This is a genomic window from Pseudomonas sp. CM25 (genome assembly GCF_013179705.1).
In the GTDB taxonomy this organism is placed as follows: domain Bacteria; phylum Pseudomonadota; class Gammaproteobacteria; order Pseudomonadales; family Pseudomonadaceae; genus Aquipseudomonas.
The window spans coordinates 1-41,758 of the sequence record NZ_JABMCW010000012.1 but is presented as its reverse complement, the minus strand read 5'-3'; the positions used below and the strand labels follow the sequence as shown (position 1 = coordinate 41,758).

Annotated in this window: 34 protein-coding genes and 5 pseudogenes; 14 read left to right on the top strand and 25 right to left on the bottom strand. The window is 57.0% G+C overall.

From position 1 onward, the window contains the following. Window positions 1-221: 221 nt before the first annotated feature. The 11 genes and pseudogenes from HP546_RS02750 to HP546_RS02700 all read right to left on the bottom strand — a co-directional run bounded on the left by HP546_RS02750 (window position 222) and on the right by HP546_RS02700 (window position 14,081). Window positions 222-1,349: a PrpF domain-containing protein gene (locus HP546_RS02750; RefSeq protein ID WP_172219355.1), complete on the bottom strand. Its 1,128-nt coding sequence runs from the start codon at window positions 1,347-1,349 to the stop codon at window positions 222-224. A gap of 51 nt (window positions 1,350-1,400) precedes the next feature. Then, window positions 1,401-1,529 (bottom strand): annotated as a pseudogene (locus HP546_RS31265) (OprD family outer membrane porin); the annotation flags it as partial. A 358-nt stretch (window positions 1,530-1,887) separates the two neighbouring features. Further along, window positions 1,888-2,884 (bottom strand): annotated as a pseudogene (locus HP546_RS02740) (transposase). Window positions 2,885-3,071: 187 nt separating this feature from the next. Next, window positions 3,072-4,400 carry an MFS transporter gene (locus tag HP546_RS02735; protein ID WP_172219353.1) on the bottom strand — a complete coding sequence of 443 codons (1,329 nt, stop codon included), beginning with the start codon at window positions 4,398-4,400 and terminating at the stop codon, window positions 3,072-3,074. Window positions 4,401-4,828: 428 nt separating this feature from the next. Next, window positions 4,829-5,863: an ABC transporter substrate-binding protein gene (locus HP546_RS02730; protein WP_172219351.1), complete on the bottom strand. Its 1,035-nt coding sequence runs from the start codon at window positions 5,861-5,863 to the stop codon at window positions 4,829-4,831. A 127-nt stretch (window positions 5,864-5,990) separates the two neighbouring features. Beyond that, entirely contained in the window at window positions 5,991-7,013 is a 1,023-nt protein-coding gene (locus HP546_RS02725) for an aldo/keto reductase (protein WP_172219349.1), read from the bottom strand. Window positions 7,014-7,069: 56 nt separating this feature from the next. Continuing rightward, window positions 7,070-8,512 carry an NADP-dependent succinate-semialdehyde dehydrogenase gene (gene gabD / locus HP546_RS02720; RefSeq protein WP_172219347.1) on the bottom strand — a complete coding sequence of 481 codons (1,443 nt, stop codon included), beginning with the start codon at window positions 8,510-8,512 and terminating at the stop codon, window positions 7,070-7,072. Window positions 8,513-8,524: 12 nt separating this feature from the next. Beyond that, window positions 8,525-10,168 carry an acetolactate synthase large subunit gene (locus HP546_RS02715; RefSeq protein WP_172219345.1) on the bottom strand — a complete coding sequence of 548 codons (1,644 nt, stop codon included), beginning with the start codon at window positions 10,166-10,168 and terminating at the stop codon, window positions 8,525-8,527. Between the two features lie 93 nt (window positions 10,169-10,261). Next, window positions 10,262-11,713: an aldehyde dehydrogenase family protein gene (locus tag HP546_RS02710; RefSeq protein ID WP_172219343.1), complete on the bottom strand. Its 1,452-nt coding sequence runs from the start codon at window positions 11,711-11,713 to the stop codon at window positions 10,262-10,264. Next, the gene (locus tag HP546_RS02705; protein ID WP_172219342.1) at window positions 11,710-12,678 is read right to left on the bottom strand and encodes an NAD(P)-dependent oxidoreductase; all 969 of its coding nucleotides are present in this window, start codon (window positions 12,676-12,678) and stop codon (window positions 11,710-11,712) included. Before HP546_RS02705 ends, HP546_RS02710 begins: the two co-directional genes overlap by 4 nt. Before the next feature lie 11 nt (window positions 12,679-12,689). Next, window positions 12,690-14,081 (bottom strand): FAD-binding oxidoreductase, encoded by a 1,392-nt coding sequence (locus HP546_RS02700; RefSeq protein ID WP_172219341.1) that lies wholly within the window; start codon window positions 14,079-14,081, stop codon window positions 12,690-12,692. Window positions 14,082-14,297: 216 nt separating this feature from the next. Here HP546_RS02700 and HP546_RS02695 point away from each other — a divergent pair, with 216 nt between their 5' ends. Beyond that, entirely contained in the window at window positions 14,298-15,359 is a 1,062-nt protein-coding gene (locus HP546_RS02695) for a GlxA family transcriptional regulator (protein ID WP_172219340.1), read from the top strand. Window positions 15,360-15,414: 55 nt separating this feature from the next. On the opposite strand, the gene HP546_RS02690 is transcribed toward HP546_RS02695, so the two are convergent. From HP546_RS02690 to HP546_RS02680, 3 genes and pseudogenes are all read right to left on the bottom strand, one after another. Next, entirely contained in the window at window positions 15,415-15,756 is a 342-nt protein-coding gene (locus HP546_RS02690; RefSeq protein WP_172219339.1) for a RidA family protein, read from the bottom strand. Between the two features lie 11 nt (window positions 15,757-15,767). Then, complete coding sequence (locus HP546_RS02685) at window positions 15,768-16,118, bottom strand: cupin domain-containing protein (protein WP_172219338.1); 351 nt, start codon at window positions 16,116-16,118, stop codon at window positions 15,768-15,770. A 33-nt stretch (window positions 16,119-16,151) separates the two neighbouring features. Beyond that, a pseudogene (locus tag HP546_RS02680) lies at window positions 16,152-16,409 on the bottom strand (MFS transporter); the annotation flags it as partial. 599 nt (window positions 16,410-17,008) lie between these two features. Between HP546_RS02680 and HP546_RS02675 the strand changes: the two are divergent. Both HP546_RS02675 and HP546_RS02670 read left to right on the top strand, forming a co-directional pair. Next, window positions 17,009-18,061, top strand: a complete 1,053-nt coding sequence (locus tag HP546_RS02675; protein WP_053867931.1) for a proline racemase family protein — start codon at window positions 17,009-17,011, stop codon at window positions 18,059-18,061. 102 nt (window positions 18,062-18,163) lie between these two features. Next, the gene (locus tag HP546_RS02670; protein ID WP_172219337.1) at window positions 18,164-20,104 is read left to right on the top strand and encodes a methyl-accepting chemotaxis protein; all 1,941 of its coding nucleotides are present in this window, start codon (window positions 18,164-18,166) and stop codon (window positions 20,102-20,104) included. 45 nt (window positions 20,105-20,149) lie between these two features. Here the strand turns inward: HP546_RS02670 and HP546_RS02665 are convergent, their stop codons facing one another. From HP546_RS02665 to glnT, 11 genes and pseudogenes are all read right to left on the bottom strand, one after another. Beyond that, entirely contained in the window at window positions 20,150-20,944 is a 795-nt protein-coding gene (locus tag HP546_RS02665) for an NAD(P)-binding domain-containing protein (RefSeq protein WP_172219336.1), read from the bottom strand. A 243-nt stretch (window positions 20,945-21,187) separates the two neighbouring features. Next, window positions 21,188-22,255, bottom strand: a complete 1,068-nt coding sequence (locus HP546_RS02660; protein WP_172219335.1) for a glycine betaine/L-proline ABC transporter ATP-binding protein — start codon at window positions 22,253-22,255, stop codon at window positions 21,188-21,190. Beyond that, complete coding sequence (locus tag HP546_RS02655; protein WP_172219334.1) at window positions 22,248-23,135, bottom strand: proline/glycine betaine ABC transporter permease; 888 nt, start codon at window positions 23,133-23,135, stop codon at window positions 22,248-22,250. The genes HP546_RS02660 and HP546_RS02655 overlap by 8 nt, the downstream gene beginning before the upstream one ends. An 86-nt stretch (window positions 23,136-23,221) precedes the next feature. After that, window positions 23,222-24,271: an ABC transporter substrate-binding protein gene (locus HP546_RS02650; RefSeq protein WP_218584426.1), complete on the bottom strand. Its 1,050-nt coding sequence runs from the start codon at window positions 24,269-24,271 to the stop codon at window positions 23,222-23,224. 783 nt (window positions 24,272-25,054) lie between these two features. Beyond that, window positions 25,055-25,129: pseudogene (locus HP546_RS31260) on the bottom strand (hypothetical protein); the annotation flags it as partial. Between the two features lie 48 nt (window positions 25,130-25,177). After that, window positions 25,178-25,500, bottom strand: a pseudogene (locus HP546_RS02645) (transposase); the annotation flags it as partial. Window positions 25,501-25,688: 188 nt separating this feature from the next. Further along, window positions 25,689-27,014 (bottom strand): ammonium transporter, encoded by a 1,326-nt coding sequence (locus tag HP546_RS02640; protein ID WP_172219333.1) that lies wholly within the window; start codon window positions 27,012-27,014, stop codon window positions 25,689-25,691. Between the two features lie 206 nt (window positions 27,015-27,220). Continuing rightward, complete coding sequence (locus HP546_RS02635; protein ID WP_003251143.1) at window positions 27,221-28,543, bottom strand: FMN-binding glutamate synthase family protein; 1,323 nt, start codon at window positions 28,541-28,543, stop codon at window positions 27,221-27,223. 15 nt (window positions 28,544-28,558) lie between these two features. After that, window positions 28,559-29,242: a protein glxC gene (locus HP546_RS02630; RefSeq protein WP_003251145.1), complete on the bottom strand. Its 684-nt coding sequence runs from the start codon at window positions 29,240-29,242 to the stop codon at window positions 28,559-28,561. Window positions 29,243-29,253: 11 nt separating this feature from the next. Beyond that, window positions 29,254-30,159 carry a glutamine amidotransferase family protein gene (locus tag HP546_RS02625; protein ID WP_172219332.1) on the bottom strand — a complete coding sequence of 302 codons (906 nt, stop codon included), beginning with the start codon at window positions 30,157-30,159 and terminating at the stop codon, window positions 29,254-29,256. Between the two features lie 73 nt (window positions 30,160-30,232). Beyond that, complete coding sequence (gene glnT, locus HP546_RS02620; RefSeq protein WP_172219331.1) at window positions 30,233-31,567, bottom strand: type III glutamate--ammonia ligase; 1,335 nt, start codon at window positions 31,565-31,567, stop codon at window positions 30,233-30,235. Window positions 31,568-31,847: 280 nt separating this feature from the next. Between glnT and HP546_RS02615 the strand changes: the two genes are divergently transcribed. From HP546_RS02615 to HP546_RS02565, 11 genes are all read left to right on the top strand, one after another. Beyond that, window positions 31,848-32,450 (top strand): helix-turn-helix domain-containing protein, encoded by a 603-nt coding sequence (locus HP546_RS02615; protein WP_172219330.1) that lies wholly within the window; start codon window positions 31,848-31,850, stop codon window positions 32,448-32,450. Between the two features lie 255 nt (window positions 32,451-32,705). Continuing rightward, on the top strand, window positions 32,706-33,572 hold the full coding sequence (gene purU, locus HP546_RS02610) for a formyltetrahydrofolate deformylase (protein ID WP_172219329.1): 867 nt from the start codon (window positions 32,706-32,708) through the stop codon (window positions 33,570-33,572). After that, window positions 33,569-34,474 (top strand): bifunctional methylenetetrahydrofolate dehydrogenase/methenyltetrahydrofolate cyclohydrolase FolD, encoded by a 906-nt coding sequence (gene folD / locus HP546_RS02605; protein ID WP_172219328.1) that lies wholly within the window; start codon window positions 33,569-33,571, stop codon window positions 34,472-34,474. Before purU ends, folD begins: the two co-directional genes overlap by 4 nt. After that, a complete protein-coding gene (locus HP546_RS02600) occupies window positions 34,456-35,697 on the top strand; it encodes an FAD-dependent oxidoreductase (RefSeq protein ID WP_172219327.1) in 1,242 nt (413 codons plus the stop codon). Before folD ends, HP546_RS02600 begins: the two co-directional genes overlap by 19 nt. Before the next feature lie 10 nt (window positions 35,698-35,707). Continuing rightward, window positions 35,708-36,007 carry a sarcosine oxidase subunit delta gene (locus HP546_RS02595; RefSeq protein ID WP_003251157.1) on the top strand — a complete coding sequence of 100 codons (300 nt, stop codon included), beginning with the start codon at window positions 35,708-35,710 and terminating at the stop codon, window positions 36,005-36,007. Next, window positions 36,004-38,901 carry a 2Fe-2S iron-sulfur cluster-binding protein gene (locus tag HP546_RS02590; protein WP_172219326.1) on the top strand — a complete coding sequence of 966 codons (2,898 nt, stop codon included), beginning with the start codon at window positions 36,004-36,006 and terminating at the stop codon, window positions 38,899-38,901. The genes HP546_RS02595 and HP546_RS02590 overlap by 4 nt, the downstream gene beginning before the upstream one ends. Window position 38,902: 1 nt before the next feature. Beyond that, on the top strand, window positions 38,903-39,484 hold the full coding sequence (locus HP546_RS02585) for a sarcosine oxidase subunit gamma (protein ID WP_004577292.1): 582 nt from the start codon (window positions 38,903-38,905) through the stop codon (window positions 39,482-39,484). A 109-nt stretch (window positions 39,485-39,593) separates the two neighbouring features. After that, a complete protein-coding gene (locus tag HP546_RS02580; protein WP_172219357.1) occupies window positions 39,594-40,373 on the top strand; it encodes an IclR family transcriptional regulator in 780 nt (259 codons plus the stop codon). A 378-nt stretch (window positions 40,374-40,751) separates the two neighbouring features. After that, on the top strand, window positions 40,752-41,069 hold the full coding sequence (locus tag HP546_RS02575) for a transposase (protein WP_172219325.1): 318 nt from the start codon (window positions 40,752-40,754) through the stop codon (window positions 41,067-41,069). Beyond that, entirely contained in the window at window positions 41,012-41,401 is a 390-nt protein-coding gene (gene tnpB, locus HP546_RS31255) for an IS66 family insertion sequence element accessory protein TnpB (protein WP_306124899.1), read from the top strand. The genes HP546_RS02575 and tnpB overlap by 58 nt, the downstream gene beginning before the upstream one ends. Window positions 41,402-41,450: 49 nt before the next feature. Further along, window positions 41,451-41,758 (top strand): transposase (locus HP546_RS02565; protein ID WP_218584427.1); only part of this gene is annotated, 308 nt, incomplete at its 3' end.

Below are 41,758 nucleotides of genomic sequence, written 5' to 3'. Positions count from 1 at the left end.
TTGTCCCTGGACAGGTCAAATCGCACATCAGAAGCCGTGAAGTTTCTTCAGAAGTGGAACAAATCTTACCCACCCGACCCACAAGTCAATCAAGTACTCCAAGGTTTGTTAGCCAAGCAGAACAAATGATCAGGACTGATTCTCACCGCCATGCGATACCCTCTGCTTTCACTTCGCCTATGCTCGGGCCAGCCCCAGCCATACTCGCAGTATGCTACCTATCATGGCGTGCGAGTCGAGGCCCTTTGCGCAGGCTGGTCAATGGGCACGAGTACCTCGCCATTGAACAGCCACCGTACCGTTCGCGCTATGCCACAATCCCCTATCTGTCCGCCTTGCACGCTGATGTATATCGTGTAAGTACCTGTCGCATACTCTATCGCGATCGGTCGGCGGTCTCCATCCTCTAGGTCTGCTCGGCCAACCGCAATCGTACCCTTAAGAACGCAAGCGGCTGCGACGGTAGCCGCACCTAGAATGCTGATACCAGGGTGCCATTTATTCGCCGTGAAGGTCCGCGTAACGATCGGGCTCCCTCGCGCAGAGGCTGCCAACAGACAGACCCTGGGCAACGTCTTGCGATCCTGCTCAGATAGGCGCATTGCAAGTCCGGCATGCATGCGGATATGTTCAAGCCTGTCTCTAAGTACCTCATTGGTGCTCAAGGCTTGAGGGGTTTCCAAGCCCGTGCAACCCACATCCTTCGCGCGCAGAATGACCATCGGCGCACCATTATCGATGCAGGTCGCCGCTACACCATCAATGACATCCACGGCGTTACCCGTGGGAAACAACGCACCACACGTCGACCCTGCAAGTTGAAGGAATTGAATGAACAAAGCTGTTACCGAATGGGGTGCATCAGACGTGGGCGCTTCGGCATATTGGACCGCTGCACCGCACGTGGGAACCTGCACGACCGCAACATGACCCGTGCCCTCCATGAAAATCCGCACCGGCGTGACATCACCGCTGATCGCAACAAGCCCTCGTTCGATCGCGAACGGCGCCACGCCGGCAAGCAGGTTTGCACAGCTTCGGCTGTAGTCAATGCTGGCCTGCCCGGCGTTGACCTCGCCAGAAAGGTAATCCACATCGATACCCGGTCGAGATGACGCCCGTATGAGGGCGACTCTGTTCACGCGTGGTAGCTCGACTTCAAGCTTATCGGCATGTTGCGTGCCTAACAGCTCGATGATTGAATGCAACGTAAGGTCACGCAGTCTCGGGTCGGCGCAAAGATCGTCCGCCAACACATACACGCCTATCTTGTTACCGCCTTGCATTAGCAGATAGCGAACAGCTAACTGCGCGCCCGCACCTGCGGCGGAAGCCGTATTATTAGTCATTGGGCGTGATTCTCCCGCCAAGGAAGTTCCGCAGCCCTACCGCCCCGCTCGTCAAAGCAGATCCAAGGGGTAAGTGATGATGATTCGATTCTCGTCGTACTCGTTGTTGCTAAAGTCGCGGCGCAGCGTATCGTTCCGCCAGCGCACCGTCAGATCTCGAAAGCTCTCGCTTTGAACGGTAGACGGTCTAGCGGCCTTACAGTTATGCCGAAAAGGTATGCTTAGAGGCTTGGCGAAGACCCCATGAAGGCAGGCCTGGGGGAGCCGGTCACAGCTAGATAGACTCCCGACAAGCTCGGCGAAGATCAGACGAACAGGGACCCTTTTTCCCCAGCCGAGGAGGATGCTTTGTCGCACGTATATTCACGGTCGATCGGCTTCAGGCCGGCATGACTCATGCACTGCCCAGGAAGCCTCACATGTGCCAAAAGTTAACTATCGGCTCGATTCGTCACCGAAGCCGATTTTGGTGCGCGGCGTTCAAGGTAGTTGTGGCGTCAACCGTCAACTATGCCGCTCTGTTCTTGACCTGTTGTTCTCAATCCGGGTTCAACAGCACGGTGCCGATCGGCTCCCAGTTACGCGTTGGACCCGACCACCGTTCCGGCTTTTTCTCTTTGGCTCGTTCGTACTGCTCATGTCGCTGGAACAAGCCCTGATGGTCCAGTCCTCAATGCCGCTCAGCCGGTGTGACGAACCGGATACGGCTATGCCGGTGCTCGTTGTTGTATCACCGCATGAAGTCCCTCACCCATGCCCGTGCGGCGTCCAGACTGGCAAAACCATTCTGCGGCCATTGCGGGCAGTATTTCAGCGTTCTGAACAGCGACTCCGCGTAGGGATTGTGTCGTTGCTGACCCGCGGTCGACCACGCGAGGGCGTGATCCCAAGGTAGTACATCTTGCTCAACAGCGTCACCGACTTCATCGGCGCTCCGTTGTCCGAGTGCAGCAACAGTGGCTCATGTAAACATTGCTCAACGATCACGCTGCGTTGCAGTAGGCGGGGACATTCTCGCCGCTTTCCCACGTCGTAGACCTCCCAGCCCACGGCCTTGCGGCTGTAAATATCCTCAATCAGATAAAGGTAGTAAAACTTGCCGCGTATCGGCGACGGTAGATACGTGATGTACCACGACCACATTTGATTCGGCCCTTTTGCCGCATGTGTCGTCGGAGCCGCATGCCGCCAGGGGCGCTGACTGCGACCCGACTTTCGGCCGGTGATGAAGGCTTACCGCCAAGCAGTAATTTGCTCGGGGTAAAGGCCTTTACGATGGCAATACTCGCCCAGGTCGATCTCGGACAAGCCAGCCGCTTCTAGGACGACAGCAAACTTAGTTTCGGCTGGCCAGCTCTCGGCCGATGATTGGTTTTCGGACGCTGCACTTCCTTCAGTACTGAGCTGCTTGCGCCAGTTGGACAAAGACATCTCGCGGTCCCCTTCGCCCCGGGAAACCTCGACCATCGACAGGTTCTGCGGTGGAGCAACATCTTGAGTAATGCGGCTCTGCGTTCAGGTGAATAATCCGGCACGACCAGTCTCTTTCCGCCCCCGATGTGCTTTTTAAGGAAAATGCGGAGAGGCGACAACTATCCTGACACCGGGGGATAGCGAGGGAAACCGACGTACACCGACGGCGCTCAAACCGATGCAAAAAAAAAGCGCGCTTTCGATCTGAAGGCGCGCCAAAGAGACACAACAAGAACCGATAATTAAAGTTTAGGCCGCACTGGCTTGGGCAAGATCAAGGCAGCGAGTCTCCGGCGCCATCAGCCACGTAAATAACAGACCGACCATCGAAATGCCGAACGCAGCAAGCATGGTATTGGCGATTCCGAACGAGGAAAGCGATATCGGCACCAGGTAAGTACCAACCGCCGCGCCAATGCGCGACAGGGATGTCGCCAAGCCCACCGCAGAACCACGAATTTCGGTGGGGAACAATTCATTAGGGTAGACGTACTGAAGCACTTGAGCGCCGCCGATGAACAATGCGTAGCTGCCAAACAGTACGAGCGTTACCAGCCCAGCGACATCTGGGAACAGACCGAGCAGCAGAAGTGCCAAACCAGACCACAAGAAGCTGTGAATGAGCATATTACGACGGCCCATCGGATTGATCAGCTTCACCCCCAGCAGGCAGCCGAAGACGAAGATGAACGTTATCGCTACTGCACCCCAAGCGGCAAGTTCGCCAGTGAGCCCCATTGCCGCGAGGATTTTAGGGGCAAAGGCATAGATCGCGAATTGTGGGATGATCGAACACGTCCAGAATACACTGACGAAGAAGATGCGTTTGCCGTATTGGGAATGGAACAGATGCCACACCGATACGCGGCGCTCGGCGGGCGGCTCTGGCAAATCTGCAATCGAAAAGTTACTGCCATAAACTTTCTTGATGACTTGATCGGCTTCGGCGGTGCGGCCTTTGCTGAGCAACCAACGGGCAGATTCCGGTGTGCCGGCACGCATCACGAGGAACAATACCGCCGGTATCACTGCACTGGCCAGGGCCCAACGCCAGGCTTCCGGGCCCATAGCGCGCAGAATGAACTCACCGGCCACGTAGGCGACGGCAGCACCGACGAACCACATCATCACCAAACTCGCAAGGATCGAACCACGCTGTTTTTTCGGCAAGAACTCAGCCAGCAAGGACGTTGCCAGTGGATGGTCAGCGCCGATCGCCACGCCGAGCAGCAAGCGCAGCGCAATCAACGCCATTGCGGAGTTCACCCAGAATTGACCCAGGGAGAACACAGCCAAAGCGACCAGAACGAGAACATACAGCGTCTTGCGGCCGAGCTTGTCCGTGAACAGCCCCCCCACGAAACCGCCAAAGAACATACCCACCAGAGACGCCGCGGCCACCAAGCCCTCTTCGAAGGCGCTTAGTTGAAGTGCATGGCTTAACTGAACGAGGACGACGCCGATGATGCTGAGGATATAGCCATCTAGGAAGGGGGCACCAGAAGAGTAGATAGCCAACTTTTTGTGAAAGCTGTTAAGGGGGGCATCTTCTAAGGAAATCTTTTGCTTGTTTGACATTATTATATTGTCTCTATTGCTACTCATTGCTGAACAACTCAACACAGGCAGATGGCCCTCCGTGGAGGAACGCCAGCTTAAACGCGATGAGTTATCGTATTGTTTTTGTAAATAATGTAGCCGGCCGAACGAATGCAGCGAGCGTTGGCACACTCACTCCAAATGAACGACGAATATGACACTGCCTGTACATCGGCTTGACTAGCGACTTTTTTCGTATGCCGTACTCATGCTCGACCGAACGTCGCTATGGTTACCAAGCAATACTTAAGACCTGTTCAGACTAAGCTGACCTGACTTGAAGAAATAGAAGGATTACCTCAAAGAATGCGACATCTAGGCTATTTTCATGTCCGCCGTGAAAGATCCACGGCGGACGCTGAAGCCGCTTGATCGGCGAGCAGCCTAACGCCGCTTGCCGATGGGGTTTAGCTTTTGCGCGCGACCCAAGCGTTGAAGCGCTCCTGCAATTCCTCCCCGTGATCGACCCAGAACTCGCTGCTAACAGCCATCGATTGCGCCATGTTTGCCGGAGCGGTGTTGAGTTGCGCAGCCAACGCAGGGTCGAGACGCGCTGCGGTGTGCAGATTCACTGAACCGTAGCCCAGCTGGGTCGTGTGCTTCTGCTGATTTTCCGGGCGGAGGGTGAAGGCGATGAAGTCTTGCGCGAGCTGCTTGTGCTTGCTGCCACGCGGAACGGCCCAGTAGTCGATCGCGTAAATGCTTCCATTCCAGATCGGCATGACGTGCACCCCGGAATTCTGAGCATCGAAGATCCGACCATTGAAGGCGGTGGTCATTATCACGTCGTTGCTGGCCAAGAACTGCATCGGCTGGGCGCCGGCCTCCCACCACTGTATGTACGGTTTGATTTCATCCAGCTTACGGAAAGCCCTGTCCACGCCCTCGGGGGTTGACAGCACATTGTAGATTTCTTCGCGGGGGACCCCGTCAGCCATCAGAGCAGCCTCTAGTGTGAATTTCGGCCCTCTGCGCAAGGCTCGCTTGCCCGGAAACTTCTCTACGTCCCAAAAGTCTTGCCAGCCCTTAGGTGCTTCGAGCAAAGCGTCTGCGTTGTACGCCAACGCCATCGACCAAACCAATAGACCCGCTCCGCATTCAGAAAAAGTGCCAGGCACGAAATCTTCCTGCTTGCCGAGTCGCGCTTGATCCAAAGGCTCGAACAGACCTTCCTCGCATCCCCGGACCAAGTCATCACCCTCAACCTGAACGACATCCCAGTTGACGCTGTGGGTGTCGACCATGACCTTGATGCGCCCCATCTCACCATTGTACTCCCCCGCAATCAGCTTGACCTGGTGGGCGGCCGCGAACGGCTGATAGAAGACTTCGGTTTGCACCGCCTTACTGACGCCTCCATAGGAGATGACTGTCATCTCTGTGGCCCCAGCATGGGCCGCCAGGAGGCAGGTGATTGCGCCCGCGAAAAAACGATTGTCCATAAAACCCTCTTCCTTTTATTGGTTTTGTTAAGAAGCGTTCTGCGTGTAACGTACTACCTGAAGAAAAAAGCGGGCACCGAAACGGTGGGACGAATGCTCGCTGAATCAATAGGAATCAAGACAGAGGTCAGCGGGAGGTCGGAGTGGGCGCATCCGCTCGAATGAGCGATCTACGTTTGAGCTCATGCCAGAAATCGTGGGGAATCTCGCGCTCGCATGTCACGATATTTTCGTTGAGCTGCTGAACACTGCGAACGCCCGGAATGATGTTGGCCACTGCTGGATGCGCAGCGATGAACTGCAATGCAGCCGACTTGAGAGGGACGTCGAAATCCCGACAAACAGCCTCGATTCGAGCGACGTGCTCCAGCACTTCAGGCTGGGCGGGCGCATAGTTGTAGCGCGCGCCTGGAACTGAACCGGTGGCCAAGATCCCGCTATTGTAGCCTCCGCCCACGATCAGCGAGACACCCTGTGCCTCACATCGTGGGAGAAACTCGTTCAACGCGTCTTGCTCGATGAGGGTGTAACGTCCGGCCAATAGAATGCAGTCGAAATCGACGCGCTGGATGGCTTCATGAGCTACATCGCTCTCGTTGACGCCGATTCCAATCGACTTTACGACGCCTTGATCGCGCAACTCGAGCAACGCCCTCCCCGCCCCCTTCATGGCGCAATCGAATACCTCAGGCTGCTGGGTGCCATGGGTATAGACATCGACTTCGTGAATAAGCGCAACGTCGATATGCTCAAGGCCCGTACGCTGAAGACTGTCTTCGATGGAACGCATTGTGCCGTCATAGGAATAATCGAATCGCCACTCGAATGGCAGCCCTTTGATCCAGCAACCGAAATCGATCTTCTCCCGGCGCTGGGGTGTCAGCAATCGCCCAACTTTGGTAGCCAGCACAAATTCTTCACGGGGCTTCCAACGCAAGCTTTGCCCCAATCTTGCCTCACTCAAGCCATGCCCATAGCTCGGCGCCGTATCGAAGAATCGAATGCCGGCATCCCAGGTGGCCTGGACCAATTCAGCTGCGGTCTCTTCGGTGATTGGGGCCATGAAATTGCCCAGCTGAGCGGCGCCAAAGCCCATCACGCTGGTCTGGATGCCAGAACGAGACCACTTTCGTTGCTGCGAAGCTTGCATGAATGAAGTTCCTTTCAAGAGACCCGGCCGCAGCCGGGTGTTGGTGAACTGCGTCTTCAGATGCTCAAGCACAGGTACTTGATTTCAAGGTAGTCCTCGATACCGTACTTGGAGCCTTCACGGCCCAGGCCCGAAGCCTTGATGCCGCCGAATGGCGCGACTTCGTTGGAGATCAGGCCGGTGTTGATACCCACCATGCCGTATTCCAAGGCCTCGGCGACACGGAACACGCGGCTCATGTCACGGGCGTAGAAGTACGAGGCCAGACCGAACTCGGTGTCGTTCGACATGGCGATGACTTCAGCTTCGTCTTTGAAGCGGAACAGCGGCGCCAGTGGGCCGAAGGTTTCTTCCTTGGCGACGGCAGCGGTCTTCGGTACGTCAACCAGGATGGTCGGCTCGAAGAAGTTGCCTTCGATGATCTTGCCACCGGACAGCACCTTGGCGCCTTTGCCAACGGCGTCCTCGATGTGTTCCTGAACCTTGGCGACAGCCTTGCCGTCGATCAGCGGGCCAGTGGTGGTGCCTTCTTCCAGGCCGTTACCGATCTTCAGCTTGGCCACGGCAGCGGCCAGCTTCTCGGCGAACGCGTCGTAGACGCCGTCCTGCACGTAGATACGGTTGGCGCAGACGCAGGTCTGGCCGTTGTTGCGGTATTTGGAGATGATCGCGCCCTCGACCGCCTTGTCCAGGTCGGCGTCGTCGAACACGATGAACGGGGCGTTGCCACCTAGCTCCAGGGAAACCTTCTTGATGTCCTTGGCACATTCTTCCATCAACTGGCGACCGATTTCGGTCGAGCCGGTGAAGGACAGTTTGCGCACCAGGGAGTTGCCAGTCAGCTCGCCGCCAACTTCGCCAGCGCTGCCGGTCACCACGCTCAGCACGCCAGCCGGGATGCCGGCACGGGTAGCCAGCTCGACCAGGGCCAGGGCAGAGTACGGGGTTTGCGAAGCAGGCTTGAGCACCATGGTGCAGCCAGCGGCCAGGGCCGGGCCGGCTTTACGGGTGATCATCGCCGCCGGGAAGTTCCAGGGGGTGATGGCCGCGGTAACGCCGATCGGCTGCTTGATGACGATCAGGCGCTTGTCAGGCTGGTGGCCCGGGATGGTATCACCGTAAACGCGCTTGGCTTCTTCGGCGAACCACTCGATGAACGAGGCTGCGTAGGCGATTTCGCCCTTGGCTTCGGCCAGTGGCTTGCCTTGTTCGGTGGTCATCAGGCGAGCCAGGTCGTCCTGGTTCTCGATCATCAGTTCGAACCAACGACGCAGCTTGTTCGAGCGCTCTTTGGCGGTCAGTGCACGCCAGGCCGGCAGGGCCTTGTCGGCAGCTTCGATGGCGCGGCGGGTTTCCGCAGAGCCCATCTTCGGCACGGTACCGATGACTTCACCTGTGGCCGGGTTGGTCACATTGATGGTCTGGCCGCTGTCCGCATCCAGCCATTCACCGTTGATGAAGGCTTGCTGGCGGAACAGTTGGGAGTCTTTCAGTTGCATGGGGCTGATTCCTCAGATGGCGGCGCTGCGCTCACGCAGGTCCATGTTCAGGATGCGGTCGTTCTCGCTGTAGTCGACCGGGCAGTCGATCACGTGCACGCCCGGGGTCTTGATGCAGTGCTCGAGCAGCGGCAGCAAACCTTCGGCGCTTTCCACGCGGTGGCCATTGGCACCGTAGGCTTCGGCGTACTTGACGAAGTCCGGGTTGCCGTAGTCCAGGCCAAAATCGGTGAAGCCCATGTTGGCCTGCTTCCAGCGGATCATGCCGTAGCCATCGTCACGCAGGATCACCACGGTAACGTGCATGCCCAGACGGACTGCGGTTTCCAGCTCCTGGCTGTTCATCATGAAGCCGCCGTCGCCACACACCGAGATCACCGGGCGGTCCGGGTACACCAGGTGCGCAGCCATGGCCGACGGCAGGCCGGCGCCCATGGTCGCCAGGGCGTTATCGAGCAGTACGGTGTTGGGCTTGTGGGCCTTGTAGTTGCGCGCGAACCAGATCTTGTAGATGCCGTTGTCCAGGGCGACGATACCTTCGGACGGCAGAACACGACGGATGTCGGCAACCAGGCGCTGAGGGTAGACCGGGAAGCGGTCATCGTCGCCGCCTTCGGCGATCTGGGCTTCGTTGGCTTCACGAATCGCCATGAGGCGGGTGAAGTCCCAGTGCGAGGTGTCGCCCAGGCCTTCAGCGATCTGCCAGACGGCGTTGGCGATGTCGCCGATCACTTCTACCTGCGGGAAGTACACGGCGTCGACTTCGGCGGAACGGAAGTTGATATGGATGACTTCGGTGCCGCCACGGACCATGAAGAACGGCGGCTTCTCGATCACATCGTGGCCGATGTTGACGATCAGGTCAGCCGCTTCGATCGCACGGTGCACGAAATCACCGGACGACAACGCAGCGTTACCCAGGAAGCGCGGGCTGCGCTCGTCAACCACACCCTTGCCCAGCTGGGTGGTGACGAACGGGATACCGGTCTTATCGACCAGCTGCTTGAGGACCTTGGCGGTCATCTTGCGGTTGGCGCCGGCACCGATCACCAGGATAGGGCTGCGGGCGGTGCGCAGTTTCTCGATGGCAGCTTCGATGGCCACGTGCTCGGCCAGCGGCCGGCGGTGCAAGCTGCGCGGGATCGGCATGGCATCGGTCTGCTCGGCGGCGATGTCTTCCGGCAGCTCCAGGTGCACGGCGCCCGGTTTTTCTTCTTCGGCCAGGCGGAACGCTTCACGCATGCGCGAAGGGATGTTGTCGGCCGAGGCGAACTGGTGGGTGTACTTGGTGATGGGGTCCATCATGCCGCACACATCGATGATCTGGAAGCGGCCCTGCTTGGACTTCTTGATCGGCTTCTGGCCGGTAATCATCATCATCGGCATGCCGCCCAGGTAGGCGTACGCACTGGCGGTTACCAGGTTGGTCGCGCCAGGGCCCAGGGTCGACAGGCTGACGCCGGTCTTGCCGGTCAGGCGGCCATAGGTGGCTGCCATGAAGCCCGCAGACTGCTCGTGGCGGGTCAGTACCAGCTTGATCTTCGACTTGCGCAGGGATTCCAGCAGGTCGAGGTTTTCCTCACCAGGAATGCCGAACACATACTCGACACCTTCGTTTTCCAGGCATTGCACAACGACATCGGCGGCCTTGGCCATCTTGCTTGTAACCTCAACTTCAAATATTGGGCGCAGCAGAATCCGCGGGAGCGCAATTGCCCCCGTGGATGATCTTCAATTGCCAGGTAAACGTCAGGCCAGTTGGTAAGTGGTCTTGACGCGAGTGAAGAACTGACGGGCATGAGTACCTTGTTCACGGGAACCCAGGCTCGAAGCGCCGTTTCCACCAAACGGAACGTGGTAATCCACACCAGCGGTTGGCAGATTGACCATTACCATTCCGGCCGAGCTGTTTCGCTTGAAGTGCTCGGCATGGCGCAGCGAAGTAGTGACGATACCCGCCGATAGGCCAAACTGAGTGTCCTCGGCAGCGGCGAAGGCCTCTTCATAATCACGCACTTTCAGCACGCTGAGCACTGGCCCAAAGATTTCTTCGCGGTAGATGCGCATCTCTGGCGTCACTTCAGTGAACAGCGCCGGCGTGAATAGGTATGCACCCGACTCGTTCTCGATTCGCTCCCCACCACATACCAGCTTGGCGCCCTGCTCCCGACCACTAGCAACGTAGGACAGGTTCTGCTCCAACTGGCGCCCATCTACGACGGGGCCGATATCAGTAGAAGACTGCAATGCATCGCCGACTTTGAGGGCCTGCGTACGCTCAGCCAGGCGTGCAACGAAGGCGTCGTGGATACCTTCAGTGACGATTACGCGAGAGCTGGCTGTGCAGCGTTGGCCAGTGCTGAAGAACGAGCCATTCAGCGCAACGTCCACTGCTTGTTCCAGATCAGCATCATCCAGCACAATCAACGGGTTTTTGCCGCCCATTTCCAATTGGACTTTCTTCATACCTTCAGCAGCGAGCTTGGCGATCTGACGCCCAGTGTTCTCCGAGCCGGTGAAGCTGATGCCATCGATCTCTGGCGAACGGATGATGATATCGCCCACGCTGCGACCAGGGCCGATCAACATGTTGAACACGCCCGCTGGCAGACCCGAGCGACTGATAATTTCGGCCAGGGCCCAGGCCGAAGATGGGACCAGCTCAGCTGGCTTGAAGACCACACAGTTGCCAAAGCACAGCGCTGGGGCAATCTTCCATGCCGGGATGGCAATCGGGAAGTTCCACGGAGCGATGATCCCGATCACACCCAACGGCTGGGTGAAAACGTCGATCCCTACGTCTTGGCGGACAGACTGGTACTTCTCGCCCTCAGCGCGCAAAGCTTCCTGGGCGTAGAATTTAAACGAACGACCAGCACGGTCGACTTCACCGAGGGCTTCTCGAACAATCTTGCCCTCTTCGCGCGCAAGCAATGTGGCAAGCTCTTCACGACGAGCGAGAATCTCGGTGCCGATAAAGTCCAGAGCGTCGGCGCGCTGCTGCGGGTTGCTGCGAGCCCAGGCTGGCTGAGCACGTCGGGCCGCGGCAATGGCCTGTTCGGTCAGGTGCTGGTCGGCCCGCACAAATCGCTCGATTACTTCGCCCGGATTGGATGGGTTTCTGTTTTCGAGGATGTCAGCGCCGCTGTCCAGGGCAACGAAAGCGCCGTCGACAAAGCTGCTTTTGGTGGCGATGGTCATGCGGTACGGATCCTTTTCTGAGTGCTGTGGCGGGCTACAAAATCAGTGATGTTGTCGACTGCGCGATCCATCAACTGCTGCATGGCATCCTCACTGCTCCACGCGATATGTGGGTTGAGAATGAAATCGTCGCGGTCGATCAGCTGGAACAAAGGGTTGCTCGGATGCAGGGGCTCAACTTCGACCACATCCAGCGCTACACCACCGAGCCGGTCGTTTTGCAACGCATCGATCAGAGCAGCTTCGTTGACGATCCCCCCGCGACCGGTGTTGATGACCAGCGCATCCGGCTTCATCAACGCAAGCTTTTCAGCATCGATCATGTTGTGGGTTTCAGGCGTCAATGGCGCGTTGATCGACAGAACATCACAAGTCTTGAGCAGGCTCTCGAGCGAACGATTCTCAGGTCCAGGACGCTTGCCGCCACGATCTTCGAATAATACTTCCATGCCGAAGGCACGTGCCAGCTCTGCCAAGCGAATGGCGATCGGACCGCTGCCAATGATAGCCACCTGCTTGCCACGTACATCACGGATGCGATGGTCGAAGTAGATGTTCTTGTACTCGGCCTGCCCTGCATGCACTTTGCGCATCAGCCGGCTGAAGGCCGCAGGGCGACGAAACAGCTCAAGCATCATCGCCATACTGTGCTCGGCGACCGTGTTTGCCGCGTAACCAGGAACGCTGGATACCTCGATGCCGTGAACATCGCAGTAATCAACGTCGACAATGTCGCGGCCCGTAAGCGCAAGCGAAATCATCTTCAGCTTCGGCAACTGACGCAGGTGCTCCTCACGCAGCGGCACACTGCAAGTCAGAGCGACCGTGGCATCTTTCAGGTGCTCTAGCACCTGATCAGGATGGGTGTACGCAAACTGTTCCCAGGTATGTTCACAGTCAGGGCGCTTGAGACGAGTCGAGGCCGCAAGACCATCGTCGTCGAGAAAAACAATATGTTCGCTCATGATCCTAGTACTTATTTTTTCTGGGCAGGGACATAGCCGGCAGGCGCCATGGCAACCAGCTGGCGCGTGATGAAACCTGCGTCCTGATCGTGGTCTTCAAGCGACTCCTTGCGCACCAGCGCATCGCGGACCATGTGCGCACCGAAGAAGCGGAACGGCTCTGGCGGCAACAATTTCAACTTCTGATTGACCAAGCCGCAGTTTGCCCACTCATCATTGGCGTGAGTGGCCAGTGACTTGATGATGCGGCTGGCAAAGACCGTGGTGGCCACACCGTTGCCCGAGAACCCGATGCCGTAGCTGACGGTGTGGTGATGGTCGAGGTAGCCGAAGTTCGGCAGACCTTTCATCGCACGGTCGATCGGTCCAGTCCAGCTGCTGACCACCGGTACGTCCTGCAATTGTGGGTACAGGCGGCGCAGTTCGGCAGCGACCTTGTCGGCGGCCGGCGATGGTTTCTCGTAAAGATTGCCGATGCGCCCGGCGTAGGCGAACTGCCCCAGCGGCTTGCCGAACACGACCCGCCCATCCGGGGTATTGCGCCAGTAGTTGAGTACGGTACGCGAATCAGTCATGCACTCGCCGCCACTGAAGCCGATTGCATCAAGCTTGGCCTTGACCGGGGCGGTGGCGACCATGTCACTGGACATGATGGCAATCATTCGGCGCAGCTCTGGGAACTGTGCGCCCCAAGCGTTAAGCGCGAGGACCACGTGATTTGCCTTCACTCGGCCCATCGCCGTATGCACCACCGGGTTTTTACCGCGTTCCAGGTGTGTAAATGGAGACTTCTCGAAGATCTTCACCCCAAGCTTCAGGGCCACTCGGCGCAGACCGCGGGCCAACATTGCAGGCTGCACGGTGGCCGCGTTGGGGTCATAGATACCACCCAGAACCAGCGGGGAGCCTACGCGACCGCGAATGGTCTCACGATCCAACTCCTGGAATGGGTTCACATCGAGTTTCTGCAGGCCATCGGTCAGCACCTTCCAAGAGCCCATTTGACGCTGGTTGGTAGCGGTCCACAGCCAACCATCCTTACGGTACTGAGCATCTATACCGTGCTCCTGGCAGAAGCTACCAATTTCATCGATAGCCGATTCGGCCGCTTCACAGATGCGCCGAGCTTCAACATCGCCGCAAATGGTGCGCACCGACAAGTATTTGCCCCACCAGTTGGTGGCGACACCACCGTTACGACCACTTGCGCCGGAGCCGCAACGATCGCGCTCGACGATAACGATGGTTTTTTCCGGATGCGCCTGTTTCAGGCGGATGGCCGACCAAAGGCCGAGGAAACCGCCACCAACGATACAGACGTCAGCTTGAATGGAGTCCTGCAAAGCAGGGGCCAGATCGCTGTCCAGGTCGAGTGCCTGGGCATACCAGAATCCGCGGTACATAGTATTGGTGCCTTTGCTAAGAGCATGTTGGTTTTTGCAACATAATGCTCACCCTGCGGGCACTCTCGCTGTAACAAGCATGACAATTGATAGTAGAAGCACGCCTAGGCACTACCTTTTGTCCTGATTTTTCTACTTGCTGAGATTGATATGATATCCCGGACCTGAGAGTCGTTCTAAAATGTAGACCGTCACGATCAGGTGAGGTATTCGCCCATGGTTCACCAAGCGCACGATGACTCTCCGCCAGAGGCGGATATCAAGCTGCCGGTAAAGCCCGAACTGAGAGTCGGCTTTGTGCTAATGAATCAGTTCACCCTGGTACCGGTCGCCGGGCTGGTTGACTCACTGCGTTTCGCAGCCGACAAGTCCTTCCGCAGCCAGCAGCTGTTCTGCCAATGGGATTGGATGACGCTGAACGATCAACCCATCACCGCCAGTTGCGGCATGCCCATCCTGCCAACCAAACCTCTCAATCTGTTCGCACAGTACGATTACATCGTCATCGCTGGTGGCCTGCTTGGAGAAACACGCAATCCGCCCGATTGGCTGCTCGATGCATTACGCGACGCCAACGCTGCGCACATTCCCATCATCGCCCTCTGCTCAGGCTCATTCGTACTGGGCAAGGCCGGCCTGCTGGACGGCCGCCGCTGCGCTGTGCATTTCACATTGAGGGATGAATTCAAGGAGCGCTTCCCTGCCTCGACGATGGTCATCGACAAGAGTTATGTCGACGATCGTGGCATTATCACATGCCCAGGAGGCACCGCCATTGATCTGGCGGCCAACCTGATCAGGCGCCATTGCGGTGCAGTACGCGCGCAGAAAGGCCTTGAATACCTGCTGGTCGAGGAGCGCAGAGAAGATGAGCGAGCATCGGCGACAAGCGAAAGCGTGTACCAGAACGACAGAGTCCAACGCGCGATCGAATTCATGCGCGCCCATCTGGACGCTTCGATGACTCTTCAAACGGTTGCGGAAGCGGTAGGCACTCATCCACGGCAACTGCACCGCGAGTTTGTTGCCAACACCCAAGAACCCCCTGCCAACTACTGGCGCAAATTGCGCCTTGAACATGCGCGCCGCTTGCTGGTCAACACCAGCCAGAATATCACCACCATTGCGCTGGCTTGCGGCTTCTCCGACGCATCGCACTTTATTCTGTGGTTCCGCAAGCAGTACGGCGAGACGCCATATACCTTCCGCAAACGACGTCATGAGGTAGAGCGCTTCGATTGGCACGGAGACAGTGCAGGCCTCGATCCAGACCTATAATCCTTAACCGCCGCAACATGGGCTGCAGCGGCTCTTCACTACCTCAAGCTCAGGCTTACAGCTGCCCGAACGCTTGAATCTCTATGCGATAGCCAGACGCGGCAAGCGGTGCACCAACGCAAGCGCGCACAGGCGGAGCCTCGCCCACCCAGGCGTCGTAGACTTCGTTCATGCGATCGAACTCAGCCATATCGGCGAGCCAGATCTGCATACGCGACAGGTTGGCCTTGGTAGCACCTACCTGTGCCAACCAGGCCTCAAGTTGACGCAAGACGCAGCGAGTCTGCTCAGCGATGTCACCCTCGAGATTCTCGGCCACGATACCGGAAGTCTCAATCCGACCATCGACGATCACGAGCTGGCTAGCACGCTTGCCTGGATTGATACGCTCAATCATGTATCAGCTCCTCAGAACAGGACGTAGGTCTTGCGCAGCGTCTCATGAATGCTCCAGACACCCTCGCAGTTTTCCGGGAACAGCACAGCATCGCCTGCACGCAATTCCACCGGCTCACCACCGTCAGGGGTGAAGGTGCAGGAACCGCTGACAATGTGGCTGAACTCCCGATTTTTCAGGTGGCGACGGAAAATGCCCGGTGTGCTTTCCCAAACGCCGATGCTTGCATTCACAGCGTCGTCGGTCTGGTGCTGCCCCGTCGCCGCTTGGGCAATCACGTCACCGATCGGCAGCTTGGCCGGAGCCAATTCACCAATAGGCGACTCGGCAGCTTGACGTACGACAGTGAGAACTTGGCTCATGGTTTAACCCTCCATTTGATTGAAAAGCCTGGATCAGCGCATTGCGGCGCAACCATCCAGGGCAGAAGCCTGTTGTAGATCGAGCTTCGCGGTCTCTGGAGCAAGCCACCACGACGCCAGAGCGCCCAACAAGGAAATTGCAGCAGCAGCCAGCATGGTCTGACCAATGCCGAGCGATGCAAGAGAAACAGGTTCTAGATAGGTGCCGGCAGCAGCACCGATGCGCGAAAGCGACGTAGCCAACACCACCCTGGAGGCCCGGATTTCGGTGGGGAATAGTTCATCGGGATAGCCGTCAAAAAGGGACTACCCGAGGTAGAAAACGCCAATTTCTTATGGAAGCTATTAAGGGAAGCGTCTTCAATGGATCGCTTGGAACTCGACATTGAAGTTTCCTTTTGTATTTGCTGTTACAGTAACGCCCAGCCAATTACTGTGACGCACGGCATGAATCAACTCGACGGGCACGCCAAGTATGCGCGCTGACGACTGTCGCGTACTTACCCGGAAAACTCCTTTAAATAAATCAAACACTTAGGGATGCGACCCACTGCCGCATCCCGCCTCCCGACCACTATGTCACCCCACTCCTCCACGCCATATAACGATTGAGACAAGTCGTGGTATGAAAGCGCGACACGCGTTAAAAGCGCTCAACGGCAACCTACGCACTGACGCGATTGCTCGAACATCACACGAGCTGTCCCAAACGTTATAGGGTGTCGATCACCAAGAGTGAGAGAGTGCGCCTATACGGAGACGTGCACAGCCTGCATTCCATGCGATCCGTACCATGTTACCTTATAGCGCTGCGTGTTCCGACGGGATCGGTGCACGACGTGCCAGGGTGCGTGCTTGTCTGAATATATGAACAATAAGCTGGAGTTCCCATGGCCTTCAAAAGAACCATTCATGCGGTCGATACCCATGCTGGCACCCCGATGCGCGTCATCACTGGCGGCGTTCCGCACATTCCTGGCGATACCGTTTACGCCAAGATGAAATGGCTGGAAGAGAATGATGACCAACTGCGCAAGCTGATGCTGCGCGAGCCACGCGGCTACCCAGCGCACTGCTGCAACATCATCGTACCGCCCTGCCACCCTGAGGCCGACGCTGGCTATGTCATCATGGAGCAGATCGAGTACCCGGTGATGTCGGGTGGCAACACCATCTCGGTCGTCACCGTGCTGCTGGAGATGGGTATGCTGCCGATGACTGAACCGGTGACCGAACTGACGCTGGAAGCGCCCGCTGGCCTGATCCGCATCAAGGCCCAGTGTGAAAACGGCAAGGTCAAAGGCGTTACTTTCCAGAACGTTCCCGCCTTCGCCGCCCACCTTGATGCTGTCATCGATGTGCCTCACCTGGGCAAAGTCCGCGTCGACGTCGGTTGGGGTGGCATGTTCTATGTCATCGCCGATGTACGCCAGTTCAAAGGTTTGGAGCTTAAGCCCGAGCACGGCGGCGAGATTGCCCGCGTGTCGTCGATGATCCGCGAGGCAGCCATCGAACAGCTGCCGGTCGCTCACCCAGATTATCCCGGAGTTGGCATCACCATCTCGCAGCTCTCCGGCCCTTCCGACGATCCAAAAGCAGACTGGAAGAACACTGTCACCATGTCTTCTGGCACGTTCTCGTGGGATGACCCTGCCACCTGGACCGGCGCCTTGGACCGCTGCCCATGCGGCACCGGCACCAGCGCGAAGATGGCGACCCTGCACGCCAAAGGTGAACTGCCGCTGAACCAGGATTTCCGCCATCAAGGCATTCTCGGAAATATCTACACCGGCCGCCTGATCCAGGAAACCACCATTGGCCAGCACCAGGCAGTCGTACCGACCGTCACCGGTACGAGCTGGATCTATGGCCTGAACACCTTCGTATTGGACCATGACGATCCATTCACCGAAGGCTTCACCATCGGTGATATCTGGGCTTGACTTGAGGGGGGCGTCGACTGACGCGCTCGACGACAAGGCTTCCGATTGCGTGGATCAATCGGAAGCTTTTTTTTGGTCAATAACAATTTCCAAAGGTCAATCATGAACATAAAAACCAAGCTGACCTTGGCGTTTGCAGGCATCGCCTGCCTGCCTGTGTTACTGGTTGCAGCCATCGTATTGACGAACGTACGAAATCAGGCGCAAAACAGCTTCCTGGACAGCACCTCGCGCGAAATGCGCCAAATTGAGAATGCCATGGCGCTGTTCTTCGATGGCATCACCCAGAACGTCAACGACTTCGCCACCAATCCCCAGATAGTCAACGTTGAAGCCCTGAAGGATTACACCTCCGCCGACGCGGGCCGCATCCCGCTATCCCCAGATCACCAGCGTTTGATGAAAGTATTCGATCAGTTCGCCCATTCTCATCCCAGCACGGCGTACCTGTCTTTCGGACGTGATGATGGCACCTTTGCAACGTGGCCCGAGGATCCCCTGCGGCACAGCTACGATCCACGACAGCGCCCTTGGTATCAGCTCGCGATGTCTCAACCCGGGAAAACACTCCGCTCCAGCGCTTACTACTGGCCAGCCGACAAAGCCGTACTGCTAAGCACGGTGCGAACCATCAGCGATGAACAGGGCAAACCTGAAGGCGTGTTCGCCCTAGATGTATCCATCAACCAACTCACCGACATCATTCGCAAAATCAAGCTGGGCAAGACGGGCTACCTGATGCTCATTGAAGGTAACGGGAATGTATTGGTCGACCCTAGCAACGACGAGCATAATTTCAAGCGACTCGGCAGCCTGGGCTCTGACTATGCTGCTTTGGTGGGACTTCATGGCTTTAAACAAGTCCAACTGGGTGGTCGCGATTTCATGGCCAACAGTTGGCGCTCAGAGGTGCTGGGCTGGCAGTTCATCGGCCTTATCGAGCAAGACGAGGTCATGGCGACGGCTAATCAACTTACATGGCTGGTGATAGCGATCGTGGCGATCCTACTGCTCGCGTTCGCAGCTCTGGGCGCTTGGTTTGCCAGCTTGATCGTTCGGCCTATCCTCACGGTTTCAGGGGGCCTTGCCGATATCGCTCAGGGGGAAGGAGACCTGACGCGAGATCTCAAAATCCAGGGGAACGATGAATCCGCAACCCTGGCGCGCTGGTTCAACCAATTCTTAGGGGCCATTCGGCAACTGGTCCAGCGTATCAGTCAGGCTTCCTCGCTTCTGGATCAGACCTCCGCTTCCTCCACCCAGACCGCGACACAGATGAACCATGCCGCCGGTCGTCAGCGCGAATCAGTAGAGCTGGTTTCCACTGCCTTCAATGAAATGGTCGCGACCGCCAATGAGGTCGCCCGGTCCTGCTCTGAAGCAGCCAATTCCGCCGACGCCGGGCAGCGCCAGGTACATGATGGCCAAAGCCGCATTGAGGAGGCCACCTCAAGCGTTTCCCGGCTGGGAGAGACACTACGCGATTCAACAGTCGCCATGCAGCAACTAGAGCGAGACAGCCAGAACATCAACACGATTTTGGGGACCATCGGCTCTATAGCCGAGCAAACCAATCTACTCGCTTTGAATGCTGCAATCGAAGCCGCGCGTGCGGGGGATCAGGGCCGCGGCTTTGCAGTGGTTGCCGATGAAGTGCGAGCCCTAGCTCGACGCACAGGGGAATGCACAGAGGAGATCGACGCACTACTCAGCGGACTGGGGCGACGGACGCAAGATGTGACGCGACAGATGCAAACGTGCCTGACCATTTCTGACACAAGCGTTGCAAATATCCGCCAGGCCCGAGAGAGCTTCGAGTCAATTCGGCTGTCTGTGGATCAGATCCGTGATCAGAACACGCAGATTGCGACTGCGGCAGAAGAGCAGCATCAAGTAGCCGAGGGAATCAATCGACACATCGTCCAGATTCACGAGGATGCGTGTCTGGTTGAGCAACTCGCAGGGGAGGCCAAAGATGATTCGGAGCGCTTGTCGCATGTCTCCGATGAACTGCAAGGCCTAGTTTGCCATTTCCGCCAATAGCTCGAAACAGGAGGCAAGCCGACGCGAGCCTCCTATCTGTCCGCGTCAGGTTTGAGGCTTCTGAGCTTCGAGTTTGGAGCGAGTCAGCAAGCCATCCAGGACTACCTCACATGCCGCCCCCCAGCTAGCGCTCACCGGCTGGTGCATCAGCACTTCAAGCCCCGCATAGGTGAAGGTACCGGGAGTAGCGATCAACTGGCCAAGCTCGCTTAACGATTGCTCCGGATGGTACTGCGCACGTGCTATGCAATCCTGCAAATTTCCCAACACCAGCGTCCTTGCATCCTGGGCGGATAATCCCTTTTCACTTAGCCACTGTTGCAGGTCGTGAAGCAGGAAATAGAACCAGCCGTTCATGCATGCCGCCACCGTAGCCAGCTCAAATGACGACTCATCATCCAGAACAACCAATTGCCCAAGTGGCATCAGCAGTGCTTCAGCCAAGGGATCAGGCGGACAAATCACGATAGTCGACTGATTGAACAATGCTGCATACGACAACATGACGCGGACACACTTCGCACCGGGGAACGCAGCCCTTAGCTGCTCAAGAGAGATGCCAGCCATCAACGATACAAGATGCTGGTTCTCACGCAGAGTGACTTGTGTCGCTAGCCCAGCTAGCCCTCTCGGACGAACCCCTATGATTACAGTATCTGCACCGTCAACTACGGCCTGGTTACTCTCCATGATGCGACAGTCGCACTCGTTCGCAAGGAGGGCTGCGCATTCTGCATTGCGAGGCGACAGGAGGATAGTGCCGGAATAGCCGCTACGGCGCAGACCACGCACCATTTTATCTGCCAGCTCTCCCACCCCGAGAACACCCAAAACGCTCATAATTTCCCCTTAATCATTCAGATCAGTTTTGAACTGACCGCGGAGCATCAAGGGGCATTGGCCAATAAATGCGCTGCGGCGTCGTGCTTTTACTATGTCACCGGAAAGCCGCTGGGCATATAACGAGCGGGACGAGTAGTGGTCATTTTCATAGCAACGCAGGCAGTGAACCGAACTGCCCAAGCAAGTGCACTCCGAGCGAGCATGAGCTGCTCGGCTCACCCAGAGCGCATATGTGAACGCCTAATTAGCCACCACGCGCAAGCTCGGAAGCTCCTTCGCGTTGACCATGGCTTCCGCGAGTCGCCGGAACGTCACCACTCCAAGAGGCTTTCCATTTGGAGATACAACCGTGACATCTCCATCGGGGGCCGCCACAAGCATACGTACGGCCTCCTCAACCGTTGTTCCCACGGCGATGGTGACCCCAGAAGAAGCAGCACCCGCACGTAGAGGGACCATGACGGCTTCAACATGCAGCACCCTACCCCGGTTCACTTCCTTCACAAAATTGGCGACGTACTCGTCAGCAGGACGTAGAACAATGTCCTGACTCGTACCCTGCTGAATGACTTGCCCATCCCGCAAAATAGCAATTTGATCGCCCAGGCGCAGCGCTTCATCAAGATCATGAGTAATGAATACGATCGTCTTTTTGATCTCCTTCTGGAGGTCAAGCAAGACGGTCTGCATGTCCATGCGAATCAGTGGGTCAAGCGCGGAATAGGCTTCGTCCATCAGCAGTACCGGTGCGTCATTAGCCAACGCTCGAGCCAAGCCCACGCGCTGCTGCATGCCCCCGGATAGCTGGTTGGGGTACTTCTTTTCAAATCCTTTGAGACCGACTCGCTCGATCCAACGCATTGCGATCTCGGTGCTCTTAGTCCGAGGCAGCTTCTGGATGTCCAGGCCGTACACGGTGTTTTCCAGCACGTTGCGATGAGGCAATAAAGCGAACTTCTGGAAGACCATCGCTGTTTGCTGCCGGCGAAAGTCCCGCAGCTGATTGGGGTTCATCTTCACCACATCATCACCATTGACCAGCACCTGCCCAGAGGTCGGGTCAATCAATCTGTTGATGTGGCGGATCAACGTCGACTTACCGGAACCGGACAGGCCCATGATGACCTGGATGCAACCCGCGGGCATTTCCATATTGATGTCTCGCAAGCCCAACACATGACCATGGCGCTCCATCAATTCGGTCTTTGTCATCCCCGACTTGACCGCGTCGATATGGGTTGCCGCGTGCGGGCCAAAGATCTTGTACAGATTGCGGATCTTGATGCCGTCAAATTTCTGCTCAGCCATGGACCACCTCCAGGTGTTTCTGAAGTCGCTGCCCATATGCCTGGCTGACTCGATCGAAAATAATGGCGATGCCGACGATGGCAAGACCGTTGAAAATACCCAGCGTGAAATACTGGTTGGCGATGGCCTTCAGCACTGGTTGGCCAAGTCCCTGTACACCAATCATCGAAGCGATGACCACCATGGCCAGCGCCATCATGATGGTCTGGTTGATGCCAGCCATGATGGTCGGTAACGCCAACGGGAGCTGGACACTCTTGAGCTTTTGCCAGCTGGACGAGCCGAAAGCATCCGCGGCTTCGAGAACGTCTTTGTCGACCAACCGGATCCCTAGATTCGTCATCCTAATCATTGGGGGAATTGCATAAATGACCACTGCGATCAAACCAGGAACCCTACCAATCCCAAGCAGCATTACAACGGGAATCAGGTATACAAAGCTCGGCATTGTCTGCATGACATCGAGGATGGGGTTGATCACCCGCTGAACACGCTCAGAACGGGCCATCATGATGCCGATGGGTAGGCCAATCACGATAGAAAGCACAGTACACACGAAAATCATCGATATCGTGCGCATGGAGTCATCCCACATACCGAAGTATCCAATGGCCATTAAGGCAACCAATGCGCCTATCGTTATTTTGACGCTTCTACTGGCGGCCCAGGCTATCGCCAGAACGATCAGAACGATCACTGGCCAAGGTGTTTGTGTCATAAACTTCTCAGAGAGAAGCAAGAATTTTTGTAGCGGATTGAAAAAACCTTCGATCGTTTCGCCATAACTCCGTGTAAATCCTCTGAAACCCTCATCAATAAATTGCTTGAGGCTACGAAGCGTATCGTCATCCATCTGTGGGAAATCTTGAAACCAGGTCATATGCTTACCTATACATGTTACCGGGCTCATTATTCTTGTTCCCGGCCTTGAGGAGCGGCGCTCTAAAGCGCCGCTCCAGTTGGCAATTACAGAGCTGCCTTAATTTTCTCTGCAACCTGCGGATCTACCCACTTCACCCAAATATCTGGGTTTTTCTTCAAGAACTGCTTTGCCCCGTCCTCTCCAGTTGCCTGATTATCGGCCATCCACGCTAGCATTTTGCTGACTACCGCGTTGGGCCAGGAGCGAGTTTTCAGGTACCTGTACGCAGAGCCCGCGCGATCTGCGAACGACTTGGTGACGATCGTGTTGACCTCGTCAGCAGGCCATTCGTTAGGCTTAGGATCGGGACATTTCTCGACTTTGTTACAACGGTTCCACTCAGCATCGTCGTAGGGAACGCCGCTCGAAAGGCGGACCATCTGATATTTGCCGAGTAGCGAAGTTGGATCCCAGTAGTAACCAATCCAGCCTTTCTGGCGCTCATAGGCGTGGATTAGTGAGCCGTCATGGCCGGCGGCAGATCCTGTATCGACAAGATTAAAGCCGGCGTCTTTACCTTTATAGGCCTTGTAGTACTGGCTTGCGATGATAGTGCCGCCCCAACCTTGCTGACCAGCGGACCAGGCACCTTTCGACGGATCTTCGGGATCAGGGAACAGTTCGGGATGTTTCAAGGCATCAGCGACAGTCTTGATGTCTGGATGCTGGTCCACGATAAACTTGGGGACATAGATGCCTTGCACGCCACCATCAATAAACGCCTTGCTGGCGATCAGAAGCTTGCCTTCCTGAATATTATTTTGAGTGATGGGTGGACGCAGGCTGGTCCACGATTCAGGCGCGACATCAGGCTTACCTTTCTCTGCCATCGATGTCAGCGTCGGCACCGTATCACCCAGCACGATATTGGCATCGCATTCATAACCATGCTGGAGAATAAACTTATCGACTTCTGCGAGAAGTTCTGCGGAGGCCCAGTTCATGCTTGCAATGGTTACAGTGCCACAGTCCGAAGCGCTAGCCAGCGGAGAGATCGCAGCAAGCCCGAGTAATACAGGAGCCGCCACTAAAAGCTGTTTCAACCCAAACCTTCCAACGCTTACTTGCGAGCGCATCTCTATCACTTTCTTCATTAGCGACTACCTTCTATTATTAATCTTATACTCGAGCGTTAATTAAATCGGCACATAGACAACCGGCCTCACTCAGTAAGAGAGCAAAGCAACCATGCTGCAAATAGCGTCCGTATATTCTATCGGTGATAAAACCAGAACTTGGCGACATTTGGAATTAGATTTATGCCCTCAAGTGCGAACACGTCGGAGAGGCTTCGACAAGCACTAGTTCTGGGCGCGAGTAAGTCAGCCAGCCCCCAAGACGCTGGAGGTGTTTGCGCAAAAAACGCACACACCGATCAGAGCCAGGCTTTCTAGCTAGGAGCAGATAGTGAGGAATGAGGCAGCTCCGATTCAAAGAGCGACCTTGGGAACAATCGTCAGCCTGGTTTTCTTTTAGTTTCATGGCGATCGACTCTTCGAGGCGTGACTTGATTCTGAGGTGAGGTCAAAGGCTCGTCTATAAAGAAAAGGACGATTAACAGCAGAATTCTACATTTTGTTATAGGTCGTCATTTCTCTGCTGGCCATCGGGCTGAGCGAAACGAACCCGTCAACACCATCAGACGGACAAACCTTGCTTCGCGCCCGCTCAGCAGGAACCAGCTTCAGACCATAGGGGTAGAATAGACCAATGTCGGCGGTTGGCTTGCTGCCTGGGTCCAAGGGCGGCGCAGCAGAGATCGAAGTGACTGCACCGCTCGACCAATGACCAAGGATAGGATGCCTTTCCGGTTCGGGTTAAATCCGATACGACTTAGAGCGCCTGCGTCATGAAGCGGCCCCACCGCACCCCGATCATCAGTGGAACTCGCCTTCAACGATGATCAGCTCACGACTCGCAGCACACAATGCAAATTCCTTCGCCTCGCTGTAAGCGGGATCTTGATAGCAGGTCTTGGCCTGCTCGTAGGTGGGAAATTCGTAAGCATACGGGTCATGCCCATTGTTCCGAGCCGACTGGATCAAACTCATGATTGCAGCCGCGCGCTTGCCGCTGCGAAGTGACCCGGCGAACATCCAGTTCTTGCGCCCCAACGCCCACGGCCTTATCTGGTTTTCACACCAATTATTATCAATGGGTACGTCACCGTCATCGAGGTAGCGCGACAGCGCCGTCCAGCGTTTCAGGCGGTAATCCAGGGCTTTGCCGATAGCCGAACCGTTGTGCACGATATCGCGCTGGGCAACCATCCATGCAACGCATTCATCACTGGTACCGCCTTTTCCTGCCGTATTCGGCGGCGTAAATACGACTCGCCATTTCTTACCAGTATCGAACTTTCATCGACTATCCTCCGCCAGCTTTAACTGGCGCACTAAGCGTGCGCTTAACGCACCTAGCCCTTGTGGGTAGTCGCCTCACCTGCTTCGGCATGTACTTGCAGAGTGGCTAATGCCTGCCCTTTAAACCCTTTGGGGACGCAGCCCTCACTTATTGGTTGTACGCCCGCTCGTTATGCTCACCCAGGTCAAGACCCATTTCCTCAACCGAGTCATGTGCCCGCAACCCGACGACAGCCTTTAACACTCTGAGAATGATCCAGCTCGCAATGAAGCAGTAGGCCGTTGTGAATGCCACCCCTTTGACCTGCGCGATCACCTGATCAGCCATGGTGACGTTCTCGACCAACCCGCCCAACGACGGCACGCAGAAAACGCCCGTCAACACGGCGCCAATCATTCCGCCGATACCATGCAAGCCGAATACATCCAGGCTGTCGTCATAGCCCAGGCGCGTCTTGAGCACCGTCACGCTGAGATAACAGGACACGCCACAAAGCAGGCCGATGGCCAGCGCGCCGCCAACCCCTACATACGCACAGGCTGGGGTAATCCCGACCAGGCCGGCCAAGGCGCCACTGGCTAGCCCCAACGCACTCGGCTTACCTACCCTGAGCCACTCGGTGAACATCCAGCCCAGAATACCGGCACACGCACCGAGCTGAGTGTTGAGCATCACGATGCCTGAAAGGCCAGTGAGGCCGCCGCCGGAGCCGATGTTGAATCCAAACCAGCCGACCCAGAGCATCGCCGCGCCGACCATCGTGAGGCTCAGGTTATGTGCAGGCATTGGAGCGTTTTCGTAACCCTTACGCTTGCCAAGCAGCAAACAGGCGGCAAGCGCAGCTACACCGGCGTTGATGTGAACTGCAGTACCACCAGCGAAATCCAGCACGCCCCAGTTGTGCATCAAAGCCCCTGCTCCACCCCATACCATGTGGGCCACTGGCGCGTAGACAAGGGTGAACCAGATGGCCATGAACAGTAGCGCCGACGAGAACTTCATACGTTCGGCAAAAGCCCCGGCAATGAGCGCCGGAGTGATGATGGCAAAGGTCATTTGGAAGGTAACAAACACCCCTTCCGGAATGTCGCCAACCAGGCTTTCAGGCGTCATGCCTGCTAAAAATGCGCGGTTCAGACCGCCGACAAAGCTATTGAAGCTAACCTCGCCCTCAACCATGTTGGTAGTATCGACAACCATGCTGTAGCCATAAACCACCCACAGCACCCCCACCAGTCCGGCGATACCAAAACATTGGGTGAACAGTGACAGCATGTTCTTGGCTCGCACAAGACCGCCGTAAAACAGCGCAAGGCCTGGCAGACACATGAACAGCACCAGAACCGCCGCCGTTACCATCCAGGCGGTGCTGCCGGTGTTCAATGTTGGGGCATCAGCCGCCTGTGCCAGCGGTATACATGCACTGAGCGCGAGCAACGCAAGAAGTGATTTGCCGGGTAGACGATTAACCATTGTGGAAGCTCCTGCGATGAATGGAAAAGTGTCTGGCAGAAAGCGAGGCGGTGAAGCGCTGGGCCGTTGAGGCCTCTTGGATGGGTCAAATCAAGAATGGCCTGAACGCAAGAGCGCACTTGCCCTTGGCGGCGGCGTGTCAGACAACAATTCAGTTGCAGACAGATCGCCGCCACGGGCACACGCGCTCCTGCATCAGGTAATGGTTAGTACTGGCTGCCTGGAATCCACGAAGTCCCTGCCAATGGCACGCGAGCCATAGCGGCGGATTCTACGGTCAAGGCCACCAGATCCTCAGGGTCGAGGTTGTGCAGGTGGGATTTGCCGCAGGCCCGAGCCATGGTTTGCGCCTCCAGCACCAGAACACGCAAATAGTTGGCCAACCTGCGCCCGCCTTCGATCGGATCAAGACGTTTTGACAGCTCCGGATCCTGCGTGGTGATACCTGCCGGGTCACGACCGTTCTGCCAGTCATCGTAGAAGCCAGCCGCAGAGCCGATCTTCTTAAGCTCATCGTCCAGGCGTGGATGGTTGTCACCCAGAGCAATCAATGCGGCCGTACCGATGGCCACGGCATCGGCACCCAGCGCCATTGCCTTGGCAACGTCTGCACCGTTACGGATGCCGCCGGAGACAATCAGCTGCACCTTGCGGTGCATGCCCATCTCCTGCAACGCCTGAACCGCCTGTGGAATGGCTGGCAGGATGGGGATACCGACGTGCTCGATGAACACTTCCTGAGTCGCAGCGGTACCGCCTTGCATGCCATCAAGCACGATCACATCGGCGCCGGCCTTCACTGCCAGCTTGACGTCGTAGTAAGGACGGCTGGCCCCGATTTTCACGTAAATCGGTTTTTCCCAATCGGTGATCTCACGGATCTCGGCAATCTTGATCGCCAAGTCGTCAGGCCCAGTCCAGTCCGGATGACGGCATGCCGAGCGCTGGTCAACGCCGATCGGCAAGGTACGCATACCGGCAACACGCTCGGTCACCTTCATGCCCAACAGCATACCGCCGCCACCGGGCTTGGCGCCCTGCCCCAAAACGATTTCGATGGCATCGGCCTTGCGCAGGTCATCAGGATTCATGCCATAACGCGAAGGCAGGTACTGGTAAACCAGATGCTGGGATTGGCCGCGTTCTTCCGGCGTCATGCCACCGTCGCCCGTGGTGGTACTGGTGCCTGCAATAGTGGCGCCGCGACCCAGGGCTTCTTTCGCATTGGCCGACAATGCACCGAAGCTCATGCCGGCGATTGTCACCGGAATTTTCAGGTGGATCGGCTTCTTGGCGAACCGGTTACCGAGGATTACATCCGTTCCGCATTTCTCACGGTAGCCTTCCAGCGGGTAGCGCGATACGCTCGCACCGAGCAGCAGCAGGTCGTCGAAGTGCGGCAGCTTGCGCTTGGTACCACCGCCGCGAATGTCGTAGATGCCGGTCTCGGCGGCACGCTGGATTTCCTGGATAGTCAGACGATCAAAGGTGGCCGACTCGCGCAGGACTGGAGGGGTTTTCTCGCTCATTTTCTTGCTCCTGAATCAGTACGCGGAGGCGTTGTCGACTTTGAAGTTGTATAGCTGGCGAGCCGAGCCGTAGCGCTTGAAGTCACTGGCTTTCTCGTTGAAGCCGGCTTTGTTCAGAAGCGCTTGCAACTCTTCAATGTGCTCCGGGCGCATCTCTTTTTCGATGCAGTCAGAACCCAGCGACTCGACCTTTCCTTTGACGAAAATCTTCGTCTCGTACAGGGAGTCACCCAGCGCATCGCCGGCGTCACCGCATACCACAAGGCGTCCCGCCTGCCCCATGAAGCAGCTCATGTGGCCGATGCTGCCGCCGACCACGATATCGATCCCTTTCATCGAGATCCCGCAACGGGCGCCGGCGTCGCCTTCGATCACCAGCAGACCGCCATGCGCCGTAGCGCCCGCTGCTTGCGAAGCGCTGCCTTTTACTCGGACGTAGCCAGACATCATGTTCTCGGCGCAACCAACGCCGACATTCCCGTGCACAGTGATGGAAGCCTTCTGGTTCATACCGGCGCAGTAGTAACCGGCATGCCCCTGGATATCCACGGACACCGCTTCGTTTACGCCGACCGCAATGTTATGCGCGCCGTCAGGGTGAGTGACGACCCATTCTCTTTCCTCAAGCGTCTTTGCTTGATCGTGCAGCGCCTGGTTAAGGTCACGCACGGTGGTGTTGCCAAGATCGATGGTTTTCATGTGCGTGCTCCTTAAGCCGACTCGCGTTCCCAGATGTACATGGTGGCCGGAACAGGTTCCCAGACCTTGGCTTTCTCGATGCCCGGCAGGCTCGACAGCGCCTGATACTCCGAAGCCATTGCAACGTAGTCGTCGGTTTCGGCAAGAATTGCCGGCTTACACGCAATCGGATCTCGGATCACGGCGAATCCATTGCGGGTGCCGATTGCGAAGGTGAAAAAGCCGTCCAGTGCTTCGAGCGAACTGTCCAACGCGGTCTTCAGACTGTCGCCTTGCTGCAGACGCCAGGCCAGGTAACCTGCGGCGACCTCAGTGTCGTTCTCGGTGTCGAACTTGATGCCTTCGCGGCGCAGCTCCTGACGCAGGCGGAAGTGGTTCGACAGCGAACCGTTGTGCACCAGGCACAAGTCAGCGCCGGTAGAGAACGGGTGGCTGCCTTCCATGGTTACGGCGCTTTCAGTCGCCATGCGGGTATGGCCGATGATGTGGCTGCCTTTCATCGAACCCAAGTCGAAGCGCTCGGAGATCTCTTTAGGCAAGCCCATGCCCTTGAGGATCTCGATGCTTTTGCCGGCGCTCATGATGCGCACGTCCGGGGCCAGCTCGGCCAAAGCGGAACGTACGGCAGCTTCCTCAGCCTTGATCTTCAACACGATGGCGCTCGCATTTTGGAACCAGTCCAAAGACGCCGTGAGCTTGCCTTCAAGCGCGCCTACCAGCCCTTTGAAGTCGTAGTCATCGGTTGCTGCTTGCAAGGTCAACTTCACCCAGCCATCAGCGACTTCATCGCCGTAAATGGCAAAGCCCGCGCTGTCGGGGCCGCGATCAGTCATGGCTTCCAGCATGGGTTCAAATAGTTTGCCGAGCTGGGGCTCCAGCGCCGGATTTTTCAGGTATAGCCCCACAATTCCACACATATCGTTAACTCCTGGGCAGAAGACCCCCTACCCATTGGCAGGGCGTCAGAAAAGGTTGTTTAAACTGGCTAGATCAGAAGAACTCGGTGTAGCGCTTCACTTCCCAGTCCGAGACGTGACGGCTGTACTCCACCCACTCCATGCGCTTGAGCTTGATGAACTCACCCACGATTTCGCTGCCAAGTACCTCGGCGAACAGTGGGTCAGCCTCAAGGGCATCACAGGCTTCCTTGAGCGACTGAGGCAGGGTCTTGATACCGCGCTCGGCGATTTCTTCAAGACTCAACTTGTAGAGGTTCTCGTTGCACACCTGGTCGATTTCCAGCTTGCGGTCGATGCCGTCCAGTCCCGCCGCGATGATTGCTGCGCTGACTAGGTAGGGGTTGCAGCCAGCATCCGGCAGGCGGAACTCCAGACGGCCATACGGAACACGAACCATGGCCGAGCGGTTATTGGCGCCAAAAGCGATAAAGGCTGGTGCCCAGGTCGCCCCGGACAAGGAGTTGCCCACAACAAGGCGCTTGTAGGAGTTGACCGTCGGTGCTGCGAAGGCGCACAAGGCTGGTCCATGCGCCAGAAGGCCTGCGGCGAAGTGGTAGGCCATTTTCGACAGGCCCATGCCGCTCGGATCGCTCGCATCGTGGAACAAGTTTTTGTTGGTCGCGCTGCAGATCGATAGGTGAAAGTGCATGCCGTTGCCCGCCCGCTTGGGGTCAGGCTTTGGCATGAATGAGCAAATGATGCCCATGTCGTTGGCAATCTCACCGGCAGCCATGCGGAAAAAGGTGAACCGATCAGCTGATTCCATGGCATTGCTGTAGGTGTAATTGATCTCGAATTGGCCGTTGGCGTCTTCGTGATCGATCTGGTAAATGTCGAAACCCACCGGCTGCAAGGCTTCGGTCAGCCGCTCAAGAAACTCGCGCGAGCGGGACAGGCCTTTGTAGTCGTAGCACGGCTTGTCCAGATCATCGCTGGCGTCGACCATCTGCAGCTTGCCCTGTCCGTCGCGCTTGAACAGGCTAAATTCTGGCTCCAGTCCGGTATTCAGCGTCCAGCCACGATCGCTCAATCGCTCCACCTGCTTCTGCAGGACGTAGCGGCTGTCGTATGGCCAAGGCTTGTTCTCAACATGACCGATGCATACCACCCGGCCGTAACCTGGCTGCCATGGCACTGGCGTGAGTGAAGCCAGATCACCCTTGGCCATAAAATCGGGGCCATGCGGTTCCATGCCCATACCGCAGATCGCGAACCCTGCGAACCCCGCCCCGGCTTCGGCGACCATCTCCAGACCCGATACGGGTACCGATTTGGTCTTGGCCGAACCATGGATATCTACGAACTGGGCCAGGACATACTTGATCCCGTGTGTCTCGATCAGGCGCTGTGTTTCTTGTGGCAACATGGACATGACTCCTGGCTGTAGCAATTCGTGGTGGGGAGGTCGATTAGTCGCCCGATCTGACTATTACGAACAGGAAACTTAATTTCCCACCAGGAATGCAATGAGCTTGCCAACTCGCTGCTGTCGCCGAAAAACTCGATTCGAGGGAAGCCTTTCTGCTTTGTTTATGGGAAAATATTTTTCCCATGATGAATAACACCAAGCGATCCTGTCAGGCGCGAACCACATTTGCACATTCTCAGTGCGAAAATAAATTTACTGTGCGGAATTAGTGCAAGCCATGAACACAGACGAAAGCCAACCCAAGCTCAAGCTTGAGCAGTACCTGGGTATTCAAATAAAACGTCAGCGCCAAGCGCAGGATTTGAAGCTTGCGGACGTGGCGCGCATAGCTGGAATAAGTCAGGGTATGCTTAGCAAGATTGAAAACGCTCAGGTGTCGACCAGCCTTGAAAACCTGAGCCGTCTTTGCGATGTGCTCGGTATGCCGATGTCAAAACTGTTCAGCCAGTATGACCAGCAAGGCAGCAGCGCGATTCTGGTCAAACGCGATGAAGGGCTGGAAGTCGTTCGCCGTGGCACGGAAAAAGGCCATACCTACCACCTGCTGAACCACACCCGTGGGCCCAAGAAAAGCTTCGAGGCGTACATGGTGAGCATGGATGACGCTAGCGAGGAATTTCCGACCTTCTCCCACCCAGGCACTGAGTTCCTTCACTTGATGGAGGGCGAGATGGTCTACCGCCACGGAAACCAGCTCTATCACCTGGAAGCAGGTGACAGCCTGACATTCGATGCTGACATTCCCCACGGCCCGGAAAAACTGATAAGCGTCCCGATCCGCCTCCTATCGATCATGAACTACGCCCCCGCAGAGGTCTGACCACTCAGATTGCCACGAGTCCAGGCTGAACCTGGGCTCGCCTTCTCATCCTCCCCACGCCTACGACTTCCCTTCCAACATTTCCTGCCAGTAAAAAATCTTTCTCAGGTGTGTAGACGTGTCGGCTCAATTCGCCTATAAATTCGCCATCCGGAATATTTAATTCCCTAAGAGAATATTTATTCACGGGCGAATCTACATTTCACCGATGAATCACTTGCCGGAAATCACGCCGCGCAACTCTGAGGACTGACCATGCAACATGAAAAAAACCATTTCATTCTCAAAATCAGCTGCCCTGCGACTTCCGGCATCGTTGCGGCAGTGACCTCCTACCTCGCAGGCAACGCTTGCTACATCGGTGAGATGGCGCAGTTCGACGATGAGTTGAGCGGCAAATTTTTCATGCGGGCGGTGTTTCGTTTCAACGATGGCCACGAAGGCGACATCGCTCAGCTGAAAGCCGGCTTCGAAGACGTCGCCCAAGCTTTCGGCATGCAGTGGGAGCTTTACGATACTCGCCAGCCGATGCGCGTACTGCTGATGGTCAGCAAATTCGACCACTGCCTCACCGATCTGCTCTATCGCTACCACAAGGGCGAAATGGACATGACCATCACGGCCATCGTGTCCAACCACCTTGATCTACGCCCTATGGCCGAGCGCGAAGGCATTCGTTTTATCTACTTGCCGGTGACCAAGGAGACCAAAGCTCAGCAGGAAGCAGCGCTGATGCAGGTTGTGGATGAGAGCGCGACTGACCTCGTCGTCCTCGCCCGCTACATGCAGATCCTTTCTGATGATCTCTGCAAGCAGATATCGGGCCGTGCGATCAATATTCATCACTCATTCCTGCCAGGGTTCAAGGGCGCCAAGCCTTATCACCAAGCCTATGCGCGCGGCGTGAAACTGATTGGGGCGACGGCTCACTACGTCACCAGCGATCTGGACGAGGGCCCGATCATCGAGCAGGAAGTCCAGCGCGTCGATCATGCCTATCTGCCAGACGACCTGGTCGCCATCGGCCGCGACACTGAAACCGTGGCGCTTTCCAAAGCGGTCAAATATCACCTGGAGCACCGGGTATTCCTCAACGAAGACAGAACGGTGATCTTCCGATGAGTACTTCCAAACTGATTGACGGCAAAGCGGCATCAGCCCGTGTGATGAAGCAGGTTCGAGACGATGTCGCCCGACTGAGCGCCGACGGCATCTTCCCTGCGCTCGCTGTAATACTCGTCGGGCGAGATCCTGCCAGCCAGGTCTATGTGCGCAACAAGATCCTCCGTGCAGAAGAAGCAGGAATCAAATCGCTCGAGTACCGCCTGAATGCGGAAACCTCCCAGGGTGAACTGCTCAAGCTGATCGCAGGCCTGAATGCAGACAAAGCCGTGAACGGCATTCTGCTGCAGCTCCCATTGCCTGAGCACATCGAGGAAACGCGTGCGTTACAGGCCATTGCCCCGGGCAAAGACGTCGATGGGTTTAACAGTGAAAATGTCGGCGGCTTAAGCCAGGGGCGCGATGTGCTAACGCCGTGCACTCCCAGGGGCTGCATGCAACTGCTTGAAGATGCTTGCGGCGACCTGAGCGGCAAGCACGCCGTTGTCATCGGGCGATCCAACATCGTCGGCAAACCCATGGCCGCTCTGCTGCTGCAGGCACATTGCTCGGTGACTGTGGTGCATTCGCGCAGCGTCGATGCCAAGGCCCTGTGCCGGCAGGCAGACATTGTCGTTGCCGCCGTCGGACGACCACGGATGATCGATGCAAGTTGGCTCAAGCCAGGAGCGGTGGTCATCGACGTCGGCATTAATCGCATTGAAGAGGATGGCCGCAGCAAGCTTGTTGGGGATGTCGACTTCAACAGCGCCCTGCCCCAGGTTTCAGCTATCACACCAGTTCCTGGTGGTGTTGGGCCGATGACCATTGCCTTTCTGATGAAGAACACCGTTACCGCTGCGGTTCAGCAGGCTCATGCACAACGCGTTTCCTCGGAGGCCGCATGCCTTTCAATCTCCTGAAATACGGGCTCAGCTCTGAATACCCGAACGAAGTGGATTTGCCTGCTCCCAAGGCGCTCAAACCTTCCTACGATGTGGTAATCATCGGCGGCGGTGGCCACGGCCTGGCAACCGCCTACTACCTGTCCAAGTATCACGGCATCACCAATATCGCGGTGCTGGAGAAGGGGTATCTGGGCGGCGGCAACACGGCGCGCAACACAGCGGTCATCCGCTCCAATTACCTCACTAGCGAGGGGGTGCGTTTTTACGCCGAGTCAGTACGGATGTTTGAAGGGCTGTCCAGTGAATTCGACTTCAACATCATGTATTCCCATCGTGGCCAACTGACGCTCGCCCACACCGACGCCACCGTACGCTCGTTCCGTCAGCGTGCAGAGGTCAACAAACACTTCGGCGGGCGCACCGAAATGCTTGACCGTCATCAGATTCGTGAGCTCGTGCCGACACTCAACCTCGACCCCGGGCATCTCCCAGTGATCGCAGGTCTCTGGCACATAGACGGCGCGACTGCCCGGCATGACGCAGTGGCTTGGGGTTACGCCAAACAGGCGGCTAAGCGTGGCGTGGAAATCCATCAGCTCACTGAAGTCCAAGAGTTGGTGATCGAGAACGGCACCATCAAGGCGGTGAAAACCAATCGCGGCACCATCCAGTGCGGTTGCGCGGTGCAGGCAGTGGCGGGCATGAGTTCGCAGTTGATGAAGAAAGCGGGTATCCGCTCGCCTATCCAGACATTCCCTCTGCAAGCCATGGTGACCCAGCCGTTCAAGCCGTTCCTCGACCCGTTGGTGAGCTCCTCTGCCCTGCACTGCTACGTGCAACAGACCAGCCGTGGCGAAGTGGTGTTTGGCGGTGGCTCGGATCCGTATCCGCTGTTCAACACCCGCTCAACTTTGGATCTGAAAGAAAGCCTGCTGGCACACGCGATCGAGATGTTCCCGTTCTTGGCCAATGCCAAGCTGATGCGTCAGTGGGCCGGGATCACCGACATGACTCCGGATTACAGCCCGATCATGGGGTTGTCCCCGGTGAAGAACTATTACCTGGATGCCGGCTGGGGCACCTGGGGCTTCAAGGCTACGCCCATTTGCGGCAAGACCATGGCCGAACTCGTCGCCAGTGGGGGCAAGGTACCCGAACTGATCAAGCCGTTCGGCCTCGAGCGTTTCTCAACCTTCCAGCAAGTCAACGAGATGGGCGCGACAGCGGCCAGCCACTGAGGAGCAAGACATGAAAGTGATGAATTGCCCACTCAACGGGCCGCGCAACATCAGTGAGTTCACCTATGGCGGTGAGTTCAAGCAGATGCCCGATCCGCAGACGTGTACCGATGCCGAATGGGCCGACTACGTGTTCAACAGCGATGACACGTTGGGCGTGGTTTGCGAGTGGTGGATGCACAACCCCTCCAGCTATTGGTTCCTGGCCGAACGCCACACTGGCAGCGATGAGATTCTGCGCACCTTCGATCCCAAAGAGCTGTTCACCACCCGTGTTGAATTCACGACCGCCAAGGAGACCGCGCAATGAGCCGCCTACCCGCTCCCATGGGCTTGTTGATCGACCGCAATCAGCCTCTTCATTTCAGCTTTGATGGCAAAGCGTATCAAGGGTTTACAGGTGACAGCATCGCAAGTGCCCTGCTCGCCAATGGTCGCTTCCTGCTCTCCCGCTCGTTCAAGTATCACCGCCCGCGCGGCCCGCTAACCATGGCAGGTCAAGACGCTAATACCCTGGTACAGCTGCCGAGCGAGCCCAACGTCCTGGCGGACACTCACCTGCTCGAAAGTGGTGCGCAGGTGACCGGGCAAAACTTCAACGGCTCTCTGGACAACGACAAAGACGCCTATCTTGGCAAGTTCTCCAAATTCATGCCGGTTGGTTTCTACTACCGCTCTTTCTACAAACCTAAGGGTGCATGGAAACTATGGGAGCCAATCATTCGCAAAAAGGCTGGACTCGGCGTCTTGGATCTCAAATTCCTGCCCGAGTACTACGACAAGGCCTACCTGTTCGCTGACCTCGCCGTTGTCGGCGCTGGCCCTGCTGGACTGCAGGCGGCACTGACTGCGGCCAATGCAGGCGCAAAGGTGTTGTTGATTGAGCAACAACCCATTCTGGGCGGCTCACTGACCTATGCCCGTTTCGATGTCGAAAACAATCGTGCCGATAGCCTACGCAGCGAGCTGATCAACGCTGTTGAAGGCCACGCCAACATTCAAGTGCTGAAGAAAGCTACGTGCAATGCATGGTTCACCGATAACTATCTGCCGGTGATTCAGGATAAACGCATGTACAAGGTGCGCGCCACCCAATGCCTGATCGCCAGCGGCTCGTTTGATCAGCCAGTGATTTTCCGCAACAACGATTTGCCCGGGGTGATGCTTAGCAGCGCAGCCCAACGCCTGATGAAACTCTACGCCGTAAAGCCTGGCAAACGCGCAGTGGTACTCACGGGGAACGACGACGGTTACTACGCAGCGCTCGATCTGCATGAGCAAGGTGTTCAGGTTGCAGCGCTGGTGGACATGCGTACCAATCCCGCTGATCGCGCGTTGCTGATCGCGCTGGAAAAGCGCGGAATCCCCTGTCATCTGAACAGCACGGTGTTTGAAGCGCTGCATGAAAAAGGCATGCGCCATGTCAGCGGCGTCGACATCCGAAAAATCACCGGCCTCGGCCAGGTCGCGAATAGCAGCTTGCACTTGGATTGCGATTTGCTCTGCATGTCCGGTGGCTACATGCCGGTCTATCAGTTGCTGTGCCAAGCTGGCGGCAAGCTGTCTTATGACGATCAACTGGCTGAGTTCACCCTTAGCGGCCTGCCGAAGAATCTCAGCGTTGCGGGTTCCGCCCATGGCTTCCACGCACTGGACAACGTGCTCGCTGATGCCACTCGCACAGCCACCGAAATCATTACAGCGCTGGGCCTGGTCATCAACGTCAAGCCCTTGCCGCTGCGCCCAGAAGCGCAAGTCAATTTTCCATGGCCGATTTTCCCGCACCCCAAAGGCAAGGACTTTGTCGACTTCGACGAAGATTTGCAGGTGCGCGATATCATTAACGCCACGAAGATCGGCTATCGAGATGTGCAACTGGTCAAGCGCTACTCCACCGTGGGCATGGGGCCTTCTCAAGGGCGCCACTCAGCCCTGCCAACAGCTCGACTGGTGGCAGCGTCCACTCAGCGCAGCGTCAGCGAAACAGGCGTAACCACAGCGCGCCCTCCCTTTGAGGCGGAAAAGCTGGCCCATGTCGCGGGTCGAGCGTTTGATCCGTACCGCCAGACACCCATGCACCGCCGTCATCTGGAAGCCGGCGCAAAAATGATGCCTGCCGGTATCTGGCAGCGCCCTGCCTACTACGGCAAACCGAGCGAGCGGGATAAATGCATGCAGGCCGAGGCGCTGCACGTGCGCCGGAAGGTCGGCATTATCGACGTTTCGACGCTGGGCGGTCTGGACGTGCGCGGCCCTGACGCTGCCGAACTTCTCAACCGCATGTACACCTTCGCATTTCTCAAGCAGCCTGTGGGTCGCTCACGCTACGCGCTGATGACCAACGAACATGGCGTGGTGATCGACGATGGCGTCTGCGCGCGCTTTGCCGAAAACCACTTCTACGTCACTGCCACCACCAGCGGCGTGGATCGAATCTATCAGCAGATGCTCAAGTGGAACGCGCAATGGCGCCTGAATGTCGACATCGCTAACGTCACTGCCGCGATCTCGGCAGTCAACGTAGCGGGGCCCGACTCACGCAAGGTGCTGGAGAAAGTGTGCTCGGATCTTGATCTGTCCGTTGAAGGATTCCCATACCTGGGCGTTCGCCTGGGCACCGTGGCCGGGATCAAGGCACGGCTCCTGCGCGTAGGCTTCGTAGGGGAATTGGGTTACGAAATTCACGTACCTGCACGTTATGCCTTGAAGCTTTGGGATGCACTGATAGAGGCCGGTAAGGAATTCGACATTCGCCCGTTTGGTGTCGAGACCCAGCGCCTGCTGCGCCTGGAAAAAGGCCATGTGATCATCAGCCAGGACACCGACGGCATGACCCATCCTGGCGAAATCGACATGGGGTGGGCGGTCAGCCGAAACAAGCCGTTCTTTGTCGGTCGTCGTTCCATCGACATCCTTGAAGCGCAGCCACAGAAACGCAAGCTGGTGGGCTTCACGCTGCCCAAGACCAGCCCGCAACCGCTCGAGGGCCATCTGGTTCTCAAGGGGCCGGACATCAGCGGTAATGTGACGTCCTGTGAGTATTCGCAAAGCCTTGATCAGATCATCGGCCTGGCCTACGCCGCCTTTGATCAGACCACTCCGGGGCAGCAGATTCCGATCCGAGTTGAAGATGGTGTGGTCGTCCAGGCAACCGTCGTAAAGCTCCCCTTCTTCGATCCAGACAACCAGCGCCAGGAGCTCTGACATGTCCAATCTCAATGACATCGGGCCGGGCCCACTTCAGCAATGTGCGGTGGTCGACCTGACGGGGCTTCCAAGGGTTGGTTTTCGCGGCGCTCAGAGTGGCGAATACCTGCAATCCCGCGGCTTCAGCCTTCCTGATAAGCCAAACCAGGCCATTACCCAACCGGACGGTAGCCACGTGGCGCGTCTGTCGCAGACAGAGTATTTGCTCCTGGGCAGCCTGCGAGACAGAGGTGAGCGCATCGCCGATGAAGAAGCTCGCTGGGAGATGGATCATTTGGCCAACTACCTTTTGCCTCGCGAAGACAGCCATGCGTGGATGCAGCTGAGCGGCGCTCACGCGGCTGAAGTCATGGCCAAACTGTGTGGGGTTGATCTACGCAGCGCTGCATTTGCGCATGGCGCCGTTGCACAAACATCGGCTGCAAGGATCAACGTGATCGTCATCAACATCAGTGCTGAATCGCACCCGATCTTTCACATCCTGTGTGATCGCGCTTCGCTCGAGTATTTCAAAGGCGCACTAATGGATGCGATGGCCGAGTTTGATGGACGAGCCCTACAGATCGACGCGCTGTATTAAGTGATACAGATCATGCTGTGCTGACTACGAGCTGAAGCAGACCATGTCCACTACGGTCGTGGCCGGCACACATGATATCGCTTCCCAGATCCCGGATGAGCAACGAACGATGATCGACGCCCCCGTTAAGGATGCCGACTACAGCGTACCTGCCCTAGCCCGAGGGCTCGCGGTGCTTGGCCTATTCAACGCTCGAACGCGTAGTCTGAGCATGCAGGAGATCGCCGAGCGATTGAACGTCAGCACCTCGGCGCTATACCGGATAGTGTTCACGTTGACCGATATGGGTTACTTGAACAAACACAACAGTCAGTACGAGCTCGGAGCCCGAGTCATCAGCGATGGCTTCAGTTACCTCGCCAGCCGCGACATTGTCGATGTCGCCATGCCTCACCTGAATCAATTGCGAGATCGCACTTCTCTCTCCTGCCATTTGGCCGTGCGGGAGAATACGGAAAGCCTGTATGTCTACCGAGCGTTTGCGGCTCAGCGGCTGTCCGTAAACATTCCGGTTGGCACCCGCATCGCATGCCACTGCACGGCGATTGGCCGCATGCTACTCACCGGTCTTGACCAGGTAGAGCTTGCCGCACTTTACCAACACATCCGTTTAGACGATTACCCTGCCCCTGCCCCACGGACTCAGCTCGAGCTGCAAGATATGATCGAGGGTGACAGAGCGCAGGGATGGGTGCTGCATCGTTCGGATTACTCCACTGCGATTGCGATGGCTATCAAAGACCACAGGGGAGAAGTGACGGCTGCAATCAATCTGTCAGGCCCGGATGCCGTGATGGATCCAGAGGGTGCTACGGAGAAGTTTGAGGCGCTGCTGAGGGAGTGCAGCACAAAGATCAGCGCCGATCTGGGATACGTTGAAGATCGATGACTGAATCGGATCTGGAATCACGGCACCGGTAGATCAAGCAGTCGTTACCTATCGGGCTTTGGCACCAACACAAGGGCTGCCAAGAAACTCCACAGGTCTACACTTTGCTTTTCACACAGACACAGGAGCTAAGGATACCCAAGCTTGCCCGGGTAGGACAGTGAACGCTGCCGAATACCTTCAGCACCAAGGCTATACGCTTCTACCGTCTCCGAGCGAAGCGGTGAAGCAGGACAGTGGCGAGTGGCTCGTGTAGTTGTCCTGGACTGAGTTCCTGGGTAAGCGGCCAGCGAACACACCTTCAGAAATCCGGAATTAAGGGCGATGGTGTCCGCCTATTTTTAAGCGGACGCGATCACCCTTATCGCCAGGATTTCCATGCGCCAACGAAGCTCCTATCCCAAACCCTTCAAGGCCCAGGTCGTGCAGGAATGCTTGAAACCCGGTGCCTCTGTTTCCAGCGTCGCCATCAGCCACGGCATCAATGCCAACGTGATTCGCAAGTGGCTGCCGATTTACCGTGATAACCCCGTCGCGCCACTTCCCGCGTTTGTACCGCTGCAACCGATGCCTAAACGGCACGCTGATGAAGCCGTGGTCATCGCACTGCCGCTGGGCGACAAATCCATCACGGTCAAATGTCCCATCTCCGACCCGGACGGCTGCGCACGTTTTATCCGCAGCCTCTCGCAATGATACGCATCGACGCCATCTGGCTAGCCACCGAGCCCATGGACATGCGCGCCGGCACCGAAACTGCGTTGGCCCGCGTGGTCGCTGTGTTCGGTGCGGCGAAGCCGCACTGCGCTTATCTGTTCGCCAACCGCCGGGCCAACCGGATGAAGGTGCTGGTGCACGATGGCGTGGGCATCTGGCTTGCCGCGAGGCGTTTGAACCAAGGCAAGTTTCACTGGCCTGGCACTCATCGTGGCTTGGAAGTCGGGCTCGACGCTGAACAACTTCAAGCGCTGGTGCTCGGTTTGCCATGGCAGCGAGTTGGCGCTGACGGCGCAATCACAGTGATTTAGCCTTGCTTTTCAGCTGTGGCAGGTGGATCGCTTTGGTAAAATCCACGGCATGACTTGCTCGCCCAATCTCGACCAAATGACACCTGAACAACTGCGCGCACTCGCTGCGCAGTTGCTGTCGAAGGTCGACACCATGGGCCGAAAAATCCATCGTGACGAGACGATCATCGAGCAGCTCTCTCACGAGATTGCCATCCTCAAGCGCCACAAGTTCGCCAAGCGCAGCGAGCAGATCAGCCCAGCGCAAGGCAGCTTGCTGGATGACTTGCTCAACACCGACCTTGAGGCTATCGAGGCAGAACTGAACGCGCTTCGTCCCGCCCCAACGTCGGACGAAACCCGCCAAAAGCCCAAGCG

Bases quoted from the DNA above. Each gene is read 5' to 3' on its own strand.
- HP546_RS02630 (WP_003251145.1), bottom strand. From the start codon at position 29,242: ATGAAAACCATCGATCTTGGCAACACCACCGTGCGTGACCTTAACCAG.
- HP546_RS02600 (WP_172219327.1), top strand. From the start codon at position 34,456: ATGCCTTTCAATCTCCTGAAATACGGGCTCAGCTCTGAATACCCGAAC.
- HP546_RS02580 (WP_172219357.1), top strand. From the start codon at position 39,594: ATGATCGACGCCCCCGTTAAGGATGCCGACTACAGCGTACCTGCCCTA.
- HP546_RS02665 (WP_172219336.1), bottom strand. From the start codon at position 20,944: ATGAGCGTTTTGGGTGTTCTCGGGGTGGGAGAGCTGGCAGATAAAATG.
- HP546_RS02625 (WP_172219332.1), bottom strand. From the start codon at position 30,159: ATGTGTGGAATTGTGGGGCTATACCTGAAAAATCCGGCGCTGGAGCCC.
- HP546_RS02660 (WP_172219335.1), bottom strand. From the start codon at position 22,255: ATGGCTGAGCAGAAATTTGACGGCATCAAGATCCGCAATCTGTACAAG.
- HP546_RS02690 (WP_172219339.1), bottom strand. From the start codon at position 15,756: ATGATTGAGCGTATCAATCCAGGCAAGCGTGCTAGCCAGCTCGTGATC.
- HP546_RS02750 (WP_172219355.1), bottom strand. From the start codon at position 1,349: ATGACTAATAATACGGCTTCCGCCGCAGGTGCGGGCGCGCAGTTAGCT.
- HP546_RS02700 (WP_172219341.1), bottom strand. From the start codon at position 14,081: ATGTACCGCGGATTCTGGTATGCCCAGGCACTCGACCTGGACAGCGAT.
- HP546_RS02675 (WP_053867931.1), top strand. From the start codon at position 17,009: ATGGCCTTCAAAAGAACCATTCATGCGGTCGATACCCATGCTGGCACC.
- HP546_RS02725 (WP_172219349.1), bottom strand. From the start codon at position 7,013: ATGCAAGCTTCGCAGCAACGAAAGTGGTCTCGTTCTGGCATCCAGACC.
- HP546_RS02595 (WP_003251157.1), top strand. From the start codon at position 35,708: ATGAAAGTGATGAATTGCCCACTCAACGGGCCGCGCAACATCAGTGAG.
- HP546_RS02615 (WP_172219330.1), top strand. From the start codon at position 31,848: ATGAACACAGACGAAAGCCAACCCAAGCTCAAGCTTGAGCAGTACCTG.
- glnT (WP_172219331.1), bottom strand. From the start codon at position 31,567: ATGTTGCCACAAGAAACACAGCGCCTGATCGAGACACACGGGATCAAG.
- HP546_RS02575 (WP_172219325.1), top strand. From the start codon at position 40,752: ATGCGCCAACGAAGCTCCTATCCCAAACCCTTCAAGGCCCAGGTCGTG.
- HP546_RS02735 (WP_172219353.1), bottom strand. From the start codon at position 4,400: ATGTCAAACAAGCAAAAGATTTCCTTAGAAGATGCCCCCCTTAACAGC.
- HP546_RS02670 (WP_172219337.1), top strand. From the start codon at position 18,164: ATGAACATAAAAACCAAGCTGACCTTGGCGTTTGCAGGCATCGCCTGC.
- purU (WP_172219329.1), top strand. From the start codon at position 32,706: ATGCAACATGAAAAAAACCATTTCATTCTCAAAATCAGCTGCCCTGCG.
- HP546_RS02715 (WP_172219345.1), bottom strand. From the start codon at position 10,168: ATGGCCAAGGCCGCCGATGTCGTTGTGCAATGCCTGGAAAACGAAGGT.
- gabD (WP_172219347.1), bottom strand. From the start codon at position 8,512: ATGCAACTGAAAGACTCCCAACTGTTCCGCCAGCAAGCCTTCATCAAC.
- HP546_RS02695 (WP_172219340.1), top strand. From the start codon at position 14,298: ATGGTTCACCAAGCGCACGATGACTCTCCGCCAGAGGCGGATATCAAG.
- HP546_RS02705 (WP_172219342.1), bottom strand. From the start codon at position 12,678: ATGAGCGAACATATTGTTTTTCTCGACGACGATGGTCTTGCGGCCTCG.
- HP546_RS02710 (WP_172219343.1), bottom strand. From the start codon at position 11,713: ATGACCATCGCCACCAAAAGCAGCTTTGTCGACGGCGCTTTCGTTGCC.
- HP546_RS02655 (WP_172219334.1), bottom strand. From the start codon at position 23,135: ATGACCTGGTTTCAAGATTTCCCACAGATGGATGACGATACGCTTCGT.
- HP546_RS02590 (WP_172219326.1), top strand. From the start codon at position 36,004: ATGAGCCGCCTACCCGCTCCCATGGGCTTGTTGATCGACCGCAATCAG.
- HP546_RS02730 (WP_172219351.1), bottom strand. From the start codon at position 5,863: ATGGACAATCGTTTTTTCGCGGGCGCAATCACCTGCCTCCTGGCGGCC.
- HP546_RS02640 (WP_172219333.1), bottom strand. From the start codon at position 27,014: ATGGTTAATCGTCTACCCGGCAAATCACTTCTTGCGTTGCTCGCGCTC.
- HP546_RS02685 (WP_172219338.1), bottom strand. From the start codon at position 16,118: ATGAGCCAAGTTCTCACTGTCGTACGTCAAGCTGCCGAGTCGCCTATT.
- HP546_RS02650 (WP_218584426.1), bottom strand. From the start codon at position 24,271: ATGAAGAAAGTGATAGAGATGCGCTCGCAAGTAAGCGTTGGAAGGTTT.
- folD (WP_172219328.1), top strand. From the start codon at position 33,569: ATGAGTACTTCCAAACTGATTGACGGCAAAGCGGCATCAGCCCGTGTG.
- HP546_RS02635 (WP_003251143.1), bottom strand. From the start codon at position 28,543: ATGAGCGAGAAAACCCCTCCAGTCCTGCGCGAGTCGGCCACCTTTGAT.
- HP546_RS02585 (WP_004577292.1), top strand. From the start codon at position 38,903: ATGTCCAATCTCAATGACATCGGGCCGGGCCCACTTCAGCAATGTGCG.
- tnpB (WP_306124899.1), top strand. From the start codon at position 41,012: ATGTCCCATCTCCGACCCGGACGGCTGCGCACGTTTTATCCGCAGCCT.